The following is a 56741-nucleotide window of genomic DNA, read 5'->3' on the forward strand; positions in this document are numbered from 1 at the left end:
TGCAGCTGGGCCGGCACGCGCCGAGCGAGGCGCCGCACCTCCCCGACTGAGGGCGAGCCCACCATCGGGTGGGTGCCGGTCGGTGCTCTGGAGGGATCGACCGGCGGCGGGCTCGCCCCCAGCAGGAGGGGGAGATCTCGACCGTAGGCCCGTTCCCCGGCGATCGGACAGGGCTCGGGCGCAGAACCGCCCCGGATTGGGACGTTCGTCCGAAACCGGGCGTCAGCAGCCCGGCGGCACCCGGTCGTGCCAGGGAGCCGCGGCCTCGACCTGGGCGCTCAGCGCGAGCAGCAGCGCGTCCTGCCCCGGGTGGGCGGCGAGCATGACGCCGACCGGCAGGGTCGGGCGCTCGTCGGTCGCGTCGGTCCAGCCCAGCGGCAGGCTCACGGCCGGCTGGCCGCTCATGTTCATGAGTGCGGTGTACGGGGTGAACAGCAGCTCGCGGCGGTGGTCCTCGGCGCCGTCGCCGGACTCGGTGAACCACGCGTGCGGCTGCGGCGGCAGGGCGAGGGTCGGGGTCAGGAAGGCGTCGAAGCCCTGCAGCCCGGTGACGACGCGCCGGGTGGTGGACTCCAGGTGCTGCATCGCGCGCACGAGGTCGGTGCCGGACGACCGGGCGCCGCGCTCGCGCCAGTAGCGGGTGGTGCCGCGCAGCAGCGGGTCGGCCTCGACCGGGATCGGCGCGGCGGCCACGCCGGTCGACCAGACGACGTTGAACTGCGGCTCGAGGTCCTGCGGCCACGGGTTCGGCAGGTCGACGACCTCGTGGCCGAGCGACTCCAGCAGCCGGGACGCGTGCTCCCACGCCGCCACCGACTCGGCCGACGCCTCGACGCCGTCCAGGTACGGCTCGCTCCAGCGGGCGATCCGCAGCCGCTCGGGGTCGCGCCCGACCGCGGACGCGTACGGCTGCGCGGGCGCCGGGAGCGGGCGCGGGTCGCCGGGCATGGGCCGCGCGAGGACGTCCAGCAGGGCGGCGGCGTCGGCGACGGTGCGGGCGATCGGGCCGTCCACCGCCAGGCCGTTCCAGTCGCTGCCGGCCGGACCGGCGCTGACCCGGCCGCGGCTGGGCTTGAACCCGACCACGCCGCAGCACGAGGACGGGATGCGGATCGAGCCGCCGCCGTCGCTGCCCGGCGCCAGCGGGAGCAGCCGCGCGGCGACCGCCGCGGCCGCGCCGCCGCTGGAGCCGCCGGCGTTGCGGGTGACGTCCCACGGCGTCGCGGCCGGGCCGACCACGTCGTTGTCGGTGTAGGAGGACAGGCCGACCTCGGGGGTGTTGGTCTTGCCCAGGCTGACGAATCCGGCCGCCTCGACGAGCTCGACCACGTAGGCGTCGACGTCCGGCACATGGTCGGCCATGAGCCGCGAGCCGAGCGTCGTGCGGACGCCCTTGGTCGAGGTCAGGTCCTTGAACGCGGTCGGGACCCCGCAGAACGGGGGAGCGTCACCGGTGGCCAGCCGGGCGTCGGCAGCGGCCGCACGCTCCAGCGCCCGCTCGGGGGTGACGGTGACGAACGCGCCGAGCCGCGGCCCGTGGACGTCGACCCGCTCCAGGTGGTGGCCGACGAGCTCGACCGACGACACCTCCCGCGCACGCAGGGCCGCGGCCATCTGGATCGCGCTCAGCTCGTGCAGCTCGGTCATGCCGCGAGCGTACGGTGACCTCGTGGTCCAGTCCGTGGAGCTGTTGCTCGACGCGGCCCTCGAGGACGAGGTGCGCCGCGAGTGGACGCTGCTCGCCGACGCGGCCCTGCCCAGCCAGGCGCGGCACCGCGGCGCGTCCAACCGGCCGCACGCCACGCTCGCGGTCGCCGACGCGCTGACGCCCGAGGCCGAGCAGGGCCTGCTCGACCTCGCGCCGCCCGCGGGGCTCGAGGTGCGGCTCGGCGGCTGGCTGCTGTTCGGCCGGCGCACCTTCGTGCTGTGCCGCACCGTCGTGCCGAGCGCCGGGCTGCTCGCGCTGCAGCACGAGGTGGCCGACCTGGTCGCGTCCGGGGAGCACGTGCGCGACAACGGGCTGCCCGACCGCTGGACCCCGCACGTCACGCTCGCCCGTCACCTCACCGGCGCACAGGTCGACGCGGCCCTGGCCTCGCTGGCCGAGCGACCGCGCGACCTGGCCGGCAAGGCGTCCGGCCTGCGCCGCTGGGACGGCGACGAGCGCCGTGAGTGGCCGGTGGCGACCGGCTCCTAGACTTCCCGCGTGGCCACGCCGAAGGTGATCCTGTACTACGCGTTCCGGCCGCTGGCCGACCCCGAGGCGGTCCGGCTCTGGCAGCAGACGCTGTGCGAGTCGCTCGGGCTCAAGGGCCGCGTCATCGTCTCCCCGCACGGCATCAACGGCACCCTCGGCGGCGACGTGGACGTGCTCAAGCGCTACGTCCACGGCACGCGGGCGTACCTCCCGTTCCGCGACCTGGACGTGAAGTGGAGCGACGGCAGCCCGCTGCTGCCCGACGGCACCACCTCGGACTTCCCGCGGCTGCGCGTCCGCGCCCGCGACGAGGTGGTGACGTTCGGCGTCCCGGACGAGCTGGAGGTCGACGAGCACGGCGTCGTCGGCGGCGGCACGCCGCTCAGCCCGGCCGCGCTGCACGAGCTGGTCGAGCGCGAGGACGTCGTGTTCTTCGACGGGCGCAACGCCGTGGAGTCCGAGCTGGGCCGGTTCAAGGGCGCGGTGCGTCCGCCGGTGTCGACCACCCGCGAGTTCGTCGAGCTGCTCGACAGCGGGGCGTACGACCACCTCAAGGACAAGCCGGTCGTCACCTACTGCACCGGCGGGATCCGCTGCGAGGTGCTGACGCCGCTCATGCGCCACCGCGGGTTCGAGCACGTCTACCAGCTCGACGGCGGCATCGTCCGGTACGGCGAGACGTACGGCGACGACGGGCTGTGGGAGGGGTCGCTGTACGTCTTCGACGGGCGTGACCAGACCGACTTCAGCGACCACACGGCCGTCGTCGGCCGCTGCGACCGCTGCGACGCTCCGTCGCGCGCCGTGCGCGACTGCGACCTCGGCTCGTGCGTGGCCCAGTTCGTCCGCTGCGACGACTGCGCGGAGACGGTCCGGCGGTGCGCCACCCACGGGTGACGACGCTCACATTGTGCGCGCGGTGACCCCCGCCTAACCTCGAAACGAAACTGTTTCGTACCGAGGAGAGCCATGGCCCTGTCGCAGGAGCGGCGCGAGGAGATCTTCTCCGGCGCGCTCGCGCTCGTGGCCGAGCACGGATTCGACAAGGTGACGATGGACCAGGTCGCCGACGCGACCCGCTCCAGCAAGGCCACGCTCTACCGCCAGTGGGGCAGCAAGACCGCTCTCGTGGTGGACGCCCTGAGCTGCTTCGCCACCTTCGAGGAGCCGCTGCCCGACACCGGCACCCTGCGCGGAGACCTGCTCGAGATGTTCGAGCCGCGCGAGCCGAAGGTGACGGACGAGGCCGAGCTGATCGGCGCGCTGCTCACCGCGACCCGCACGGACCCCGAGCTGGCCGAGGCGATCCGGCGCCAGGCGGTCGAGCCGGCCACCGACCGCGTGCGTGCCCTGGTCGACCGGGCCGTCGAGCGCGGCGAGGTCGCGGCCGACGCCCCGGCGCTGCGGCACCTGGCCGTCCTGCTCGTCGCCCCCTTCGTGCTGCACGACGCGGTGATGGCCGGCGAGCTCACCGACGAGTACGTCCACGACTACGTCGAGTCGGTGCTGCTGCCGGCCCTCGGCGTCCACTGAACCCCCGCACATCCCCTAGGAGACGCTCCATGGCCTGGTACCTCTACCGACTCGGACGGTGGTCCTTCCGGCACCGCAAGACCGTGGTCGCCGCGTGGCTCGCGCTGCTCGTGCTGACCGGCGCCGGCGCCGCGACGCTGTCGGGCAAGACGTCCGACGAGTTCTCGCTGCCCGGCCTGGAGTCGACCGAGGCCTTCGAGCTGATCACCGACCGCACGCCGGACGCCGCGCCCGACGGCGCGACCGCGCGCATCGCGTTCCAGGCACCGGAGGGCCAGACCCTCACCGAGGGCCAGAACAAGCAGCTCGTCACCGACACGCTGGCCGCCGCGAAGACCGACAGCGTGGTGGCCACCTCCGACCCGTTCACCACGGGCACGGTCTCGGAGGACGGCACGGTCGCCTACGCGACGGTCACCTATGACAAGCCGTCGATCGAGCTCAAGGCCGCCGACCGTGACGCCCTCGAGGACGCCCCGCAGGCCGCCGAGGACGCGGGCCTGACCGTCCACATCGGCGGCGACGCGCTCCAGGAGATCCCGCACACCGGCGCCACCGAGGCCATGGGTGTCGTCATCGCGCTCGTCGTCCTGGTCATCACGTTCGGCTCGCTGCTCGTCGCGGGCATGCCGCTGCTCACCGCGCTCATCGGCGTCGGCATCGGCATCGCCGGCATCACCACGCTGACCGGCTTCGTCGACCTCGGCTCGACCACCCCGATCCTGGCCACGATGCTCGGCCTGGCCGTCGGCATCGACTATGCGCTGTTCATCGTGTCGCGCTACCGCCACGAGATCCACGTCGGCCGCGACCCGGAGGAGGCGGCCGCCCGCTCGGTCGGCACCGCCGGCTCGGCGGTCATCTTCGCCGGCCTCACCGTCGTCATCGCTCTGGCCGGCCTGTCGGTCGTCAACATCTCCTTCCTGACCGAGATGGGCCTGGCCGCCGCGGCCACCGTCGCCGTCGCCGTGCTCATCGCGCTGACCTTGCTGCCGGCCATCTTCGGCTTCGCCAAGCGTCGCGTGCTGGGCGGCAAGATCCCGTTCCTCAAGGCGCCGGACCCCGAGGACCCGTCCGTCGGCCGCACCAACGGACGCCGCTGGGTCGACATGGTCACCAAGCACAAGGTGCCGGTCTTCGTCGTCGGCGTCGCGCTGGCCGCGATCGCCTCGGTGCCGGTCGCGTCCATGCAGCTGGCCCTGCCCGACGACGGCACCGCCGCCGAGGGCTCGGGCCCGCGCGAGGCGTACGACCTCATCGCCGAGAACTTCGGCGCCGGCGTCAACGGCCCGCTGCTGGTCATCGTCGACACGAAGGGTGCCGACGACCCGCAGGCCGCGGTCGACGCGACCGTCGAGGCCGTGTCCGGCGTGGAGAAGGACGTCTCCGCGGTCGTCCCGCCGGTCGCCGACCCGCAGGACCAGGCCGCCGCCGACGCGTTCGCCCAGCAGCTCGACGCCACGCAGTACGCGACCGTCACGGTCATCCCCGAGAGCGGTCCGTCCGACGCCGACACCCAGGACCTCGTGCACGACCTGCGCGACGCGGTCTCGGGCGTCGAGTCCGACACCGGCGCCACGGTCTACGTCTCGGGCCAGACGGCCATCGGCGTCGACGTGGCCGAGGAGCTGGCCAACGCCTTCCCCAAGTACCTGCTGGTCGTCGTCGGCCTGGCGTTCGTCCTGCTGGCGCTGGTGTTCCGCTCGATCCTGGTGCCGCTCAAGGCCGTCGTGGGCTTCCTGCTGACCGTCGGCGTCGCGCTCGGCGCGACCGTCGCGGTGTTCCAGTGGGGCTGGTTCGCCGAGCTGGTGGGCGTCGACAAGGCCGGGCCGATCCTGTTCATGCTGCCGCTGCTGATGACCGGCATCCTGTTCGGCCTGGCGATGGACTACGAGGTCTTCCTCGTCTCGCGGATGCGCGAGGAGTACACGCACGGTCGCGACGCGGTGGGCTCGGTCGTCCACGGCTTCCAGCACGGCGCCCGCGTCGTGACGGCCGCGGCGGCGATCATGATCGGCGTCTTCGGGTCGTTCGCGCTGGGTGACGACGTGATCATCAAGACGATCGGCTTCTCGCTCGCCGTGGGCATCCTGGCCGACGCGTTCCTGGTGCGGATGACGCTCGTCCCGGCGTTCATGGCCCTGCTCGGCGACCGCATGTGGTGGCTGCCGCGCTGGCTGGACAAGGCCATGCCGAACCTGGACGTCGAGGGCGAGTCGCTCGAGCGGCACACCGGCGTCCGCACCGGCGACCACGGTGGCGAGGTCGCCTCGGCCAAGCACGCCGGCGAGGGCGAGGCCACCCCGATCGGGGCCGGCGGCAAGCACGCCGACCCCGACGCCGGCTGACCCGTCCGACGTCCGTCACGACGCCCGCACCTCGAGGTGGAGGTGCGCGCGTCGTGCTGGGGGCATAGAACCGAGCCATGACCTCGCAGGCCGACAACCGCAAGAGCGCCGAGCTCGGGCGCATCACGACCGACGTCCCCGCCCGCATGGACCGGCTCCCGTGGGCACGCTGGCACTGGCTGATCATCATCGGCCTGGGGACGGTGTGGATCCTCGACGGGCTCGAGGTGACCATCGTCGGCAACCTGTCGAGCGTGCTGAAGTCCGACGACGGGCTCGGGCTGTCCAGCGCCGACATCGGCCTGGCCGGCGCGGTCTACGTGACCGGCTCGTGCCTGGGCGCGCTGTTCTTCGGCCAGCTCACCGACCGGTTCGGCCGCAAGAAGCTGTTCATCGTGACGCTGGTGGTCTACCTGGTCGGCACGGTGCTCACCGCCTTCTCGATGAACCTGGCCTGGTACCTGGCCTGCCGGTTCCTCACCGGCGCGGGCATCGGCGGCGAGTACGCAGCGATCAACTCGGCCATCGACGAGCTGATCCCGGCCCGCTACCGCGGTCGCATCGACATCACGATCAACGGCTCGTACTGGCTCGGGGCCGCCGGCGGCGCGCTGCTGACCATCCCGCTGACCGACCCGAACGTCATCGACGCCGGGCTCGGCTGGCGCCTCACGTTCGCGCTCGGCGCCTTCCTCGGCCTGGCCGTGCTGTGGGTGCGCCGCAACGTGCCCGAGAGCCCGCGCTGGCTGTTCATCCACGGCCGCGAGGACGAGGCCGAGCGCATCGTGCGCGACATCGAGGACACGATCGAGCGCGAGGACCACCTGACGCTCGACCCGGTCGACGAGACCCTCACGATCCGCCAGCGCCGCACCATCAGCGTCGCCGAGATCGCACGCACCGTCTTCACGCTCTACCCGAAGCGCACCGTGCTGTGCCTGTCGCTGTTCGCCGGACAGGCGTTCCTCTACAACGCGTTCTTCTTCACCTATGCCGACACCCTCTCGACGTTCCTGGACGTGAAGCAGACCGGCTACTACGTGGCCGCGTTCGCGCTCAGCAACTTCGTCGGCGCGCTGGCGCTCGGCCCGCTGTTCGACAAGGTCGGGCGCATCCCGATGATCTCGGGCACCTACATCGCGTCCGGCCTGCTGCTCGCGGTGGCCGGATTCGTGCTCGGCGACCTCACCGCGGTGACGCTGACGATCTTCGGCATGGTCATCTTCTTCATCGCCTCGGCGGGCGCGAGCTCGGCGTACCTGACCGCCAGCGAGGTCTTCCCGATGGAGACGCGCGCCCTGTGCATCGCGTTCTTCTACGCCGTCGGCACGGCGCTCGGCGGCATCGCCGGCCCGCTGCTGTTCGGCCGGCTCATCGACGCGGCCAGCGAGAGCGGCGACATCACCGGCATCGCGCCGGGCTACTTCATCGGTGCGGCCCTCATGGTCGCGGCCGGCGTCGTGGCGATCTTCCTGGGCGTCCGCGCCGAGGGGCAGTCGCTGGAGAACATCGCCAAGCCGCTGACCGCCGAGGACGCCTGACCGCGTCCCTCACCCGAGCCCCGCGCTGCCGCGACGTGTGACGCCCTCGACGTCGGTGGGCGCGCGCCCCCGTCCGAAGCGACACACTTCGCGGCGGAGCCGGGCCGGGGTGACCTAGGAGTCGTGGCCGCCCTGGAGCCAGGCGCGCTGCATGGCGACGTTGAGGGCGGCGACGACGGACGCGACCTGCTCGGCCACGAAGCCGTTGAGCCGGTCGCGCAGCGAATCGACCGGCTGCGGGTGGACGTCGCGCACGTCGATCGGCAGCGAGCGGTCGGTGCCCTCGCGCAGGAGCAGCAGGTCGCTCACGTCCGCGCCGCCGAGCGCCGGCCACACCGTCACCCAGACCTCGGCGTGGGCGGGCCGGGACGAGCGGGAGCGCGCGAGCACGTGGGTGGTGATGGCGCCCGCGGCCGGACGCCGGTAGCCGGGCGGCGGCGAGAGCCGGGGCGCACGGTCGGTCGCGACCTCGATGTCGAACTCGTGGGCCAGCCGGCGGCCGATCTGCGCGACGGCGGTGTCGGTCACGAGGGCCTGCAGGCGCTCGGCCGCGGCGTCGAGCTGCTCGTAGGTCAGCCCACCGCGTCCGGCCAGCAGTGCGTCGAAGCCGTCGGTCACGTGGTCAGTAGGCCATGCCGGACGTTCTTCAACCAACTGGTTGACGACCGGGGATGACGGGCGTACGGTCGTTGTCAACCAATCAGTTGAGGAACGACATGACGGACCAGCTCTCCCAGGTGTTCGCGGCCCTCGCGGACCCCACCCGCCGCGACATGGTCGCCCGGCTCGCCGACGGCGACGCCACGGTCGGCCGGCTCGCGGAGCCGTACGACGTCAGCGTCCAGGCGGTCTCCAAGCACCTCAAGGTGCTGGAGGACGCGGGCCTGGTGTCGCGCGGCCGGAAGGCGCAGACCCGTCCGGTCCACCTCGAGGCGGAGGTGCTCGACCTCATGACCGCATGGATCGAGCGGTACCGGCGCCGGGCCGAGGAGCGCTTCGCGCGCCTCGACGCGGTGCTCGCCGAGATGGACGCCCCCGAGCAGCAGGAGACCCCGCAGAAGAAGAAGGACGCATCATGACCACCACCCGCACCCAGGCGACGATCGAGGCCGACCCGACGCTGCCGATCATCCGCATCACGCGCGACTTCGACGCCACGCCGGCCCAGCTGGTCCGCGCGCACACCGATCCCGAGCTGTACGCCCGCTGGGTCGGGCCGCACGGCATCGAGACCCGCATCGACCACTGGGACGCCCGCACCGGCGGCAGCTGGCGCTTCGTCAACGTCCACGACGGTCAGGAGTTCGGCTTCCACGGCTGCTTCCACGAGGTCCGCGAGGACCGGCTCGTGCAGACGTTCACCTTCGAGGGCATGCCCGACGAGGTGTCGCTGGAGACGATGACGTTCGAGGACCTCGGCGACGGGCGCACTCGCCTGCGCACCCAGTCGCTCTGCGACAGCATGGAGGGCCGCGACGCCTGGCTGCGCAGCGGCATGGAGGGCGGCGTCAACGACGGCTACGCCAAGCTGGACGACCTCCTGGCCGCCGGGCAGGTGTCGTGACGACGCCGGCGACCTGGCACCGGCGGGTCGCGGACTCGTTCGGCGACCGCGTGCGGGGCGTCCGCGACTGGGACGTCCCGGCCCCGGTCGACGGCTGGGTGGCGCGCGACGTCGTCGACCACCTGGTCACGTGGCTGCCCGGCTTCCTGTCCGCCGGCGGGGTCGAGCTCGAGCCCGTCCCGCCGGTGGCGGACGACCCGGTCGCCGCGTGGGCCGCGCACGAGCAGCACGTCCAGGCGCTGCTGGAGTCGCCGCGCGCGGAGCAGGACTTCACCCACCCGCACGCCGGCACGCGACCGCTCGGCCGGGTCGTCGAGGACTTCTACGTCGCCGACGTCTTCATGCACACCTGGGACCTCGCCCGTGCGACCGGCCAGGCCGACCTGCTCGACCCCGGCTACTGCGCGGCGCTCCTGCGCGGCATGCAGCCGATCGAGGACGTGCTGCGCTCGTCGGGGCAGTACGGCCCGGCCGTGCCGGTGCCCGAGGACGCGCCGGTCCAGGACCGGCTGCTCGGGTTCATCGGCCGCGACCCCGCCTGGCGTCGCCCCGCCCGATGAGCCGTCATCCCGCTCCCTGAGCCTGTCGAAGGCGGCTTCGACAGGCTCAGCCAGCGGGGACGGCTTCGACAGGCTCAGCCAGCGGGGACGGGCTCGGTGTCGGGTTCAGCCGGCGGCGCCGGGACGGACCGTGAGCGCCTGGGTCGACGTGCCGAGCGGGCCGGCCTCGTCGTGCAGGACGCTCGTGGTCGCGCCGAGCCCGCCGGCACCGAACGACACCCGGGTGTCCAGGCCCAGCCAGGCACCGGTGGGCGGCCGCAGCAGGTGCGCGGTGAGGTCGACGTTGGGGAACGCGACCTCGCGTGGGTCCTGGCGCACGGTCATGCCGTTGGCGATGTCGAGCAGCCCGGCGAGCCGGGCGGTGTCGCTCGCCGGCTCGCCGGCCAGCAGCGGCACGTCCGTGCGCACCCAGACCTGGGCGCGTCCGGGCTCGTGCTGGCGGCGGCGCACCTGCGCCGACGCGATGAAACCGCCCGGCCACACGGCCGACGCGTCCCATGGCTCGAGCGCCTCGGGCGGGTCGATCGGCTCGAGCGCCGTGCCCGCGACGGCCTGGCTGTCGGTCGGCTGCAGCAGCCAGGCCCGCAGCCGGACGGCGTCGCGGCCCTGCTGGGCGAGGGTCGCCTCGACCAGCTCGATCGTCCGACCGGGCCGGACGACCTCCACGCGAGCGTCCATCTCGGCGATCGGCATCGTGCCGAGGATGTCGAACGACAGCCGCGCGACGACGAGCCCGTCGTCGCGACGGCGGTCGCGGTCCTGCTCGACCAGGTGGGTCAGCAGGCCCAGCGCCGGGGCGACGTGCTGCTCGCTCGTGCTCCAGGCGCCGCCGGTGTGCTCGGTGGCGCGGAACGTCCGCTCGTCCAGGCGCTCGAAGTACGCCCCGGAGCGCGTGGTCAGCTCCACGTCCAGGTGGTCATGACGCTCTCGGCGAGCTCGGCCTGGGCGTCCGGCGTGGTCGACGCCGGGAACGAGAAGGTGACGACCCAGCCCTTGTCGTCCTTGGCCAGGAAGTACTGGCGCGTGCGGTAGGTGACGGCGTTCTGCGAGGCCTCGGCCGAGATGACGCCGGCCTCCTCGCCCGCGACGGTGAAGCGGTCCTGCTCCTGCACGTCCTTGAAGCCCATCGTCTCCAGCTGCTTGACGGTGGCCGGGACGACCTCGTCGACCGAGCGGCTCTGGAACGCCGGCTCGGGCAGGACGTTGACGTTGGTGGTGAAGCCGTCCTGCGCCTCGGTGGCGGCGTAGGCGATCTCCGGGTCGTAGCCGGGGATCTGGTCGGTCACGTCGCGCCAGCCCTCGGGCGCGGTGAACGAGAACGCGTCGGTCTCGGCCTTCTCACCGGTCGCCGGGTCGACGGCCGGTGCGGACGGCGACGCCGACGACGAGCTCTCCGATCCCTTCCCGGACCCCTCGTCGCCGCCGTCGTCGGAGCTGCAGGCGCCCAGGACGGCGAGGGCGGCGATCGAGACGAGGGCGGTGCGGGTACGGGTCAGGGGAGTCATGCCAGCACCGTATTGGTCCGCGCACGGGCCCGCCCGACGAGGTGCGGAACCCGGGAATGATCCGGACGTGGAGCAAGTTGATACATTCAGACTCAAGTCAGTTGACGAGCATCTCGGCAACGACACACAGACCTAGCACCACCCGATCCGCAGGAGGAAACACCATGGCACGTGCCGTCGGAATCGACCTGGGTACGACCAACTCGGTCGTCGCCGTGCTCGAGGGCGGCGAGCCCACCGTCATCGCCAACGCCGAGGGCGCTCGCACGACGCCGTCGGTCGTCGCCTTCGCGAAGGACGGCGAGGTCCTGGCCGGCGAGGTCGCCAAGCGTCAGGGCGTCACCAACAACGACCGCACCTTCCGCTCGGTCAAGCGCCACATGGGCAGCGACTGGAAGACCGAGGTGGACGGCAAGACGTTCACCCCGCAGCAGATCTCGGCCTTCGTGCTGCAGAAGCTCAAGCGCGACGCCGAGGCGTACCTGGGCGAGCCGGTCACCGACGCGGTCATCACCGTGCCGGCGTACTTCAACGACCACCAGCGCCAGGCGACCAAGGAGGCCGGCGAGATCGCGGGCCTGAACGTCAGCCGCATCATCAACGAGCCCACCGCCGCCGCGCTCGCGTACGGCCTGGACAAGGGCGAGACCGAGCAGACCATCCTGGTCTTCGACCTGGGCGGCGGCACGTTCGACGTCTCGCTGCTGGAGATCGGCGACGGCGTCATCGAGGTCAAGGCCACCAGCGGCGACAACCACCTCGGTGGTGACGACTGGGACAACGCGGTCACCGACTGGATCGTCAGCTCCTTCAAGTCCAAGACGGGCATCGACCTGACCAAGGACAAGATGGCGATGCCGCGCATCCGCGAGGCCGCCGAGCGCGCCAAGATCGAGCTCTCCAGCTCGTCCTCGACGTCGATCAACCTGCCCTACATCACGGTCGACGCGGACAAGAACCCGCTGTTCCTGGACGAGACGCTGACCCGCGCCGAGTTCGAGAAGATCACCGCGGACCTGCTGGAGCGCACCAAGGCGCCGTTCCACAACGTCATCAAGGACGCCGGCATCAAGGTGGCCGACATCGACCACGTCGTGATGGTCGGCGGCTCGACCCGCATGCCCGCCGTCTCCGAGCTGGTCAAGCAGCTCACCGGCGGCCGTGAGCCCAACAAGGGCGTCAACCCCGACGAGGTCGTCGCCGTGGGCGCCAGCCTCCAGGCCGGCGTGCTCAAGGGCGAGGTCAAGGACGTCCTGCTGCTCGACGTCACCCCGCTGTCCCTCGGCATCGAGACCAAGGGCGGCATCATGACCAAGCTGATCGAGCGCAACACCACGATCCCGACGAAGCGCTCGGAGGTCTTCACGACCGCCGACGACAACCAGCCGTCGGTCGCGATCCAGGTCTACCAGGGCGAGCGCGAGATGGCCTCGGCCAACCAGCTGCTGGCCACGTTCGAGCTCACCGGCCTGCCGCCGGCGCCCCGCGGCGTCCCGCAGATCGAGGTCACGTTCGACATCGACGCCAACGGCATCGTCAACGTCTCGGCCAAGGACCGCGGCACCGGCAAGGAGCAGTCGATGACGATCACCGGCGGCTCGGCGCTGTCGAAGGACGACATCGACCGCATGGTCAAGGACGCCGAGCAGTACGCCGAGGAGGACCGCCAGCGCCGCGAGCAGGTCGAGACCCGCAACCAGGCGGAGTCGCTCGCGCACTCGACGGAGAAGTTCCTGAACGAGAACGGCGACAAGGTGTCCGACGACGTCAAGGCCGAGGTGCAGTCCGACCTCGACGCCCTGCGCGAGGCGCTGAAGGGCGACGACGCCGACGCCGTCCAGGCCGCGTCGACGAAGCTGGCCGAGTCCAGCTCGAAGATGGGCCAGGCGATGTACGAGGCCGCCGCGCAGCAGGCCGAGGCCGAGGGCGCGACCGGTGGCGAGCCCACCGACGGCGACGACGACGTCGTCGAGGCCGAGATCGTCGACGAGGACGAGAAGGACACCAAGTGACGGACCCGGCCGACCAGGTCCCGATGGGGGAGGAGCCCGCGGTGGACGCCGCCGCGGACTCCGCCCCCCAGGGGACGGACGAGAACCCGGCTGGTGAGCAGGTCGACGAGACCGCCGACCTGCGCCGCCAGCTCGACGAGCGCACGGCCGACCTGCAGCGCCTGCAGGCCGAGTACGTGAACTACAAGCGCCGCGTCGACCGCGACCGCGAGCTCGTGCGGGCCCAGGGCGCCGAGAAGGTGCTCGGCTCGCTGCTCACGGTCATGGACGACATCGGCCGGGCCGGCGAGCACGGCGAGCTGACCGGCGGCTTCAAGGCCGTCGCCGACTCGCTGCAGCAGGCGCTCAAGGCTCACGGCCTGGAGTCGTTCGGGCAGGAGGGCGACGTGTTCGACCCGAACCTGCACGAGGCGGTCTTCCACGCCGGCGAGTCGGCCGAGGTCAGCACCACCACGGTGCACTCGGTCATGCGCACGGGCTACAAGGTCGGCGAGCGCGTGCTGCGCCCGGCGACCGTGGGAGTGGTCGAGCCCGCCGCCGGTGGGAACGAGAACGAGGAGAGCGCGGCGCCCGCGGACGCCGCCGACGAGAGCTGAGGAGGTGACGCGCGATGAGCTCGTCTGACCACGGATCCAAGGACTTCTACCAGATCCTCGGGGTGTCCAAGGACGCGACGCAGGCCGACGTGAAGAAGGCCTACCGCCAGCTCGCGCGCGAGAACCACCCCGACTCGCACCCCGGCGACAAGGCCGCCGAGGAGCGCTTCAAGGACGTCTCGGAGGCCTACTCGGTCCTCTCGAACCCCGAGAAGCGCAAGCAGTACGACGAGCAGCGGACGCTGTTCAGCCAGTTCGGCGGCGGAGGGGCCGGGTTCCCGGGCGGCGCGGGGGTCGACTTCGACCTCGGCGACATCCTGGGCGGCTTCTTCGGCGGCGGACGCGGCCCGCGGGGTGCCCGCACCCGGGCACCCCGCGCCCGCCGCGGCGACGACGTCGAGACCGAGGCGACCCTGACGTTCGAGCAGGCCGCCGAGGGCGCGACGCTGCCGCTGCGCACCGCCAGCGAGGAGCCGTGCGGCACGTGCCACGGCACGGGCGCGCGTCCGGGCACCGTCCCGAAGGTGTGCCCGCGCTGCGAGGGCAGCGGCGTGCAGACCGGGGCGTCCGGCGGCGTGTTCGCCATGACCGAGACCTGCACCCAGTGCCACGGTCGCGGCCTGGTGGTGGAGCACGCATGCGACACCTGCCGGGGCTCGGGCCGGGCGCCGTCGGCGCGCACCATCACGGTGCGCGTGCCCGCGGGCGTCAAGGACGGCCAGCGCATCCGGCTCAAGGGCAAGGGTGGCAAGGGCGAGAACGGCGGCCCGGACGGCGACCTGTTCCTGGTCGTCCACGTGACCCCGCACCCGGTGTTCGGGCGCAAGGGCGACCACCTCACCGTGACCGTCCCGGTCGCGTACGACGAGGCCGTGCTCGGGGCGCAGATCAGCGCGCCGACGCTCGACGGCGCGCGCGTGACGCTCAAGGTGCCGGCCGGCACCCCGTCCGGTCGCACGTTCCGCGTGCGCGGCAAGGGCGTCGCCACCAGCAAGGCGACCGGCGACCTGCTGGTCACCGTGCAGGTGCACGTGCCGGACGAGCTGACCGACGAGGAGCGCGCCGCCGTCGAGGCGCTGCGCGCGGCGCGGGGAGGACGTAGCCCGCGCGACGACGAGTTCGAGAAGGTGTCGTGATGGACGCGTTCGTCCCGCCGGGACCGGAAGCGAAGGTCTTCGTGATCAGCGTGGCCGCCGAGCTGTCGGGGCTGCACCCGCAGACCCTGCGCACGTACGACCGGCTCGGCCTGGTCGAGCCGGCCCGCACGGGCGGCGGCGGCCGGCGCTACTCGCTGCTCGACATCGAGCTGCTCCGCGAGGTCGCCAGCCTGACGTCGGAGGGCGTCGGGCTCGAGGGCGTCAAGCGGGTCATCGAGCTGCGCAAGCAGGTGCAGTCCCTGGCCGAGCGGGTCGCCGAGCTCGAGGCGCAGGTCGCGGCGTCCGGCCAGGTGCGCAACCTGCCGGTGCCGTTCCCCGGCACCCACGTCACCGTCTGGCGCCGCACCGGCCGCTGAGCCGGCCCTCGCCGGCCCGTCGGCGGTGAGCAGGGAACCTCACCGCATCGGCGGCGGTGAGCAGGCAACCGAGTGGGACGGCCTTTCGGTTGCCTCCTCACCGTTCCCGCTCCACGTAGATGACACGAACCGCGTCCCTCGGGGCGCGGTTCGTGTCATCGTGCGTCCATGACGACGTCCGCCCGCCGCACGGTCGCGCTCGTCCTGGCGGTCCTGGCGCTGTTCGCGTCGATCCCGGAGATCTACCTGCTGCCGGACGTCCCCGGCGCGGGATGGCGCGAGGGCGCCCTCGTCGCCGTGAAGTGGGTCAGCGCCGGGCTCGCGGTCGCTGCCCTGGCCGTCGGCCGGACGGCCCGGACGATGCTGGCGCTGGGTGCAGCCGGGTCGGGCTTCGCCGGCTTCTGCTGGCTCGACCCGGAGGGCTGGTTCTTCGCCGGGGCGTACGCCACCGCGGTGACGATGGTCGTGCTGCTCGTCGCGGTGCTCTGGATCGCGACGGTCCGTGCCGTCCCGCCCGAGGACCAGATGCTCGACCTGCGCGGCCCCTTCCTGCGCTGAGCCCTCAGGCGCGGCGGAAGAGGTAGATGCCGACGGTCTTGCCGGTCACGGCGATGCGCTGGCCGGTGGTGACGAACTTGTCGGTGGACTCCTGGCCGGTCTGCACGAACACGTAGCCGACGTGCTCCAGGCGCCAGCCGACCTGCTCGATCGCGCCGAGGACGCCGAGGTGCGCGTCGGTGCGCCGCTCGTTCGCGCGAGCCTCGCCGAACGTCGCGACGCCCTGCGTCTGGCCGACGTCGAGCTGGATCTCGAAGAACGCGTGTCCGGCCGCGTGCGCCGACTCGGCCCGGCCCAGCGGGCTCGCCGCGTGCTCGCGGGCTGCCTTCTCCTGAGCGGCCTGCGCCTGCTGCGCGGCCCGCGCCTGCTGCTGGGCGGCCTCGACGCGCTCGCGCTCGGCGCGCTCGGCGGCGCGCTCCTCCTCGGACTTGAACAGACCCATGGCCCGCACCCTAGGGGCCGCCGACCCCGCCGCGGGCCGGAACCGACCAGTCAGCGCGAGTGGGCGACGGCGCGCTCCAGCGCGTCACGGCACGCCCGCAGGCCCGGGCTCGCCGCCGACCCGCGCCGCGCGGCCGTGAACACCGTCCGCTGCGGGTCACCCGGCAAGGGGTGCAGCGCGACCGGCGGCTCGTGCCGCAGCCACAGCAGGTCGGGCAGCAGCGCCACCGCGTTGCCGTTCTCGACCAGGCGGACGTGCGCCTGCAGGTCGGCGGTCTCGTAGCGGACGTCCGGCTCGAAGCCCGCGACCCGGCAGGCCTGCTCGGCGTGGTGGCGGGACGCGACGCCGCGGGGCTCCATCACCCACGGGACGTCCGCGGCGTCCTCGATGCGACGCAGCCCGGCCCACGGCCCCACCCTCGGCACGGCCAGGCGGATGGCGTCGCGGGTGAGCTCGACCCGGTCCAGCTCGGGGTGGTGGGGCGCGGCGTGCCCGGGGTACTGCTCGGCGATGACCAGGTCGAAGTCGCGCGCCCACGTGTCGTGGAGGGCCGACTCCGGCTCGCGCTGGGTCATCGAGACCCGTAGTCGCGGGTGGTCCTGGGCCAGCGCGTCGAGCGCCTCGGGCATGAACGCCAGCGCGGCGGACTGGAACACCGCGATGCGCACCGACCCGGCCGCCTCCTCCAGCGACGCGGCGAGGTCGGACTCGGCCAGCTCCAGGCGTTCCAGCACGGCGGCCGCGTGCTCGACCAGGATCTCGGCCTGCGGCGTCAGCCGGACGCGGCGCCCGGCCTTGATCAGCAGCGGCACGCCGACCTCGCGCTCGAGCAGCGACAGCTGCTGCGAGACCGAGGACGGGCTCTGGTGCAGCGCGGCGGCGACGTCGCCGAGGGTCCCGCGCAGGGCGAGCTCGCGCAGCAGGCGCAGGCGGCGGACGTCAAGCACGGGGATCCTTCGAGTTCGCTTCACGGTATCGGTCAGAAAAGATCGCTTTACCTTAACGGAGCGTGCGTCCGAGACTGGTCCGGCCATCCCCACGAAGGAGCACCGATGACCGCCCTGGACGCCATCACCCCCGCGCGCCCGCCCCTGGCCGACGAGACCGTCGCGCTCGTCGAGCGGTGGCTCGCCGAGGCCGCCGACATCGCGCCCGACAAGGCGGCGCTCCGGCTCGCCGGCCTGCTCAAGGACCCGAGCGGCCTGCCCTTCACGGTCGGCTTCGTCGACGGCGTCGTGCGCCCCGACGACGTCCGCGTCGCGGCGCACCGCCTGCGCGAGCTGGCCCGCGACGTCCCGGCGTTCCTGCCCTGGCACCTGCGGGCGGCCGTGCGCCTCGGCGCCGCCACCAGCGCCGTCGCCCCGTGGCTGGTCGTGCCGATGGCCCGGCGCGCGCTGCGTCAGATGGTCGCCCACCTCGTCGTGGACGCCCGCCCGCGTCCGCTCGGACGCGCCATCGCGCGCATCCGCGGGCGGGGAGCGCGGCTCAACGTCAACCTGCTCGGCGAGGCCGTGCTCGGCCAGCACGAGGCCGACCGCCGGCTCGAGGGCACCCGCCAGCTGCTCGAGCGCGACGACGTCGACTACGTCTCGATCAAGGTCTCGTCCACCGTCGCGCCGCACCCGGCCTGGGCGTTCGACGAGGCCGTCGCCCACGTCGTCGACCGCCTGCGCCCGCTGTTCGAGCTCGCCGCCGCCGCACCCGTGCCGAAGTTCATCAACCTCGACATGGAGGAGTACCACGACCTCGACCTCACGATGGCGGTCTTCACCACGCTGCTGGACGAGCCGGCGCTGCGCGGGCTCGAGGCCGGCATCGTGCTGCAGACCTACCTGCCGGACGCGCTCGGCGCGATGATCCGCCTGCAGGACTGGGCGGCCGAGCGTCGCGCGGCCGGCGGCGCCGCGGTCAAGGTGCGCGTCGTCAAGGGCGCCAACCTGCCGATGGAGCACGTCGGCGCGCAGGTCCACGGCTGGCCGCTGGCCACCTGGGACACCAAGCTCGACTCGGACGTCAACTACAAGCGCGTCCTGTCGTGGGCGATGCGTCCCGAGCGCATCGCCAACGTCCGGCTCGGCGTGGCCGGCCACAACCTGTTCGACGTCGCCCACGCCTGGCTGCTGGCCGGTGAGAGGGGCGTCCGCGACGGCGTCGAGATCGAGATGCTGCTCGGCATGGCCCAGGGCCAGGCCGAGGTCGTCCGCCGCGAGGTCGGCGGGCTGCTGCTCTACACGCCGGTCGTGAAGCCGGCCGAGTTCGACGTGGCCATCGCCTACCTCGTGCGCCGGCTGGAGGAGGGCGCGAGCGCGGACAACTTCATGTCGGCCGTGTTCGACCTGCACGACGACCCGCGCCTGTTCGCCCGTGAGCGCGACCGCTTCCTGGCCTCGCTGGCCCGCGTGGACGAGGTCGTCCCCCTGCCGCGCCGCACCCAGGACCGCCGCGAGCCGGCCGCCGAGGTGCCGGCCGCGTTCGACAACACTCCCGACTCCGACCCGTCGCTGCCGGGCAACCGCGTCTGGGCGCGCGAGCTGCTGGCCCGCGTGCCCGGCTCGACGCTCGGCGTCGACCTGGTCGAGAAGCACACGGTCCGCGACGCGGCCGCGCTCGAGGACGTCCTGGCGTCGGCCCACGCGGCCGGCGTCGCCTGGGGCGCCCGCTCCGGCGCCGAGCGGGCCGACGTCCTGCTGGCCGCCGCGCGCGTCCTGGAGGACCGCCGGGGCGAGCTCATCGAGGTCATGGCCTCCGAGGCCGGCAAGACGCTCGAGCAGGCCGACCCCGAGGTCTCCGAGGCGATCGACTTCGTCCGGTACTACAGCGAGCGGGCCCGCGAGCTCGACGAGGTGGACGGCGCCGAGCACGTGCCGGTGCCGCTCACCGTCGTCACGCCGCCGTGGAACTTCCCCGTCGCCATCCCGTGCGGCTCGATGGTCGCCGCCCTCGCGGCCGGCTCGGCCGTCGTCGCCAAGCCGGCACCGCAGTCCGCGCGCTGCGGCTCGGTCGTCGTCCAGGCGCTGTGGGACGCCGGCGTCCCCACGGACCTGCTGCAGCTCGCGCACGTCGAGGAGGGTGAGCTCGGCCAGGCGCTCGTCGCCGACCGCCGGGTCGACCGGGTCATCCTCACCGGCGCGTACGCCACCGCCGAGCTGTTCCGTTCGTTCCGCCCCGACCTGCCGCTGCTGGCCGAGACGAGCGGCAAGAACGCCATCGTCGTGACCCCGAGCGCCGACCTCGACCTCGCGGTCAAGGACGTCGTGGCGTCCGCCTTCGGGCACGCCGGCCAGAAGTGCTCGGCCGCCTCGCTGGTCATCCTGGTCGGCGGCGTCGCCCGCTCGCGCCGGTTCCGCGCCCAGCTGCTGGACGCGGTCAGCTCGCTCAAGGTCGGGCTGCCGAGCGACCCCACGGCGACCGTCGGCCCGCTCATCGAGCCGGCGTCGGGCAAGCTGCTCGAGGCGCTGACCACCCTGCGCGACGGCGAGAGCTGGCTGGTCGAGCCGCGCCGCCTGGACGAGGACGGCTGGCTCTGGACGCCCGGCGTGCTGGAGGGCGTGCAGCCCGGCTCGACCACGCACCGCGTCGAGTTCTTCGGCCCGGTGCTCGGCATCATGACCGCCGAGACGCTCGACGAGGCGCTGGCGATCCAGAACGGCGTCGACTACGGCCTCACCGCGGGCCTGCACTCGCTCGACCCGGCCGAGATCGGCCGGTGGCTCGACGGCGTCCAGGCCGGCAACCTCTACGTCAACCGCGGCATCACCGGCGCGATCGTGCGCCGCCAGCCCTTCGGCGGCTGGAAGAAGTCGGCCGTCGGCGCGGGCACGAAGGCCGGCGGGCCGCACTACCTCGTGGGCCTGTCGGACTGGCGTCCGCGTCCGTCCACGGCCACCGCCGCGCCGAAGGGCGACGCCGCCCGGCTGACCGACGTGGCCGTCGCCGCGGGCCTCCCGGCCGACGACGTCGCGCGCCTGCAGCGCTCGTTCGCGAGCGACGCGGCCGCCTGGGACTCGCTCCTCGGGGTGCCGGTCGACCCGAGCGGCCTGGCCGTCGAGCGCAACGTGCTGCGGCACGTGCCCGTGCCGGTCACGGTCCGCGCCGGGCTCGGCGCTCCGGTGGTCGAGGTCCTGCGGGTCCTCGGCGCCGGTCTGGTCGCCGGGTCGGCGGTGGACGTCTCCGTGGCCGAGCGGCTGCCCGAGCCGGTCGTCGAGCTGCTCGCCGGCCGGGGCGTCCGGGTCGCGGTCGAGCCGCTCGACGCCTGGCAGCAGCGCCTGGCCCAGTGGGACGGCGCGTCCCGGATCCGGGTGCTCGGCGACGAGCGCGGCGTGGTCGAGGCGGCCACCGGCGGACGTCCGGACCTGGCCGTCTACGCCGGCCCGGTCACCGAGGCCGGACGCGTGGAGCTGCTGCCGTTCGTGCACGAGCAGGCGATCAGCATCACCGCGCACCGCTTCGGCACGCCCGACCACCTCACCGACGCGCTGCTCTGACGCCGTCCCACCCGTGGCCGGAACCGGACGCCACGGGTGAGACGGCCGTCCGGGCCGTGGGACGCGGCGGTAGGTTGTGGTCACCGACACGACCCCAGCCGGTGAGGACGTCCCTGTGTTCCAGAAGATCCTGGTGGCCAACCGCGGCGAGATCGCCATCCGTGCGTTCCGCGCCGCCCACGAGCTCGGCGCCCGCACGGTCGCCGTCTTCCCGTACGAGGACCGCGGCTCGGAGCACCGCGTCCGCGCCGACGAGGCGTACGAGATCGGCGAGCGGGGCCACCCCGTGCGCGCCTACCTCGACCCGCAGGCGATCGTCGCCGCCGCCCAGCGGGCCGGCGCCGACGCCGTCTACCCGGGCTACGGCTTCCTGTCGGAGAACCCCGAGCTGGCCGAGGCGTGCGCCGCGGCCGGCATCACGTTCATCGGTCCGCCCGCCGACGTCCTGCGCCTGACCGGCAATAAGGCCCGCGCCATCGCCGCGGCCAAGGCGGCCGGCGTCCCGGTGCTCGCGTCCGTCCCGCCGTCCGCGGACGTCGACGAGCTCCTGGCCGCGGCCGACCAGCTGACGTTCCCGCTGTTCGTCAAGGCGGTCGCCGGTGGTGGCGGTCGTGGCATGCGACGCGTCGACGACCCGGCGAAGCTGCGCGAGTCGATCGAGGCCGCGATGCGCGAGGCCGACGGCGCCTTCGGCGACCCGACCTGCTTCATCGAGGAGGCCGTAGTCGGCGCCCGCCACATCGAGGTGCAGGTGCTGGCCGACACCCAGGGCCACGTCGTGCACCTGCGTGAGCGCGACTGCTCGGTGCAGCGCCGCCACCAGAAGGTCGTCGAGATCGCCCCGGCGCCGTTCCTGGACGTCGAGACCCGCGAGGCCATGTGCGCCGACGCGGTCCGCTTCGCCCGCGAGATCGGCTACTCCTGCGCCGGCACCGTCGAGTTCCTGCTCGGCGCGGACGGCCGCTACGTCTTCATCGAGATGAACCCGCGCATCCAGGTCGAGCACACGGTGACCGAGGAGGTCACCAACGTCGACCTCGTCCAGGCCCAGATCATGGTCGCCTCGGGCATGGCGCTGTCGGACTTCGGCCTGGACGACCAGAGCCGCATCCGCGTCCGCGGCTACGCGCTGCAGTGCCGCATCACCACCGAGGACCCGGCCAACGGCTTCCGTCCCGACACCGGCACGATCACCACCTACCGCTCGCCGGGCGGCCCGGGCGTGCGCCTGGACGGCGGCACGGTCTACACCGGCGCGTCGGTCAGCCCCCACTTCGACTCCATGCTCAGCAAGATGACCTGCCGCAACCGCGACTTCGGGTCGACGGTGCTGCGCGTGCGCCGCGCCCTGCGCGAGTTCACCGTCGGCGGCGTCTCGACCAACATCGGCTTCCTGCAGAGCCTGCTGGCCCACCCCGACTTCACCGCGGGCGCCATCACGACGTCGTTCATCGAGGACCACCCCGAGCTGCTCGAGACCCGCGGCGACCTCGACCCGGCCGAGAAGCTGCTCGCCTACCTGGCCGACGTGACGGTCAACCGTCCGCACGGCGAGGCGCCGGTGCAGCTCGACCCGGCAACCAAGCTGCCCGACCTGTCGGTCTGGGGACGCTCGCTGGACGAGGAGCCGCCCGCGGGCACCCGCCAGCAGCTGCGCGAGCTCGGACCCGAGCGCTTCGCCGCCGCCTGGCGCGCCAGCGAGACGGTGGGCGTCACCGACACGACCTTCCGCGACGCCCACCAGTCGCTGCTCGCGACCCGTGTCCGCACCCGCGACCTGGTGCGCGTGGCCCCGCACGTCGCCCGCCTGACGCCGCAGCTGTTCAGCGTCGAGGCCTGGGGCGGCGCGACGTACGACGTCGCGCTCCGCTTCCTCAAGGAGGACCCGTGGGAGCGCCTGGCGCGCCTGCGCGAGGCGATGCCGAACGTCGCCATCCAGATGCTGCTGCGCGGCCGCAACACCGTCGGCTACACGCCCTACCCGACCGAGGTGACCACCGCTTTCGTCCAGGAGGCGGCCGACACCGGCATCGACGTCTTCCGCGTCTTCGACGCGCTCAACGACGTCAGCCAGATGCGTCCGGCGATCGAGGCCGTCCGTGAGACCGGGACGACCGTCGCCGAGGTCGCGCTCTGCTACACCGGCGACCTGTCCGACCCGGGCGAGAAGCTGTACACGCTCGACTACTACCTGCGCCTGGCTGAGCAGATCGTCGACGCCGGCGCGCACGTCCTGGCGATCAAGGACATGGCCGGCCTGCTGCGCGCCCCCGCGGCCCGCACGCTGGTCACCGCCCTGCGCGAGCGCTTCGACCTGCCGCTGCACCTGCACACCCACGACACCCCGGGCGGCCAGCTCGCCACGATCGTCGCGGCGATCGACGCCGGCGTCGACATGGTGGACGCCGCGTCGGCCTCGCTGGCCGGCACCACGAGCCAGCCGCCGCTGTCGGCCCTCGTCGCGGCCACCGACCACTCGGCCCGCTCGACCGGCCTCGACATCGATGCGGTCAACGCGCTCGAGCCCTACTGGGAGGCCGTCCGCCGCCTGTACGCGCCGTTCGAGTCGGGCCTGCCCGCGCCGACCGGCCGCGTCTACCGCCACGAGATCCCCGGCGGCCAGCTGTCGAACCTGCGCCAGCAGGCCATCGCGCTGGGCCTGGGCGAGAAGTTCGAGCAGATCGAGGACATGTACGCCGCGGCGAACGACATCCTCGGGAACGTCGTCAAGGTGACCCCGTCCAGCAAGGTGGTCGGCGACCTCGCCCTGCACCTCGTCGCCGTCGGCGCCGACCCGAAGGCGTTCGCGGACGACCCCGCGTCGTTCGACATCCCCGACTCGGTCATCGGCTTCCTGTCCGGCGAGCTCGGCGACCCGCCCGGCGGCTGGCCCGAGCCGTTCCGCACCAAGGCGCTGCAGGGCCGCACCGCCGCCCCGCGCGTCGAGGAGGTGGCCGAGGACGACCTGCGCGCCCTCGCCGAGCCCGGTGACACGCGCCGCCGCACGCTCAACCGCCTGCTCTTCCCCGGCCCGACGTCGGACTTCGAGCACGCGGTGGCCGAGCACGGCGACCTGTCGCTGCTGCCCACCGACGCGTTCTGGTACGGACTGCGGTCCGGCCACGAGGTCGAGGTCGAGATCGACGAGGGCCGCCTGCACCTGTTCGACGTCGAGGCCGTCGGCCCCGCGGACGAGAAGGGCATGCGCACCGTCCTGGGCACCGTCAACGGACAGCTGCGCCCGACCCAGGTGCGCGACCGCTCGGTCGAGTCCCAGGTCGCGGCGTCCGAGAAGGCCGACCCGCAGGACCCGAGCCACGTCGCGGTCCCGTTCGCCGGCGCCGTCCACGCGCTGGTGGCCGAGGGCGACACCGTCGAGGCGGGGCAGACCGTGGCCACGATCGAGGCCATGAAGATGGAGGCCGGCATCACCGCTCCGCGGGCCGGACGCGTGGCACGGCTGACCGTCCGCGACACCCGTCAGGCCGAGGGCGGCGACCTGCTGCTCGTCCTGGAGTGAGCGACCCGTCCGTCCGGGCCATGCCGGGCATGGCCCGGACGGGCCATTTCCGGATGACGGACTCGCTTGGCCGGGCGACGCGCCGATGGCCGGTACTACCGTGATGGTTCGTCACGGATGACGGGGGCCAGGCAATGACGCGGAGCACGGAGGCGGCGATCCAACGGTCGCGCGTCGAGCAGCTGCTGGCGGTGACCCGCGAGATCGTCGCGGGCTCCGAGCTGCCGGTGGTCCTCGCGTCGATCGCCCGGGCCATCCGCACGGTGGTCGAGTTCGATGCCGTGGCCATCGCCCTGACCGACGCCGCCGGCGACCTCGAGGTCGTGGTCGTGGAGGGTCCCGACGAGCTGCGCCAGCACATGCTGGGCCGGGTCGGCCCGCGGGCGGAGTACGACGCCCTCATGGACTCGTGCGAGCCGCGCGGACGCCTGCTGTTCCTGGTGGGCGGCGACGACCCCGAGGTCGGCCTGCCGACGTGGCGCTCCGGCGACGACGACTGGTACGCCCGCCGCGCCGACGACCCGCACGCGTGGGGCGTCGACGACGGCCTCTACGCCCCGCTGCGCGACCGGGACGGTGCGCTCATCGGCCTGGTCAGCGTCGACCTGCCGGTCTCCGGCCGGGCTCCGGACGACGAGCAGTGCGCCATGCTCGAGCTGCTGGCCCGTCAGGCCGAGCAGAGCATCGAGGCGCACCGGCGGCTGGCCAAGACCGAGCACAACGAGCGCATCTTCCGCCGTGCATTCGACTCCTCGCCGGCCCCGGAGGCCGTCGTCGACCCGGCCCAGCGCCTCACCTACGTCAACCGTCGCTTCGTCCGCGAGCTCGGCCAGGTGCCCGACGTCGCCGCCCTGGCCTCGCTGCTCACCCCGGCCGAGGGGGAGCGGTGCGTCTCGGAGGTCGTGGGCGAGCTGCTCGCCGAGGGGGCCGAGCGCACCAGCGGACGCCTCGTGGCGTCCCGCGAGCGCGCCGACGGCACGCGGGTCTGGTACCAGGTGCGCGTCCACGCCGTGCTCGATCCGCTCGGCCGCAGCTACCGGGCCATCTGCTCCTTCGCCGACATCACCGCCGAGCGCGAGACGCAGGCGTGGCACGAGCGGGCCGCCGCGCACGACCCGCTGACCGGCCTGCTCAACCGGCGGGGCGGCGCCCACGCCGTGGCCGAGCTGCTCGCGCGCGCCGACGCCGGCGTGCTCGGGGTGCTGGCCTGCGACCTGGACGGCTTCAAGGCGCTCAACGACGAGTACGGCCACGGGTTCGGCGACGACGTGCTGGTCGCCCTCGCCCCGCGGCTGCGCGGGGTCGCCGGCGACGACGCGGTCGTCATGCGCCAGGGTGGCGACGAGTTCGCCGTGCTGGCGGTGCTGCCCGACGACGACGGGGTCGCCGCGCTGGCCGACCGGATGGTCGCGGCGTTCCTGGACCCCGTGCGGGTCGGGACGGTCGCGGCCGACCTCGGCGTCAGCGTCGGGGCGGCGTCGGCCCCGGTGCACGCGCGGCCGACGGTGAGCGAGCTGCTCGACACGGCCGACGCGGCGCTGCTGCGGGCCAAGCGGGCGGGCAAGGCCCGCTTCGAGCTCGCCTGACCCGGGGCCTCGACGGGCTCGGGCCTCGACAGGCTCGGCCAGCGGTGGCCGAGCCGGTCGAGGGGACCTCTCAGTGCACCTGGCGCTCGTGGCCCGCCCAGAACGGCTGGCGCAGCTTGAACTTCTGCAGCTTGCCGGTGGCCGTGCGCTCGAGGGCGTCGCGCAGCTCGATGCGCTTGGGGCACTTGTAGCCGGCCAGGTGCTGGCGGGTGTGCGCGATGAGTGCCGCGTCGTCGACCGGCTCGGCGTCCGGGTCGAGCACCACCAGTGCCGTGACGAGCTCGCCCCACTTCTCGTCCGGGATGCCGATGACCGCGACTTCCTGCACCGACGGGTGGAGCATCAGCGCGTCCTCGACCTCGATCGAGGAGACGTTCTCGCCGCCGGTGATGATGACGTCCTTCTTGCGGTCGGCGATGGTCAGGTAGCCGTCCTCGAAGGTGCCGCCGTCGCCGGTGTGGAACCAGCCGCCGGCCTGCGCCTCGGCGGTCGCCTCGGGGTTCTCCCAGTACGCCTCGAGGTTGTGGTTGCTCTGGGCCAGCACCTCGCCGGAGTCGTCGACCATGACCCGGACGCCGACCGCCGGCGCCCCGGCCCGGCCGAGCAGGCGCGCCTGGGCCATCGGCTCCAGGTCGTCCCACTCCTCGCGCATGCGGCTCATGGTGAGCAGGGGAGCGGTCTCGGTGAGGCCATAGATCTGGATGAACTCCCAGCCCAGGTCGGCCCGCACCTGCTCGATCGTGCGGGTCGGGGGCGGCGCCCCGGCCACGACGATGCGCACCCGGTCGCGTCCGGGGACCTCGCCGTCCCAGTCCTTCGCGGCCGCGAGCACGGAGGCCACGACGGCCGGAGCCGCGCACAGGTAGGTGACGCCGTGCTCGTCGATGCGGCGCAGGATCTCGGCGCCGTCGATCTGGCGGATGACCACGTGCTTGACGCCCATGCCGGTGGCGCTGAACGGCTGGCCCCAGCCGTTGGCGTGGAACATCGGCAGGGTGTGCAGCAGCACGTCGCGGTCGTTCACGCCGAGCTGCCAGCCGAACACGGTGGCGTTGACCCACAGGTTGCGGTGCGTCATCTGCACGCCCTTGGGTCGCGCGGTCGTGCCGGACGTGTAGTTGATCGTCGCCGTCGCGGCCTCGTCCGGCTCCCACGGCCGCGGCTCGGTGCTCGCACCCCAGATGCGGTCGTCGTCCTCGCCCAGCACGAAGACGTGCTTCGCCGTCACGCCCTCGTCGAGCAGGTGCCGCACGGCGGGGTCGACCAGCAGCACCTCGGCGCCGGAGTGCTCGACGATGTACTTCACCTCGGGCGCAGCCAGGCGGAAGTTCACGGGCACGAGCACGCGTCCCCAGCCCGAGACGCCGAAGAAGCTGGTCAGCAGCCGGGCCGAGTTGTGCGACACGATCGCCACTCGTCCGCCCACGGGAACGCCCAGCTCGTCGAGCGTCGCGGCCTGGCGGCGCGCCCGGCGGCCCATCTCGGCGTAGGTGATCTCGCCCCAGGACTCGGCGGGCTGGTCGGGCTCGTCGACGACGGCGACGCGGTCGGGGTAGACCGTGGTCGCGCGGTCGAGGAAGTCGCGGACGGTGAACGGGAAGTACATGCTGCCTCCGGTCGGTGCGGGATCGGCCTGTGACGGCGGTCACGTACCATTGAGCCAGCCGTCCCCGACCCCTGCCACCCCCGGAAGGGTGTGAACCGTGGCGACCTCCGCACCCGCCGAGCGCGACGCCGACGCCCTGCGCACCTGCCTGCGCGGCCTGCGCGCCGAGCTGCCCGTCCCGCTGTTCTTCGCCGGGCTCGGCGACGAGGAGGCGGCGGTCCAGACCGAGCTGCTGGGCCAGCGCACGTCCGGGCTGCGCAACCTGCGGGTGCGTCGCGGCTCCGGTCTCGGCGGACGCGCGCTGGCCGAGGGGCGTCCCGCCGCCGTGCGCGACTACCGCACGGCGCGCGGCATCACCCACGAGTACGACCGGCCGGTGCTGGGGGAGGGCGTCACGTCGATCCTGGTCGCCCCGGTCGTCGTCACCGGCACCGTCCGCGGGCTCGTCTACTGCGGCTCGCGCGGCTCCGAGACGCTCGGCGACGCGGCCCTGCGCGTGGTGGCGCCGCACGTGCGACGCCTCGCCGACGAGATCCGTGTCCGCGACGAGGTCGACCGACGCGTCGAGGCCGCCGCCGCCTGGACCCGCGAGCGCGACCCGCGCGAGGTGGCCTCGCTGCGCGAGCTGCTCGCCGAGCTGCGCACCATCGCGTCCGAGGTGGACGACCCCGCGCTGCGCGAGCGGCTCGACGGGCTGGGCGACCGGCTGGTGCCGACCACGCCGGAGCAGCGGGTGCTGACCCGGCGCGAGCTGGACGTCCTCGGGCTCGTCGCGCTCGGGTGCGGCAACGCGGAGGTGGCCCACCGGCTCGACCTGGGGCTGGAGACCGTCCGCAGCTACCTGCGCAACGCGATGCGCAAGCTCGACGCCCACTCGCGGCTCGAGGCGGTCACCGCCGCCCGCCGCCGCGGCGAGCTCCTGTAGGCGTACCCCGCTCCTCGAGCGGCACAACCCGCTCCTCGAGCCTGTCGAGAGGCGTCCCTTCGACAGGCTCAGGGACCGGGACGAGGGCAGCGTCGGCTCAGGTGGAGGCTCCGGTGGCCGACGAGAAGATCGTCACCACGGCCGGTTTCGGAGTTCTCCCACGGGGCGCCCGAACCGCGACTATGGTCGAGCCGCTCACCCTCGCTCGTCTCGGGAGGGGCAGCTGTCCGTCCCACACCCGACCGGGGGTCCCGCATGAACCGTCCCATCCTGCGCTGGCTGTCCGCCACCGCCCTGAGCGGCGTGGTCGCGGCCACGCTGGTCGCCCCGATGAGCGTGGCCTCCGCGGCGCCCGGGCCGGCCGCCTTCTGCGCCGACGGCTCCCAGCCGATGGTCACGCAGGACGAGGCCGTCGCCTTCCCCGAGGGCGAGCCCGTCACCGGCCTCACCGTCGTCAAGGGCACGCAGCCCGTCGGCTTCACCGGCGAGTACGTCGGCCACGTCCAGGACGCGCTGGGCAAGGGCGTCGACATGCTGCTGTTCGAGCTCTCGGGCGCCGGCATCGACACCGGCAACCCCCGCGCGGGCATCTGGGCCGGCATGTCCGGCTCGCCGGTCTACGCCCAGGACGGCCGCCTCATCGGTGCCGTGGCCTACGGCCTCAACGGCGACAACCTCCCGATCGCCGGCGTCACCCCGGCCGAGTACATGAAGCAGACCGGCGTCGACCGCGTCGCGCCGGCCCGTGTCTCGCTGACCCGCTCGACCCTGTCCGGCGCCTCCGCCGCCACCGAGCGCGCGCTGGCCGGCACGACCCTGCCGCGGCTCAAGACCCAGAAGGTCGTCGCCGGCGGCACCAAGGGCAACGCCCTGGCCAACCGCACGCTGAAGCGCGTGCCCGGCTCGTCCGCGACGGCGCGGGCCGCCCGCGCGGGCGGCTTCGCCTCGGTCGCCGCCCCGACGGTCATCAACGACCCGCTCGTCCCCGGCGGCAACGTCGCGGTCGGCTACTCCACCGGCGACCTGTTCTCCGGCGGCGTCGGCACCGTCACCGCGGTCTGCGGCACGACGGTGTGGGCGTTCGGCCACCAGATGGACTTCGCCGGCAAGACGGCGCTGTCGATGCACAACGCCTCGGCCGCGCTCATCGTCCCGGACTCGACCGGCGGCATGGGCTCGTTCAAGCAGGTCTCGCAGGTCGGCCAGCAGGTCGGCACGATCGACTACGACGGCTACGGCGCCCTGCGCGGCCAGATCGGCCGTCTGTCCGGCTTCCCGGTCACCACCAACGTCCTCAACGGCTCCGGCAAGCGCCTGGGCACCTACTCGGGCACGGTCGTGAACCGCGACATGGCGTCCTTCGCCGCCGCCTACGCGCCGGCCTTCGCCGCCATCGACACGCTCGACAACATGGGCACGGGCACGGCGCGCCTCAGCTGGCGCATCGGCTACACGGTCCGTGGCGGCCGCGCCGGCACCCTCACGAACACCGACGTCTACGCCTCCCGCGGCGAGCTGGGCGACTACCTGGCCAGCGGCATCGGCAACGACGTCGCGAGCCTGCTCGAGACCGACCTGGCCGACGTGACCATCACCTCGGTGACGTCGAACCTCACCCTGCTGAGCGCCTCGGCGACCTCGTACCGCCACGTCGGCGCCCAGCGCTGGAACGGCAAGGCGTGGGTCTGGGCGAGCGGCACGTCGGTGAAGCGCGGCCAGACGGTCACGGTCCGCCCGGTCTACCGCCTGTTCCGCGACGGACGCCCGCAGGGCACCGTCGGCGGCCCGGCCCGCACGTTCGCGATCGCCAAGTCCGCCCGCGGCACCGCGAGGCTGACCTACTCGGCCAAGTCCCAGCAGCTCCCCGAGGGGTGCGAGATGGACGAGGACGGCGACATCTGGTGCGACGACGAGTTCGGCGAGGAGGAGGACACGCCGCGCACGTTCACGCAGCTCGTCACCCAGCTCGACGCGCTCGTCCCCTCCACCCACGGCATCGTGAACCTCAGCCAGAAGTGGAAGAGCAAGCGCGCCAAGGGCGTCAAGCAGCGCGAGGGCTACTCGGTGGCCCCCGGCTCGATCACGGGCACGTACACCGCGAGCCTCCGGGTCCGCTGACCCCAGGCCGACGCGGGCGACGAGCCCCGGACGCGACGACGCCCCCGACCACCGGTCGGGGGCGTCGTGCTGTGCCGGGGCTCAGTAGGCGTAGAAGCCGTGGCCGCTCTTCTTGCCGAGCAGGCCGGCGTCGACCATGCGGTCGAGCAGCGGCGGCGGCGAGTACAGCGGCTCCTTGAACTCGTCGTACATCGAGACGCCGATGGCGCGGATCGTGTCCAGGCCGATGAGGTCGCTCAGCGCGAGCGGGCCCATCGGGTGACCGCACCCGAGCACCATGCCCTTGTCGATGTCCTCGGCCGAGGCGTAGCCGGCCTCGTACATGCGGATCGCCGACAGCAGGTAGGGCACCAGCAGGCTGTTGACCACGAACCCGGCGCGGTCGGTCGCCTCGATCGGCTGCTTGCCGAGCTTCTCGGTGACGAAGTGCTGCATGCGCGCCTTGGTCGCCTCGCCCGTGGTGAGCGAGGGGATGAGCTCGACGAGCTGCATGACCGGGGCCGGGTTGAAGAAGTGCACGCCCATGACGCGGTCGGCGCGGCCGGAGACGGCACCGAGCTTCACGATCGGGATGGACGACGTGTTGGACGTCAGCACGGCGTCGTCCTGCTCCAGGATCGTGCCGAGCCGCTCGAACAGGCCGAGCTTCACGTCCTCGCGCTCGGACGCGGCCTCGACGACGAGGTCGCGGTCGGCCAGGCGCTCGAGCTCGGTGGTGAAGACGATGCGCTCGAGCGTCGCGTCGACGTCCTCGGCGCTGATCTTGCCGCGCTTCTCGGCCTTGCGCAGCGACCCCTCGACGCGCTCGCGCGCCGCCTGGGCGGCCTCCTCGGTGACCTCGACGACGATCGTCGACAGGCCCCCGCGCGCCGTGACCTCCGTGATGCCCGAGCCCATCAGTCCGCCGCCGATCACGCCGACCTTCTCGATGTGGTCGAAGTCCGTCATCGTGCCTCCCTCGCAGGTTCCTAGGACGTCACAGTATTCGGCCTCACCCAGCGTCCCCGGCGTGGGTCCGGCGACCGTCGGAGACGACGTGATGGGATGGACCCATGCACGTCCGTCCCCTCCTCCTCGCCGCGGTGCTGGCGCTCGGCACCGCCGGCTGCGGCCTCGTCCCCGGCGACCTCGGGGGCGGCGACGACACTCCGGTCACGCCGGCCGACCAGGCGTCGCCGGTGCCGGAGGCGCTGGTCTCGATGACGTGCGGGGCGCCGCAGTCGGGCGTGGTCGTCGTGCGCGGCGTGCTCAGCAACGCCGGCTCGAAGGCCGCGCGCTACCAGGTGACCGCCTTCGCCGACGTGGCCGACGGCCAGTCGCGCGGCAGCCGCGTGGTCACGGTCGGACCGGTCGCGGGCGGCGCCACGGCGGAGTTCACCATCGAGGGCGTGCCCACCACCGTCGCGCAGCCCGAGTGCCGTGCGCAGGTGCTGAAGCTGCCCGAGTAGACGACGACGCGGAAGCTTACGCGTACGTGCCGTTTGGGTCGAAACGCCGTTGACCTGTGACTTGCTCATTCGCCTAGATCGATTCAGCCGCGAAGAGCGCTCGGCGAGTTCTTCCGCCAGATCTGTCCCGACAAAGCATATTTCGACTTAGGCTCCCCGGGTGGTTTCCTTTGAGCGGCGCGTTGAGCGGATCAAAGCGAGTGTCCCGGGCACCAAATGGGAAGCGCGCGATCGCTGGATCACGAGCTTGAGTTCCGTTTCGTTGTTGACCTTGGAGAGTCCGTGTGCCCGGGTCTATCGACCCGGGCTGCCGGAGATCGTTTTCCTCAACGCTCGGATCTTCCTCACTCAGGAGGCTCTGCACGTGGTGTCTGAGCGCGGCGCGCGCTACGACATTGAGCTCCGATATGAGAGTCCGCGCGTCGCCGCTGTTGGATTTCATCCCCACGAATTGCCGGGTCTACGTGATGGACGTACGGGCGTCGTCACTCTGGAGCAACTGCTGACACAACGCCAGGCCCTCGCGGCGAACAGTCGTCGTGGGTGGGAAGCCGTCATCGATGTCCTGTATCCAGAGCATGTTGAACGCGCTATGGCGCTGGGGGCGGCGCTTGACCAACAGCGCGAGGATCTCGGTCTATGGTTCGAGAACGGGCATCCAACCGATCCGATTCGTGCTGGCGGCCCGCCGCCCGGGCGCCGTTTGGTGCGGGATGCGCTTGAAGCTGAGTATCTGGCAGCAGACTGGGTGCGCTGGATGGGCTGGCAAAATGCGATCGTCACTCCTCCTAGTGGCGATGGCGGCCTGGATGTCATCGGCTACGCCGCGGGCGAACCGGACGTGGCCGCACAGGTGAAGTTTGAGGCCAAGCCAGTAGGGCGCCCAACAGTGCAGGCGCTATATGGAGCGAGCGTTGGCGCCGGCTGCCGCCATCACATGGTTTTCAGTTCTGCTGGATACACGCGCGGCGCGGTCGAATGGGCAGCACAAACGCGCATCGCCCTGTTTCGCTTCAGTTTCGATGGGGGGATCGAACCTCTCAACGATCTCGCCAACTCGTATCTGCACTAGGGCAGTTCACCATCGAGGGCGTGCCCACCACCGTCGCGCAGCCCGAGTGCCGCGCGCAGGTGCTGAAGCTGCCCGAGTAGACGACGACGCCCCGCCGGGCCGGGGCCGGGCGGGGCGTCGTGACGGGTGCGTCAGCCGCGGGCGATGCGCACCATGTCCTCGCGGGGGACGACCTTGACCCGCTCGCGCTGGTGCTCGTGGCTCTCGCCCAGGCCGAGCTCGTGCTCGTCGAGCTTCTCCCAGCCCTCCCACGTCGTGTAGTGCAGGCCGAGCGAGTCCAGGTGGCGGTCGAACGCCTCGCGGTCGGGCTGCTCGGGGGCCTCCAGGCGTCCGGCCTCGAAGTCCTCCAGCAGCATCGTGACGGTCTGGTTGGCGTCGGACTTGGTGTGGCCGATGAGGCCGATCGGGCCGCGCTTGATCCAGCCGGTGACGTACGCGCCGGGCAGCGGCGAGCCGTCGATCTCGAGCACGTGGCCGCCGTCGTTGGGGACGACGCCGGCGTGGGTGTCGAACGGCAGGCCCGACAGCTGGTCGGAGTAGTAGCCGATCGCGCGGTAGACGGCCTGGACCGGCCAGTCCTGGAACTCGCCGGTGCCGCGGACGTTGCCGGTGCCGTCGAGCTCGGTGACCTCGGTGCGCAGGCCCACGACCTTGCCGTCCTCGCCGAGGATCTCGACCGGGTTCTGGCAGAAGTGGATGTGGATGCGGTGGTCGGCGCCCGACGGCTCCGTGGCCAGGTACTTGGTCAGCACGTCGACCACGAGCTTCTGGCTCTTGGAGGCGCGGATGGCGTCCATCGAGCCCTCGTCGAACTCGAAGCCCTCGGGGTGGACGATGACGTCGATGTTGGGCGAGTGCGACAGCTCGCGCAGCTCCATCGGCGTGAACTTCACCTGGGCGGGGCCGCGGCGGGCGAAGACGTGGACGTCCTTCGCGGCGTTCTTCCTCAGCCCCTCGTGGACGTTGTCGGGGATCTCGGTCACCAGCAGCTCGTCGGCCGTCTTGGCCAGGATGCGGGCGATGTCGAGGCCGACGTTGCCGACGCCGAGCACGGCGACGGACTCCGCGTGCGGCTGGAAGTCCCACTCGCGCGAGACGTCCGGGTGGCCGTCGTACCAGTACACGAAGTCGGCCGCGCCGTAGCTGCCGTGCAGGTCGATGCCGGGGATGTCGAGGTCGCGGTCACGACGGGCGCCGGTGGCGAACACCACGGCGTCGTAGAACGTGCGCAGCTGCTCCAGCTTGAGGTCGTCGCCGTACGCGACGTTGCCGAAGAAGCGGATCGCGTCGTTGCTCATGACGCGCTTGAGCGCCTTGATGATCTCCTTGATCCGCGGGTGGTCCGGCGCCACGCCGTAGCGGATCAGGCCGAACGGCGTGGGGTCGCGCTCGATCAGGTCGACGGTGACGTCGGCGTCGGACTTGGTCAGGATGTCGGCGGCGTAGATGCCGGCCGGTCCCGCGCCCACGATGGCGACGCGCAGCTGCCTGCTCATTCAGTGTTCTCCCGGGTCGACTGGGGTCTTAGGCAAGCCTAAACGGTCGGGCCAACGGCGGCCCGGGGGCGTCCATCGGGCAAGACGTCCCCCGATTGCGGCGCCCCGCCCCGGGCGACAGGGTGGAGGGACGACGAAGGGAGTGCCCGTGTCGACAGCCGTCGTGGTGGGATCGGGGCCGAACGGCCTCGCAGCGGCCATCGTCCTGGCCCAGGCCGGGGTGGACGTGACCGTGCTGGAGGCGCACGACTCGATCGGCGGCGGCACCCGCACCGAGGAGCTGACGCTGCCGGGCGTGCTGCACGACGTGTGCTCCGCGGCGCACCCCACCGGTCTCGCGTCCCCGTTCTTCCGGGCGCTGCCGCTGGCCGAGCACGGCCTGGAGTGGCTGTGGCCCGAGATCGACGCCGTGCACCCGCTGGACGACGGCCGGGGCGCCGCCCTCTACCGCGACCTCGACCGGACGGTCGAGGGGCTGGGCGTCGACGGCGACCGCTGGCGCCACGTCTTCGGACCGCTGGTCGAGCACAAGGAGGCGCTGGTCGACGAGCTGTTCGGCCCGATCGTCCACGTGCCGGCCCACCCGCTGGTCATGGCCCGCTTCGGCGTCAACGCGCTGCTGCCCGCGACCGTGTTCGCCCGGCGCTTCCAGGACCCGCAGACCCGCGCCCTGTTCGCCGGCATGTCCGACCACGCCGTGCAGCCGCTCACCCGTCCGACCACCGCCGCCCTCGGCCTCATGTTCGGCACGTTCTCGCACGGCTGGGGCTGGCCGGTCGCCAAGGGCGGCTCCATCTCCATCACCCGCGCCATGGCGTCGCTGCTCGAGAAGCTCGGCGGACGCATCGAGACCGGCCACCGGGTCACCGAGCTGCCGCAGGCCGACCTGGTCATGCTCGACACCAGCCCCGACCAGGCGTTGAGGCTCGCCGGCGACCGGGCTCCGTGGCACGTCCGTCGCTCCCTGCGCAAGTGGCGCTACGGTCCCGGCACGTTCAAGGTCGACTTCGCCGTGGCCGAGGGCGTCCCGTGGACGAACGAGAAGGCGCACCACGCCGGCACCGTCCACCTCGGCGGCGAGATCGAGCAGGTCAACGCGGCCGAGCAGGCGATCGCGAAGGGACGGATGCCCGAGCGTCCCTTCGTCATCGTGTGCCAGCAGCACCTCGCCGACCCGAGCCGCTCGAACGGCGACGTGCACCCGATCTGGGCGTACGCGCACGTCCCGCACGGCTACGAGGGTGACGCGACCGAGGCCGTGATCGCGCAGATCGAGCGGTTCGCCCCGGGCTTCCGCGACCGGATCCTGGCCCAGGCCGTGCGCGGCCCGCAGGCCTGGCACGACTACAACGCCAACTACGTCGGCGGCGACATCGCCGGCGGGGCCAACGATCCGTGGCAGGTGGTGATGCGTCCGCGCATGTCGCCGGACCCGTACCGTGTGGCCGACGGCGTGTACCTCTGCTCGGCGTCCACCCCGCCCGGCGGCGGCGTGCACGGCATGTCGGGGTTCCAGGCCGCGGTGCGGGCTGTCCGTTCGCTGTGAGTCACGCCTCGGGACGCGTGCGGGGGAACTAGCCCGGACGAGGGATCGTTGTACCGACAAGTTCCGAAGACGTCCCGTGTCCCAGGAGGACCGATGAAGCTCACCCGCCTGCCCCAGGCCGCCGCCGGCGCGGCCGCCGTCTCGCTGATGCTGCTCACCGCCGCCTGCGGCTCGGACGACTCCTCGTCCGAGGCGTCGAGCGAGGCCACGAGCGCGAGCCCGTCCGCCGAGGCCACCCAGGACGCCACCGACGCCGCCCCCGACACGGGCGCCACCGGTGCCTACAAGGCCGGCGACTACGACGCCGAGGGGAGCTACCAGACGCCCGGCGGCACGCAGAGCGTCGAGGTCGAGGTGACGCTCGAGGCCGACGGCACGATCACCGCCGTCGAGGTCGACCCGCAGGCCGAGGGCGGCAACTCCGAGATGTTCCAGAAGAAGTTCGCCGGCGGCATCAGCGAGGTCGTGGTCGGCAAGAAGATCGACGAGCTGGACGTCTCGAAGGTGGCCGGCTCGTCGCTCACCAGCGGCGGCTTCAACGCCGCCATCGAGGACATCACCGGCCAGGCGCAGGCCTGACCCGTGCACACGTGGGGCTTCGAGACGCTGGGCACGGCGTGGCAGGTCGACACCGCCACGCCGCTCGGCGAGGCCTCGCGTGAGCGGGTCCGCGAGCGGGTCGAGCAGTACGACCGCGACTGGTCGCGCTTCCGCACCGACGGGCCGGTCGCCGAGCTGGCCCGGCACGGACGCGCGGCGCTGGCCGACGAGGCCGACGACCTGCTCGGCGTCTACACGACGCTGCACCGCCTGACCGACGGGGCGATGAACCCGCTCGTCGGCGGCAGCCTGGAGCGGCTCGGGTACGACCCGGCCTACTCCCTGCAGCCGTCCGGCGAGCCCGTCGCGGCGCCGTCGTGGGACGCGGCGACCTGGACGCCCCCGGTGCTGGAGGCGCCGCCCGCGACCGTCCTGGACGTCGGCGCCGCCGGCAAGGGGCACCTGGTCGACCTCGTGACCGACCTGCTGCTCGCCGACGGCGTGGACGTCGTCACCGTCGACGGCAGCGGCGACCTGCGGCACGTCGCGGGCGAGCCGCTGCGGGTCGCGCTCGAGCACCCCGACGACTCCTCCCTCGCCGTCGGGGTGATCGAGCTCGACCCGGGGCGCGCGCTGTGCGCGTCCGCCACGAACCGCCGGGCCTGGGGCGACGGCCTGCACCACGTGCTGGACGCCCGCACGGGCACGCCGACGCGCGACGTCGCCGCCACCTGGGTCGTGGCCGAGCGCGCGCTCGCCGCCGACGCCCTGGCCACCGCCCTGTTCCTCGCCCCGGCCGACCGGCTGGCCGAGGCCTTCGACTTCTCCGCGCTCGTGATCACCGCCGACGGGCGGGCCGCCGTGCACGGGGACCTGACCGGGGAGCTCTTCTCGTGAGAACCGCACTGACCCGCCTGGACGCGCTGCTGGGCCGCGGCACCATGTACCGGCTCGTCACGGTCGTGCTGGCCGTCCTGGCCGCGATCGCGGTGGTGCTCGCGGCGCTCGAGGAGCTCGACCCGGGCATCTTCACCGTCGGCCCGATGCTGCTGAGCCTCGTCGTGCTGGTCGCCTCGACCGCGGCCACGAGCGTCGTGCTCGGGCTGGGCCTGCGCACGCGCGTCCACGTCGAGTCGTCCGTCATCACCGCGCTCATCCTGTGGTTCCTGTACTGGCCGGCGCAGGACGCGGCCGGGTACGGCTGGCTGGCGCTGCTCGGCCTCCTCGCCGGGGCGTCCAAGTTCGTCCTGGCCTGGCGCGGACGGCACGTGTTCAACCCGGCCGCGGCCGCCGCCGTCCTGCTGCTCCTGCTCGGCGAGGTCACCGGCTGGGCGGTGCCGTCGACGAGCTGGTGGGCCGCGAGCGAGCCGCTGTTCTGGCCCGTGCTCGTGGGCGCGCTGCTCATCCTGCACCGCACGCGTCGCCTGCCCATGGGTGCGGTCTTCGTCGTCGTGGCCGCCGCGCTGAGCATCTGGGGACTCATGGCGTTCTCGCCGTTCTCGGACGCCTGGCAGTTCGCGCTCTACTCGTCGCCGATCGTCTTCTTCGCCGGCGTCATGCTGAGCGAGCCGCTGACCCTCTCGCCGCGCCGCTGGCAGCAGCTGGTGCTGGCCGCTGCCGCGGCGGTGCTGTTCACCTGGCCGTTGTGGACGCAGCGCGCGTTCGACGAGGCCGTCATGCTCGGCCCGTTCGAGAACACCTACGAGATCGCCCTGCTCGCGGTGAACCTGGCCGCCTTCCTGCTCGGCCAGCGCGGCGGCGTCCGGCTCGACGTCGTCGACAAGCGCCGGCTCACCCCGGACGTGTGGGAGCTGCGCTTCCACCCCCAGCGTCCGCTGCGGTTCCGCCCCGGCCAGTACCTCGAGCTCGACCTCACGGGTCGCGGCAGCGACCGGCGCGGCACCCGCCGCGCGTTCAGCATCTCCTCGGCGCCGGGCGACGAGGTGACCGTGGCCGTCCGCGTCCCCGAGCGGCCCAGCGCGTTCAAGCAGGCGCTCGTCGCGCTGGACGAGGGCGACGTCGTGCGGGCCACGAGCGTCTCGGGCGACTTCACCTGGCCGAGGGCGTCCCGCCCGATGCTGCTGGTCGCCGGCGGCATCGGCATCACGCCGTTCGTCAGCCAGCTGCGCCACCACGACTGTGACGACGTCGTGCTCGTCTACGGCGTCACCGGCCCCGACGACGTCGCCTACCGCGACGAGCTGGCCGCGACCGGCGCGCGGGTCGTGGTCGTCTCGCCCGAGCGTCCCGACCTGCCCGCGGGCTGGACCTGGGCGCAGGGCTCGTTCGTCACCCGCGAGGTGCTGGACGAGCACGTCCCGGACCACGAGGACCGGGTCGCGTACGTGTCCGGTCCGCCGGCGATGGTGCACGCCGTCCGCCGGTTCGTGCCGCGGGCGCACACGGACTACTTCAGCGGGTACTGACCGACGTCGGGCGGCGCCGCGGCGCCGCATCGCCGATGATGGTCGATGACCGCGCCGGGCGACCGGCGACATCGAGCGGGAGCGAGGGACACGTCTTGAGCACACCGACGCTGCTGGGCGACCGGTACCAGCTGGGCGAGGTGATCGGCAGCGGTGGCATGGCCGACGTCTACCTGGCCAAGGACCAGCTGCTGGGCCGTGAGGTCGCGGTGAAGGTGCTCCGCGACCCCGAGCCCGACCCGACCGACCGGGCGCGCTTCATGAGCGAGGCGCGGACGCTGGCGGGGCTCAACCATCCGCACCTCGTCACCCTGCTCGACGCGGGCACGAGCGCCGACCGGCCGTTCCTGGTGATGGAGCTGGTGCGCGGCACGAACCTCGGCGAGGCGACCCGCCGCGGCGGCCCGGTGCCCCCGCAGCGGATGGCCGAGGTGGGTGCCCAGGTCGCCGAGGCGCTGGCGTACGTCCACGAGGCCGGCGTCGTCCACCGCGACGTGAAGCCCGGCAACGTGCTGCTGCGCGAGGACCGGCGCGTGCTGCTCGCCGACTTCGGCATCGCCCGGCTGGTCAACGACACCGCGCACCACACGCGGGTCGGCACCACGATCGGGTCACCGGCCTACTTCTCGCCCGAGCAGGTGCAGGGCCTCACGGTCACGCCCGCCTCGGACGTGTACTCGCTCGGCCTCGTGCTGCTCGAGGCGCTGACCGGTGAGCGCGCCTACGGCGGCACGCCGACCGAGGCGGCGATGGCCCGGCTCAACCGGAACCCGGAGATCCCCTCGACGCTCCCGGCCGGGTGGGTCACGCTGCTGCAGGCGATGACCGATCCCGAGCCGACCCGCCGGCCCGACGCCCAGCACGTCCTCGAGCGCCTGCGCGCCCTCGCGGGCGGTGACGACGCGGCCGCGACCCAGCTCGCGAACGCCACCCAGGTCGCCGGCGCGACGCAGATGATGACGTCCGTCCCGCCGGCCGCGGCGCGTCCGGAGCCCACGACGTCCGTCCCCCGGGCGGAGGAGCCGGCCCAGAAGCGCAAGCGGCCGTACTGGGCGATCGCGGTGGGCATCGTCCTCGTCGCGGCGGTGATCGTGGCGCTCGTGCTGCTCGGCGACCGGGGGGCCACCGTCCCCGACGTGCCGGACGACGTCCCGTCGCAGCTGCGGGACCCGTTGCAGGACCTGCACGACTCGGTCGAGGAGGCGGGCCAGTGAACGGGAACTTCACCCGGCGGCTCGCGGCCGCGGCGACGACGACGGTGCTCGGCCTCGGGCTGCTCGCGGGCTGCGCCGGCGAGGACGACCCGCTGGCTCCGCTGTACGAGACCCTCGGCCAGATCGACGACAGCATCGTCGAGGGCGAGTACGACCGGGCCCGCGACCAGGTCGCCGACCTGCTCGACCAGGTCAGCCAGGCGCGCACCGACGGTGACATGACGAAGGCGGCCGCCACCCGCATCCGTGACGCGGCCAAGGTGCTGCGCAGCGAGCTGGCCGACGCCGAGCGCGAGGACGCCGAGGAGCCGACCGACACCCCGACGACGCCGGACTCGTCCGGCAACGACGGGCAGCCGTCGGACGAGCCGAGCGACGAGCCGACCGAGGAGCCCACGGACGAGCCGAGCGACGAGCCCACCACCTCGGAGCCGACCACGCCGAAGCCGACCCGCACGCCGACGCCGGCGGAGCCGACGCCCGACGAGCCGACGACCGAGCCGCCGGCGTCCGACTCCGGTGGCGATGCGGACACGTCGGGCACGTCGGGGACGTCCGGCTCCGGCGGTTCGGCCGGTTCCGGCGGGTCGGCTGGTTCCGGCGGAGAGGCGACGCCCGAGCAGGGCTGACGCGTTCGCCCGAACCGCCCCCACGGGAGCGGTCGGTGCGCGACGATGTGCTGGCTCGCGACGGTCGTGGGCGATCGGAGTGACCATGCGCGTGCCCAGGCTCGATCCCCGTTCGATGCTGGTCGTCGGACTGGCCCTGGTCGTGGTCGGCGTGCTGCTCCGCTGCGGCATCTACGGCCTCTATGCCCCCGACTTCTCGATCGACCTGTTCGCGCTCGTGGTCACGGCCCTCGACCAGGTGCTCGTGCCGCTCGGTGTCGCGTTCGTGGCAGGCGCGTTCGTGCTGGCTGCGCTGGCGCCGCACGAGCAGGACAATCTCCCTCCCCAGTACTGAGGTTCTGGGGATTTCCTCTGTTGTTCGAACGCATGTTCGACTAGACTGAGGCATGGCCTCGGGGGACGTGATCGACCAGCTTCGCGGCGCGGCGGACGCGCTCGACGGTCACGCCTGCCCGGCCGATCGTCTCCGTGCGATCCAGCGGGCGCAGGACGCCCTCGACTCCGCCAAGGCGCGAGCCGTCGCCGAGCTGGAGGACTCGAGAGGCTTCGAGGACGAGGGCTCGCCCACGGCGCGAGCGTGGCTCGCCCGCGAGCTGCGGCTCGACCCGTCCGAGGCGGGAGCACTGAGCCGGGCCGGATCGGCACTGCGCGACCTTCCCCGGGTCGCCGACGCCTTCGACGCCGGGCGCGTGCGGCTCGCCCACGTCCGTGAGCTCGCCTTCGCGCTCAAGCATGTCGGTCGTGAGGTGGTCGTCGCGGCGCAGCCGTGGCTGCTCGAGGTCGCCACGTCCTCCGAGCCGGCCGAGCTGCGTCGCGTGGTCAAGGCGCTGCGCGAGGCCGTCTACCCCGACGAGCTCGACGAGGCCTGGGTCCGCGGCATGGAGCGCCAGGACGTCCGTCTGTCGCCCGTGCCCGAGGGGTGGCACCTGACCGGCTTCCTCGGCACGGAGACCGGGGCCAAGCTCGACCTCGTCCTGCGCTCGCTGTCGGCTCCGCAGGGCGCCGGCGACGACCGCAGCACGGCCGAGCGCCGCGTCGACGGCCTCGACGAGTTGCTGACCGGTGTCCTCGAGCACGGGCTCCCGCAGGACCGCGGCGTCCGTCCGCACCTCACCGTCACCGCTGATCACGACACGCTCGCCCACGCCGCCGGCACGTCCGAGGTGCCCGGGACGCACCCGGGCCACCTGCACGGCTTCGGATCGATCGGCAAGGGCCTGCTCGGCCTGCTGCTGTGCGGCGCGGACGCGACCCCGGTGCTCACCGACTCCCGGCACGCCGTGCTCGACGTCGGCCCGACCGTCCGGCTCGCCACCGCCGCGCAGCGCAAGGCGGTGAACGCCCGCCAGGGCGGCGAGTGCGCTGCCCCGCACTGCTCGGCGCCGGTCGTCCACGTGCACCACGTCGTCTGGCACAGCAGGGGCGGTCCGACCGACCTGGCCAACCTCATCGGGCTCTGCCCGCGGTGCCACACGCTCGTCCACCGCGGCCTGCTCCACGTCGACCCCGTCGACCATCGCTTCACCGTGGGGTCCGGCGCACCCGTGCTCGCCCGGCCGAGCCGCTACCTCCAGGCCCGCCGGGCCCGCGAGCGCGTCCGCCACCGCAGACCCCAGCCCTGGCTCACCGGCTGAGCCCGGTCAGGCCCGGTCCGCTCTCGCCAGATACTCCTCGATGTCCGTGGCCTCGAGGTCGTACCCCGTTGCGTTCCGCCCGGACCAGTTCAGTCCTACTCCGACGCCATCAGCCTGGAGGCCAGGGAGCCAGCGCGCTCGGAAGTCAACGAGCGAGATCCGTGCTGTCTCCATGCCGGCGTAGGCGGGGACGGTGTCGATGATGTGCTGCGCGCGGGACTCCAGCGACCAGAACGGCTGCGATCGGCGTCCGCCGTGACCCTGAGGTGCGGGGAAACCGCCATCGTCGCGAACCGTCCAGACGGCACCCTCGCGCAGTGCTTCGCGGAAGAAGGCCGACGAGTGGGCGGCGCTCACGGTCACGGCGTCATCATCACAGGCTGACGCGCACTCAACCAAGTTGAGGGGAATGGACTCAACTTCGGTACGGTTGAACTCAGTGAGACCGAACCTCACCGAGGAGCACGCATGGACCTTTCCACCTTCACGACGCGCTCCCAGCAGGCGCTGGGAGCCGCCATCTCGGCCGCCGCCGCTGCGGGCAACCCCGCCGTGGAGCCGGCCCACGTCCTCGCCGCCCTGCTCGAGCAGGAGGGTGGCACCGCCGCCCCGCTCGTCCAGGCCGCCGGGGCCGACCCGCGCGCCGTCGCGCAGCAGCTCGGCACCGAGCTGGCCGGCCTCCCGTCGGCGTCCGGCGCGAGCGTCCAGACCCCGGGCCTCGCCCGCGCCACCCACGAGGTGCTGCAGCGCGCCACCGACCTGGCCAAGCAGCTCGGCGACGAGTTCGTCTCCACCGAGCACCTCGTCGTCGGCATCGCCACCGTGCAGTCCGGCGCCCGTAGCGTCCTGGAGCGCGCCGGCCTCACCGCCGAGTCGCTGCAGGCCGCGTTCGAGGCCGTCCGCGGCAGTGCCCGCGTCACCAGCGCGGACGCCGAGGACACCTACCAGTCGCTGGAGAAGTACGGCGTCGACCTGACCGCCGCCGCCCGTGAGGGCAAGCTCGACCCGGTCATCGGCCGGGACAGCGAGATCCGCCGCGTCGTGCAGGTGCTCAGCCGCCGCACCAAGAACAACCCCGTGCTCATCGGCGAGCCCGGCGTCGGCAAGACCGCCGTCGTCGAGGGCCTGGCCCAGCGCATCGTCGCCGGGGACGTCCCCGAGTCGCTGCGCGGTCGCCGGCTCATCTCGCTCGATCTCGGCGCCATGGTCGCCGGTGCGAAGTTCCGCGGCGAGTTCGAGGAGCGGCTCAAGGCCGTCCTGTCCGAGATCAAGCAGTCCGAGGGCCAGGTCATCACCTTCATCGACGAGCTGCACACGGTCGTCGGCGCGGGTGCGTCCGGCGACGGCTCGATGGACGCCGGCAACATGCTCAAGCCGATGCTGGCCCGTGGCGAGCTGCGCATGATCGGCGCCACCACGCTCGACGAGTACCGCGAGAACATCGAGAAGGACCCGGCCCTGGAGCGCCGCTTCCAGCAGGTCTACGTCGGCGAGCCGTCCGTCGAGGACACCATCGCGATCCTGCGCGGCCTCAAGGAGCGCTACGAGGCGCACCACAAGGTCGCCATCGCCGACTCGGCCCTGGTCGCGGCGGCCACGCTGTCCCACCGCTACATCCCCGGCCGTCAGCTGCCCGACAAGGCGATCGACCTCGTCGACGAGGCCGGCAGCCGCCTGCGCATGGAGATCGACTCCAGCCCGGTCGAGATCGACGAGCTCCGCCGCTCGGTCGACCGGCTCAAGATGGAGGAGCTCCACCTGTCGTCCGAGGACGACGACGCGTCCAAGGAGCGACTCGAGAAGCTGCGCGTCGAGCTGGCGGACAAGCAGGAGAACCTGCGGGCGCTCGAGCAGCGCTGGGAGTCCGAGAAGCAGCAGCTGAACGCGGTCGGCGAGATCAAGGAGCGCATCGACGAGGTGCGTGTCGCGGCCGAGAAGGCCCAGCGCGAGGGCGACATGGCCACCGCCAGCCGCCTGCTCTACTCCGAGATCCCGCAGATGGAGAAGCAGCTCGAGGAGGCGCAGGCCGCCGAGCGCAGCAACGACGACCTCATGGTGCGCGAGGAGGTCGGCTCGGACGAGATCGCCGAGGTGGTCGCGGCCTGGACCGGCATCCCCACCGGACGCCTGCTCGAGGGCGAGAGCGGCAAGCTGCTGCGCATGGAGGACGAGATCGGGCGTCGGCTGATCGGCCAGAAGGCCGCGGTCACCGCCGTCTCGGACGCCGTGCGTCGCTCGCGGGCCGGCATCTCCGACCCCGACCGTCCCACCGGCTCGTTCCTGTTCCTCGGCCCCACGGGCGTCGGCAAGACCGAGCTGGCCAAGGCGCTGGCGGACTTCCTGTTCGACGACGAGCGGGCGATCATCCGCATCGACATGAGCGAGTACAGCGAGAAGCACGCGGTCTCGCGGCTGGTCGGCGCGCCTCCGGGCTACGTCGGCTACGACGAGGGCGGCCAGCTCACCGAGGCCGTGCGGCGTCGGCCGTACTCGGTCGTGCTGCTGGACGAGGTCGAGAAGGCCCACCCCGAGGTCTTCGACATCCTGCTGCAGGTGCTCGACGACGGACGCCTGACCGACGGTCAGGGCCGCACGGTCGACTTCCGCAACACGATCATCATCCTGACGTCCAACCTGGGCTCGTCGTTCCTGGTCGACCCGGCCCTGGACGACGAGGCCAAGCGCGACGCGGTGATGGAGGTCGTACGGGTCTCGTTCAAGCCCGAGTTCCTCAACCGGCTCGACGAGGTCGTCATGTTCGACCCGCTCGGCACCGAGGAGCTGACCCGCATCGTCGACCTGCAGATCGACGCGCTGGCGCACCGGCTCACCAACCGGCGCATCACGCTCGAGGTCACCGACGCGGCCAAGGAGTGGCTGGCGCTCACCGGCTGGGACCCGGCCTACGGTGCCCGTCCGCTGCGCCGCCTGGTGCAGCAGGCGATCGGCGACCGGCTGGCCCGGGCGCTGCTGGCCGGCGACGTCCGCGACGGCCAGACCGTCAAGGTCGACCGGGCCCCCGACGCCGACGAGCTCAGCGTCGTCCCGGCCTGACCCACGACGACGGCCCCTCCCCGATATCGCCGGGGAGGGCCGTTCCACGTCCGGGCACGTCCGGACCGGGATACCTTCGGCCCGTGAAGCGTCGCCCTGCCCTGTACCTGGCCGTCCTCGCGGGCGTTGCAGGTGTCTGCGGAGCCGTCCTGGGACTGACGGGTTCGTCGGCCCGGCCCGGCGTCAGCGGTGACGCGGGTCCGTACGGAAGCACGGCTTTCGAGCTGCGCGACGGACGGGTGTCCGTGGGTGCCGCACAGCTCTGCGTGGAGCGCGGTGTGCCGGGCATGATCCGCGGGGTCCGCCCTCGGGTGCGAGCAGGGGACGTCCGCGTCGCCGAGTGGGCCGTGGTGCGCGGGGATCCGTCCTCGACATACAAGTACGGCAGGCTCGCTCGCCTGGCCGAGGGGCGAACCCTGGAGCGCGAGGTCCGCGCCCGGTGCGGGAGCGAGGACGTCGAGATGCTGCTCGTAGAGCTGCTGGGGACGCCGACTGGCTCGATCTCGATCGAAGGCTTCGACGTCGTGCAGGACGTCGGCGGTGAGGAACGGGTCCTGCGCGTGGACACCGGCTACTTCCTGTGCGACGGCCGGCTTGGCTCGCCGGAGTGCGACGCGGACGCCGAGGCCTTCTGGGATCCGTCCTGACGAACGGCCCCTCCCCGATCCCGCCGGGGAGGGGCCGTTCCAGGTCCGGGGTCGTCAGCCGACGTGGACGACCTGGGGGCCGTCGCCGGACGGCAGCAGGTCCTCCCTCGGCCCGCGCACCGTCACCGCGGCGACGACCGCGGCGAGCAGCATCGCGACGCCGGCGGCGACGAACACCGCCGCATACCCGTCGGTCAGCGCCGCCGGCACCGCCGCACCGGCGCGCAGCGACGACTCCATCGCGTCCGCGTAGAAGACGGTGAACAGGGCCAGGCCGACCGAGCCCCCGACCTGCATCGCCGAGTTCACCGTGGCGGCCGCGGCCCCGGCGTCGTGCGGGGCCACGCCGGTCAGGGCGAGGTTCTGCAGCGGCACGAACACCATCGCCAGGCCCACGCCGATCAGGACCAGCCCGGGCATCACGTGCGAGGCGTAGCCGCCGTCCGGGGCGATGCGCGAGAGCAGCAGCAGGCCCGCCGCCGCGACGACCGGCCCGGCCACCATGAACGGACGCGGCCCGGTGCGCGGCAGCGCCTTGGTCACGAACGGGACGACGACGAGGGTCGCCACGGTCATCACCACGTTGGCGAGGCCGGCCTCGAGCGGCGACATCCCGAGCACGATCTGCAGGTGGAACGTCAGGTACAGCGTCGCCCCGATCAGCACCGCGCCGACGACGGCCTGCACCAGGAAGGCGCCGGCGCGGACGCGGTGGGCGAGCACGCGCAGGGGGAGCAGCGGCTGCGCGACGCGCGACTCGACGAGCACGAACGCGGCGAGCAGGACGACGCCGAGCGCCACGAAGCCGATCGTGTCGGCCTCGCCCCAGCCGTGCTCCGCGCGCGTGAACCCGTAGACGAGCGACCCGAGGCCGAGCGTGGCCGTGACCGCGCCCCACACGTCGTAGCGGTTGTCGCCGTCGGCGGTGCTCTCGGTGAGCAGCAGCAGGCCACCGGCGATGCCGAGCGCGCCGAAGAACAGGTTCACGAGCAGGCACCAGCGCCAGTCGGCGTACTCGGTCAGGACGCCGCCGAGCAGCAGTCCCACGGCCGCGCCGCTGCCGGCGATCGCGCCGAAGACGGCGAACGCGACGTTGCGGTCCGGGCCGGACGGGAACGTGACGGTGAGCAGCCCGAGCGCCGCCGGTGCGAGCAGCGCGGCGAAGACGCCCTGCAGGCCGCGGGCCGCGATCAGCTCGCCGGCCGACTGGGCCAGCCCGCCCCACAGCGAGGCGAGCGCGAAGCCGCCCATGCCGACGAGGAACGTCCGACGACGTCCGGCGTAGTCGGCGATGCGGCCGCCGAGCAGCAGCAGCGCACCGAACGTGAGGGCGTAGGCGGTGACGACCCACTGACGCTGGCCGTCGGTCAGGCCGAGCTCGGCCTGGGCCTGCGGCAGGGCGATGTTGACGATCGTGCCGTCGAGGACGACGACCAGCTGGGTGAGCGAGAGGACGGCGAGCGTCCACCATCGGCGGCGGTCGGTGGAAGGGGCAGACATGCAGAACCCTCCAGGCTTCTGTGACGAAGATGCTGGAGGTTTCGAGCCTCGGACCGGCGCGCCCACGGGCCGCCGACCTTCCCCGGGCACCGTGCCCGGTCAGGCGGCCCAGTCTACCGGCGCCCGCGCGGTGCCCTCGGCCATGCGCGACGTGATCGCGGCCACCCGCCGAGAGGCGTGGTTACGCGCCCGTAGGATGGGCCACCACTGGTCGGGAGAGCGAAAGGGAGGGCCTTCGTGCGCATCGCCCTGCTCTCCTACCGCAGCAAGGAGCACGGCGGCGGCCAGGGCGTCTACGTCCGGCACCTCGCGAAGGGCCTGGCCGACCTCGGCCACGACGTCGAGCTGCTCAGCGGCCAGCCGTACCCCGAGACGCTCGACCCGCGGGTCACGCTCACCAAGCTGCCCAGCCTCGACCTCTACCGCGAGCCCGACCCGTTCCGGACGCCGCGGTTGAGCGAGTTCACGTCCTGGATCGACGTGCTCGAGTACGTCGTCACGAAGACCGGACGCTTCAGCGAGCCGCTCACCTTCAGCCTCCGCGCCGCCCGTCACCTGCGTCGGTACGGCGCCGGCGTCGACGTCGTCCACGACAACCAGGGCCTGGGCTACGGGATGCTCGCGGTGCAGCGCCGCCTGCCGCTCGTGACGACGATCCACCACCCGATCACCCGCGACCTGCGCGTCGAGCTCGCCTCCGCGCAGGGCTGGAAGCAGCGCTTCGGCCTGCGCCGCTTCTACTCCTTCCTGCCGATGCAGAAGCGCGTCGCCCGCCGCCTGCAGGTGGTGCTCGGCGTCTCCAGCGTCTCGGCGGACGACACCGCCGCCGACTTCGGCATGGACCGCTCGCGCATCCGCGTCGTCCCGCTCGGCGTCGACACCGACCTGTTCGCCCCGCCGCTCGACGGCGTCCGGGTGCCCGGCCGCATCGTGGCGGTCGCCAGCGCCGACAAGCCGCTCAAGGGCGTCCGGCACCTGCTCGAGGCCGTGGCCAAGCTGCGCACGGAGCGCGACGACGTGCACCTCGAGCTCGTCTGCCGGCTCGAGCCCGGCGGTGACAGCGAGCGCCGCATCGCCGAGCTGGGCCTGGAGGACGTCGTCCACCCGGTCACCGGCGTCAGCGACGCCGAGCTCGCCGCGCTGCTCGCCTCGGCCGAGGTCATGTGCGTCCCGTCGATGTACGAGGGTTTCTCGCTGCCGACCGTCGAGGCCCTCGCGTCCGGCACGCCCGTCGTGGCCAGCGACGCCGGCGCGCTGCCCGAGGTCGTGGGGCGCGAGTCCGGCGCCGGCGTGCTCGTCCCGCCCGGCGACGTGGACGCGCTCGTGGCCGCCCTGGGACGCGTGCTCGACGACCCCGCCGAGCGGGCCCGCATGGGCGAGGCCGGCCGCGCCCGAGCGCTCGAGAAGTTCAGCTGGATCGCCGTCGCGCGCGCGACGGTCGAGACGTACGAGGCGGCCGTCGCGCTGCACCAGGAGGACACCCGTGCTGACCGTTGACTTCGACCGTCTCGGCGTCGGACCCGGCACTCGCTTCATCGACGTGGGAGCCGGCGCGGGCCGCCACTCCTACGAGGCGCTGCGCCGCGGCGCCGACGTCATCGCCTTCGACCTGGACGCCCAGGAGCTCAAGGGCGTCGAGGAGATGTTCGGCGCGCTCGAGGTCGCCGGCGAGGTGCCGCCCACCGGCACCGGCTCGGTGCAGCCCGGCACGATCCTCGACATGCCGTACGCGGACGGCTCGTTCGACGTCGTCCTGGCGTCGGAGATCCTCGAGCACGTCCCCGAGGACGACCAGGCGATCAGCGAGCTCGTGCGCATCCTGCGTCCGGGCGGCGTCCTGGCGGTCACCGTGCCGCGCTGGTTGCCCGAGCGGGTCTGCTGGGCGCTGTCGGACGAGTACCACGCCAACGAGGGCGGCCACATCCGCATCTACAAGGCCGACGAGCTGCGCGCCAAGGTGCGCGACGCCGGCATGGTCCCGACGCACCAGCACCACGCGCACGCCCTCCACGCGCCGTACTGGTGGCTCAAGTGCGCGGTCGGCGTGAACAAGGAGGACAGCCGCCTCGTGCAGGCGTACCACCGGCTGCTGGTGTGGGACATGATGAAGGCGCCCAAGGCCACCCGCCTGGCCGAGAAGGCGCTCGACCCGCTCATCGGCAAGAGCGTGGCGCTGTACTTCCGGAAGCCCGCCTGAGCATGCCCCTGCCCCAGGTGCCCGGCGTCCTCACCGCCGAGCAGGCCGCCGCGACCGGTGACTGGATCGCCTCGGTCCAGCTGCCGTCCGGCGCGATCCCGTGGTTCCCGGGCGGCCACGTCGACCCCTGGGACCACGTCCAGGCCGCGATGGGGCTCACCGTCGCCGGGCACGCGGACGCCGCGGCCCGGGCGTTCGCCTGGCTGGGCGAGGCGCAGGCCGACGACGGCACCTGGGCGGCCAAGTACGTCGACGGCGAGGTCGTCGAGGACCACGTCGACGCCAACTTCTGCGCCTACGTCGCCGTCGGCGCCCTGCACCACCACCGCGTCACCGGGGACGACGCCGTGCTCGCCCGCACCTGGCCGGTCGTGCGCGCCGCGGTCGACGCCGTGCTGACGCTGCAGGCCGACGACGGCACCGTCCGCTGGGCCCGCTCGGCCGACGGCAGCGTCGCCGACGAGTCGCTGCTGACCGGCAACGCGTCGATCCACATGAGCCTGCGCTGCGCGATCGCGCTCGGCCGGGTCGTCGGCGTCGACGTCACCGACTGGCAGGACGCCGCCGCCCGGCTGCGTCACGCCCTCGACGAGCACCCCGAGCGGTTCTCCCCGCGCGGCCGCCACGCGATGGACTGGTACTACCCGGTGCTCGGGGGCGCGCTGCACCCCGACGAGGCGAGCGTCCTGCTCGACAAGCGGTGGGACGAGTTCGTCGTCGATGACCTGGGCATCCGCTGCGTCCACGACCACCCGTGGGTGACCGGCGCCGAGACGTGCGAGCTCGTGCTCGCGCTCGACGCCGCCGGCCGCCACGACGACGCGGTGGCGATGCTCGCCGCGATGCAGCACCTGCGCGACGACGACGGCTCGTACTGGACCGGGCTCGTGTACGCCGACGGCAAGCGCTGGCCGGTCGAGACGTCCACCTGGACCGCCGCCACCGTGCTGCTCGCCGCCGACGCGCTGAGCCGCACCACCGGCGCGAACGGACTGTTCCGCGGCGAGGGCCTCGCCGCGACCGCCCCCGGCGAGGACCTCGCCGCCTACCCCGAGGAGCCCTGCCCGTGCCTGGCCTCGTGACCTTCCCGCCCGACCTCGCCGAGCTCGTCGAGCGCGTCAAGGGCTTCATGCCCGAGGACGAGGGGCTGGCGCTGCACGCGGCCGCCCAGCAGTTCGTCCGCGGCGGCGTCGCCGTCGAGATCGGCTCGTACTGCGGCAAGTCGACCGTCTACCTGGGCCACGCGGCGCGCCAGTCCGGTGGCACCGTCGTGACCATCGACCACCACCGCGGCTCCGAGGAGCACCAGGTCGGCTGGGAGTACCACGACACTTCGCTGGTCGGCGACGACGGACGCTTCGACACCCTCCCGCTGCTGCGCCGCACCCTCGCGGACGCCGCGATGGAGGACGTCGTGACGCCGGTCGTGGGACGCTCGGTCGACGTCGCCCGCTGGTGGCGCACCCCGCTCGACCTGGTCTTCGTCGACGGCGGCCACACCGACGAGCACGCCCGGAACGACCTGCACGGCTGGGCGCCGTGGGTGAAGGTCGGCGGCGTCCTGGTCATCCACGACGTCTTCCCGAACCCCGACGACGGGGGCCAGGCGCCGTACCGCATCTACCGCGAGGCGCTGGACTCCGGCGAGTTCGCGGAGGTCTCCGTCACCGGGTCCCTGCGCGTCCTCGAGCGCACGCGCGAGCCCGCGCTTGCCCGGCCATGATGGGATGACGGCGTGAACGACAAGCCGCTGCCCCGCCCGCCGAAGGTCACCGTCGCGTGCCTGTTCATCGGCCTGACCTGCGGGTTCCTGCTGCTGCAGTTCATCTCGACGCTCTCGCAGTGGGGCTCGATCGAGCTCCAGGAGCAGGTCGCCGAGGCGCTCGACGGCCCGGTCGGCGTCGACCTCAGCGTCGACACGGTGCTCTCCTGGCTGCGGGTGCTGCTCAACGTCCTTGCCGCCGGCGCGGCCGCGGGCATCGTCCTGGCCGTCTACGCCGCTCGCGGCCACCAGGCCTCGCGCGTGCTGCTGACCGTCACGGCGGCGCTGCTCGCGCTCGTGTTCGTCAGCGTCGGGCTGCTCGGCCTGCTCCCGGCCGCGTTCGCGATCGGCTGCGCCTTCTACCTGTGGTCGCCCGAGGCCCGCACCTGGTACGCCGCCAAGAACGGACGCGTGACGGCCGCGCCCACCCCGCCGCGTCCGGACCCGTTCGCCGCGCCCCCGGCCGGCGCCACCGCGGATTCGCAGCGCACCGCCGTCACCCCGGCCGGCCCGCCCGCCCCGCAGCAGGCGCAGCAGCCGTACCCTGTCCAGCCATGGCGGGGCCCGGCCGCGACCGCCGCGCGTCGCCCGGCGTCCGTGCTCACCGCGGCCATCGTGATGCTCTCCTCGGCCGGTGTCGTGGCCGCCGTCGCCGGGCTCAACGCCCTGCTCTACCTGGTCTCGCCCGACGAGTACGTCCGCCTGCTCCAGGACCAGCCGCTCATGGCCGACAGCGTCCGCGAGCTCAACACCGACGCCGAGACGCTCGCCCGCTGGATGTTCATCGGCTGCAGCATCCTGACCGTCGTCTCGCTGCTCGGCGCCCTGGCCGGCGGGCTGCTGCTGGCCCGGGTCAAGGGCTCGCGCGTCTTCGCCCTGGTCATGTGCGCGGTGACCTTCGTGGTGGGCCTCGCCGCCGTCCCGATGGGCTGGCCGTGGGCCGCCGCGGCCGCGCTCGTCGTGTGGTGGATCACACGCCAGGACGCCCGCGCCTGGCTATCATCCCGCTGACCTGCCCTCCGACGTGAGGCCCCGGAGGCCCGGGACTACGATGGAGGCATGGCTGACAACTCCACCGAGGAGCGCACGCGCCCCCACGTCGTGGTCGTGGGTGGCGGGTTCGGCGGGCTCAACGTCGTCCGCAACCTGCGCAAGGCCGACGTCGACATCACCCTGATCGACCGGCACGCGTACAACACCTTCAACCCCCTCCTGTACCAGGTCGCCACCGCGAGCCTGAACCCCGGAGACGTGACCTGGTTCCTGCGCGCGGTCCGCGCCAAGCAGGACAACGTCATCTTCCTCAAGGGCACCGTCACCTCGATGGACCACGAGCAGCGTCTCGTGCACCTCGACGGCGGGCTGGAGCTGCAGTACGACTACCTGGTCATCGCCTGCGGCGTGACCGCCAACTTCTTCGGCATCCCGGGTGCCGCCGAGCACTCGCTGCCGCTCTACAAGCGCTCCCAGGCGCTCGCCGTGCGCGACCGCATGTTCGCCTACCTCGAGAACGCCGCGGTCAACGGCCAGGACGAGGACCTGCGCCTCGTCGTCGTCGGCGGCGGCGCCACGGGCGTCGAGACGGCCGGTGCGCTCGCCGAGCTGCGCAACAACGACCTGCCGGTGGCGTACCCCGAGATCGACCCGTCCCGCGTCCACATCACGCTGGTGGAGATGCAGGACTTCGTCCTCGCGCCGTTCGCGCCGAAGCTGCGCGACTACGCCAAGCGCTCGCTCGAGAAGCGCAACGTCGACCTGCGCCTGGGCACCTCGGTCAAGGAGGTGCGTGCCGACGGCGTGCTCGTCCAGCGCAAGGACGAGGAGCCGGAGTTCCTCAAGTCGGGCATCGTCGTCTGGGCCTCGGGCATCACCGCCCACGACGTGGTCAAGAACTGGAACGTCCCGCAGGGTCGCGGCCAGCGCATCGAGATGGACGAGCACCTGCGTGTGCACGGCCTCAAGAACGTCTTCGCCATCGGCGACGTGTCGATCAACCCCGACGACGCGCTGCCGCAGCTGGCCCAGCCGGCCATGCAGGGCGGCAAGCACGTCGCGAAGTACATCAAGGCCGACCTGGCCGGCGAGACGGTCAAGCCGTTCAAGTACTTCGACAAGGGCACGATGGCCACGATCGGCAAGGCCTCGGCCGTCGCCGAGATCCGGTTCATGCCCAAGATGAAGGGCTTCCTGGCCTGGCTCATCTGGGTCGGCCTGCACATCTTCATGCTGCTGGGCAACCGCAACCGGTTCGCGACGCTGACCAACCTCGGCGCCAAGTACCTGCTGTGGGGCAGCCACAACGTCATCATCGGCGAGACGCCGCCGATCGAGGCCAAGGACCCGCACGTGCTCGAGCGGGCCAAGGTCAGCCCCCGCGGCCGCCGCCGCTAGCAGCGCACCCGCCCTCGGCTCCGCCGAGATCCGGACGCGAAAGGACCACGATCCCCGTGATCGTGGTCCTTTCGCGTCCACACCTGCCGACGAGGACGCTGCTCAGCGGAGGGCGGCGGCGAGCTCGTCGCGCGCGTGGACGAGCGAGGGCCCGTACCAGGTGAGCAGGCGCCCGGAGACGAGCCGCGTCGGGACGTGGGTGAACGCCTCGGGGCCGTCGTCGGCGGTGAAGACGTAGGGCTCGTCGGGCAGCAGCACGAGGTCGACGCCGTCGCGGTCGAGGTCGTCGAGCTCGACGTGCGGGTAGCGGCCCTCGGCGTCGGCCAGCACGTGGGTGGCGCCGAGCCGGCGCAGCACGTCGCCGGTGAAGGTGTCGGACCCGACCGCCATCCAGGGGTCGCGCCAGATCGGCACGACGACGCGGGGTCCGTTCGGCGGTGGTGGCGCGGACCAGGCCTGCTCGGCCTGCTCCAGCCAGGCCGGCACGCCCCAGCCGAGCGCCTCGTCGAGGAGGCGACGCATCGACGCGAACGCCTGGTCGACGGTGCGGACGTCGGTCACCCAGACCGGCACGCCGGCCTCGCGGAGGCGGCGCACGTCCAGCTCGCGGTTCTCCTCCTGGTTCGCGACGACCAGGTCCGGTCTCAGCGCCTCGATCGCCGCGCGGTCGGGGTTCTTCGTGCCCCGCAACCGGGTGACCTCGAGGTTGGCCGGGTGGGTGCACCAGTCGGTGGCGCCGACGAGCGCGTCCGGCCGAGTGGCGGCCAGCGCCTCGGTCAGCGACGGGACGAGCGAGACGACGCGACGGGCCGGACGGACGACGGGCACGGACGTCCCGAGGTCGTCCGTGCCCGTCATGCGTCGCAGCGTACTCAGTGCTTGTGGCCCCGATCGGTCGCGTCGGGATCGATCACGCGATCGTGCTCGGTCACCTCGGTCACCTCGGTGGTGCGGTGCTCGGTGGCGCCGGACGTGCGGCCGTGCTCGTCCACGTCCGGGTCGAGCCGGTCGGCCTTCGCGCGGGCCTCGTCGAGCGCCTCGGCGCGACGGTTGGCCTCGTGCTCGTGCTCGTGCGCGGTCTTCTCGAGGCGGTCGGCCTCGAGCCGCGCCTCCTGCGCGTCGGCACGGGCCGACGCTGCTGCGGCCTCGCGGCGCTGCGCGGCGATCTCCTCGGCCTTCGCGTCCTCACGGATCTTCGCGGCCTCGGCGCGCCGGCGCTGCTCGACCTCGTGCCGGTGCGCGGCGGAGCGCTTGCGTGCGGCGGCCGCGATCGCGGCGATGATCGCCACCACGACGACGGCGATGATGAGCCAGACCCACCAGTCCATGACTGCCTCCTTCGGCGGGGCCGGACCTCGGTGTCCGGCCTATCGGCACGCCAGTACCCCGACGCGCCGGGTCGAAGCGGCGAGACCCGTGAGAGTGCTCTTAGGCCTGGCGTCACATCGGCTGCGACGGATAGCATCGGCACATGACGATGATGGGTACGGCGTCGATCCCGGACGAGCGGGCCGCCAGTGCGTCCGCGGCGAGCCTGTTCCGCGCGCTCGGCGACCCCTCGCGGGTCGCGACCCTGCGGCACCTGCTGCTGGGCGAGCACAACGTGCGCGAGCTGACCGACCACCTCGGCCTGGCCCAGTCGACCGTCTCCCAGCACCTCGCCTGCCTGCGCGACTGCGGGCTCGTGGACGTCCGTCCGGTGGGCCGCGCCTCGGTGTACCGGGTGGCGCACCCCGACGCCGTGCTCGCCCTGCTGGCCGGCGCCGAGCGGCTGCTCGCCGCGACCGGCGACCAGGTCACGCTCTGCCCGACGCAGGCCGAGGGCCGCTGATGGGCGCCGGGCACGGACACGGCCACGCGCACGGGCACGCGGGCGGACGCCATCGCTGGCGGCTCGCCGCCGCGTTCGTGCTGGTGCTGGCCTTCTTCGTCGTCGAGCTGGTCGCCGGCCTCGTCTCGGGGTCGCTCGCGCTGCTGTCGGACGCCGGCCACATGGCCGCGGACGTCGTCGCCCTCGGTGCCGCGCTGACCGCCACGCACGTCGCAACCCGTCCCGACACCACCGGCCGCCGGACGTTCGGCTCCTACCGGGCCGAGGTGCTCGCCTCGGGGTTCGTCGTGCTGCTCATGCTGGGCGTCGCCGCCTACGTGGTGGTCGAGGCGGTCGGTCGGATCGGTGAGTCCGCGGACGTCCAGGTCGCACCGATGATCGTGGTCGGCGGCCTCGGTCTCGCGGTCAACGTCGTGTCGATGCTGCTGCTGGCCGGGGGAGCGGGCGAGAGCCTCAACGTGCGCGCCGCCTACCAGGAGGTCGTGGCCGACGCGGCCGGCTCGGTCGGCGTCATCGCCGCCGGGGTGCTCGTCGCGACCACCGGCGACTCCTGGTGGGACACCGTGGTCGCGCTCGCGGTGGGCGCGTTCGTCGCGGTGCGGGCCGTGCTGCTCGGGCGTCAGGTGCTGGCGGTGCTCGCGCAGCACGCGCCGGCCGGCCTGGACGTCGACGAGGTCGCCCGCGGGCTGGCCGCGATCGACGGCGTCGACGACGTGCACGACCTGCACGTCTGGACGCTCACGTCC

Annotated in this window: 52 protein-coding genes (2 of these 52 running past the window's edge); 39 read left to right on the top strand and 13 right to left on the bottom strand. The window is 72.9% G+C overall.

What is annotated here, in order from left to right:
- A protein-coding gene (gene dinB / locus E0W78_RS06975; RefSeq protein ID WP_131403130.1) for a DNA polymerase IV crosses the window boundary here: on the top strand, positions 1-50 show its end. The gene continues 1150 nt to the left of window position 1, outside the view; only the last 50 of its 1200 coding nucleotides appear in the window; the start codon falls outside the window, past its left edge; it ends in the stop codon at positions 48-50.
- 172 nt (positions 51-222) lie between these two features.
- Here the strand turns inward: dinB and E0W78_RS06980 are convergent, their stop codons facing one another.
- Positions 223-1647: an amidase gene (locus tag E0W78_RS06980; protein WP_131403131.1), complete on the bottom strand. Its 1425-nt coding sequence runs from the start codon at positions 1645-1647 to the stop codon at positions 223-225.
- A gap of 22 nt (positions 1648-1669) precedes the next feature.
- Between E0W78_RS06980 and E0W78_RS06985 the strand changes: the two genes are divergently transcribed.
- The 5 genes from E0W78_RS06985 (at position 1670) to E0W78_RS07005 (ending at position 7619) form a co-directional block, all read left to right on the top strand.
- On the top strand, positions 1670-2197 hold the full coding sequence (locus E0W78_RS06985; RefSeq protein ID WP_131403132.1) for a 2'-5' RNA ligase family protein: 528 nt from the start codon (positions 1670-1672) through the stop codon (positions 2195-2197).
- Between the two features lie 9 nt (positions 2198-2206).
- Complete coding sequence (locus tag E0W78_RS06990; RefSeq protein ID WP_131403133.1) at positions 2207-3094, top strand: rhodanese-related sulfurtransferase; 888 nt, start codon at positions 2207-2209, stop codon at positions 3092-3094.
- Positions 3095-3166: 72 nt separating this feature from the next.
- The gene (locus E0W78_RS06995; protein ID WP_131403134.1) at positions 3167-3730 is read left to right on the top strand and encodes a TetR/AcrR family transcriptional regulator; all 564 of its coding nucleotides are present in this window, start codon (positions 3167-3169) and stop codon (positions 3728-3730) included.
- Positions 3731-3759: 29 nt separating this feature from the next.
- A complete protein-coding gene (locus tag E0W78_RS07000) occupies positions 3760-6078 on the top strand; it encodes an MMPL family transporter (protein WP_131403135.1) in 2319 nt (772 codons plus the stop codon).
- 77 nt (positions 6079-6155) lie between these two features.
- On the top strand, positions 6156-7619 hold the full coding sequence (locus tag E0W78_RS07005) for an MFS transporter (protein ID WP_131403136.1): 1464 nt from the start codon (positions 6156-6158) through the stop codon (positions 7617-7619).
- A gap of 114 nt (positions 7620-7733) precedes the next feature.
- Here the strand turns inward: E0W78_RS07005 and E0W78_RS07010 are convergent, their stop codons facing one another.
- Positions 7734-8237, bottom strand: coding sequence for a hypothetical protein (locus E0W78_RS07010; RefSeq protein WP_131403137.1), 504 nt, complete (start codon positions 8235-8237; stop codon positions 7734-7736).
- Positions 8238-8335: 98 nt separating this feature from the next.
- On the opposite strand from E0W78_RS07010, the gene E0W78_RS07015 reads away from it, so the two are divergent.
- The 3 genes from E0W78_RS07015 to E0W78_RS07025 are packed head-to-tail and all read left to right on the top strand — an operon-like array spanning position 8336 to position 9743.
- On the top strand, positions 8336-8698 hold the full coding sequence (locus tag E0W78_RS07015) for a metalloregulator ArsR/SmtB family transcription factor (protein WP_131403138.1): 363 nt from the start codon (positions 8336-8338) through the stop codon (positions 8696-8698).
- Positions 8695-9183, top strand: coding sequence for an SRPBCC family protein (locus E0W78_RS07020; RefSeq protein WP_207392668.1), 489 nt, complete (start codon positions 8695-8697; stop codon positions 9181-9183). The genes E0W78_RS07015 and E0W78_RS07020 overlap by 4 nt, the downstream gene beginning before the upstream one ends.
- Positions 9180-9743, top strand: coding sequence for a TIGR03086 family metal-binding protein (locus tag E0W78_RS07025; protein ID WP_131403139.1), 564 nt, complete (start codon positions 9180-9182; stop codon positions 9741-9743). The genes E0W78_RS07020 and E0W78_RS07025 overlap by 4 nt, the downstream gene beginning before the upstream one ends.
- Positions 9744-9848: 105 nt before the next feature.
- On the opposite strand, the gene E0W78_RS07030 is transcribed toward E0W78_RS07025, so the two are convergent.
- Positions 9849-10649 carry a thioesterase family protein gene (locus E0W78_RS07030; RefSeq protein WP_242686262.1) on the bottom strand — a complete coding sequence of 267 codons (801 nt, stop codon included), beginning with the start codon at positions 10647-10649 and terminating at the stop codon, positions 9849-9851.
- The gene (locus E0W78_RS07035; protein ID WP_131403140.1) at positions 10640-11248 is read right to left on the bottom strand and encodes a hypothetical protein; all 609 of its coding nucleotides are present in this window, start codon (positions 11246-11248) and stop codon (positions 10640-10642) included. Before E0W78_RS07035 ends, E0W78_RS07030 begins: the two co-directional genes overlap by 10 nt.
- 164 nt (positions 11249-11412) lie before the next feature.
- On the opposite strand from E0W78_RS07035, the gene dnaK reads away from it, so the two are divergent.
- From dnaK to E0W78_RS07060, 5 genes are all read left to right on the top strand, one after another.
- Positions 11413-13260, top strand: a complete 1848-nt coding sequence (gene dnaK / locus E0W78_RS07040; protein WP_131403141.1) for a molecular chaperone DnaK — start codon at positions 11413-11415, stop codon at positions 13258-13260.
- Positions 13257-13856 (top strand): nucleotide exchange factor GrpE, encoded by a 600-nt coding sequence (gene grpE / locus E0W78_RS07045; protein WP_207392669.1) that lies wholly within the window; start codon positions 13257-13259, stop codon positions 13854-13856. Before dnaK ends, grpE begins: the two co-directional genes overlap by 4 nt.
- 14 nt (positions 13857-13870) lie before the next feature.
- The gene (gene dnaJ, locus E0W78_RS07050) at positions 13871-14992 is read left to right on the top strand and encodes a molecular chaperone DnaJ (RefSeq protein WP_131403142.1); all 1122 of its coding nucleotides are present in this window, start codon (positions 13871-13873) and stop codon (positions 14990-14992) included.
- Positions 14992-15369, top strand: a complete 378-nt coding sequence (locus E0W78_RS07055; protein WP_131403143.1) for a helix-turn-helix transcriptional regulator — start codon at positions 14992-14994, stop codon at positions 15367-15369. Before dnaJ ends, E0W78_RS07055 begins: the two co-directional genes overlap by 1 nt.
- A 168-nt stretch (positions 15370-15537) precedes the next feature.
- Positions 15538-15927, top strand: coding sequence for a hypothetical protein (locus E0W78_RS07060; RefSeq protein WP_131403144.1), 390 nt, complete (start codon positions 15538-15540; stop codon positions 15925-15927).
- Positions 15928-15931: 4 nt separating this feature from the next.
- Here E0W78_RS07060 and E0W78_RS07065 read toward each other — a convergent pair whose 3' ends face one another.
- Together E0W78_RS07065 and E0W78_RS07070 are read right to left on the bottom strand one after the other, a co-directional pair.
- Positions 15932-16369, bottom strand: a complete 438-nt coding sequence (locus E0W78_RS07065; RefSeq protein ID WP_131403145.1) for a hypothetical protein — start codon at positions 16367-16369, stop codon at positions 15932-15934.
- 50 nt (positions 16370-16419) lie between these two features.
- Complete coding sequence (locus E0W78_RS07070) at positions 16420-17316, bottom strand: LysR substrate-binding domain-containing protein (protein ID WP_131403146.1); 897 nt, start codon at positions 17314-17316, stop codon at positions 16420-16422.
- A gap of 105 nt (positions 17317-17421) precedes the next feature.
- Here E0W78_RS07070 and E0W78_RS07075 point away from each other — a divergent pair, with 105 nt between their 5' ends.
- The 3 genes from E0W78_RS07075 to E0W78_RS07085 all read left to right on the top strand — a co-directional run bounded on the left by E0W78_RS07075 (position 17422) and on the right by E0W78_RS07085 (position 25959).
- Positions 17422-20853, top strand: a complete 3432-nt coding sequence (locus E0W78_RS07075) for a bifunctional proline dehydrogenase/L-glutamate gamma-semialdehyde dehydrogenase (protein WP_131403147.1) — start codon at positions 17422-17424, stop codon at positions 20851-20853.
- Between the two features lie 115 nt (positions 20854-20968).
- Positions 20969-24373: a pyruvate carboxylase gene (locus tag E0W78_RS07080; protein WP_131403148.1), complete on the top strand. Its 3405-nt coding sequence runs from the start codon at positions 20969-20971 to the stop codon at positions 24371-24373.
- 134 nt (positions 24374-24507) lie between these two features.
- Positions 24508-25959, top strand: coding sequence for a diguanylate cyclase (locus E0W78_RS07085; RefSeq protein WP_131403149.1), 1452 nt, complete (start codon positions 24508-24510; stop codon positions 25957-25959).
- A gap of 70 nt (positions 25960-26029) precedes the next feature.
- On the opposite strand, the gene E0W78_RS07090 is transcribed toward E0W78_RS07085, so the two are convergent.
- A complete protein-coding gene (locus E0W78_RS07090) occupies positions 26030-27565 on the bottom strand; it encodes an AMP-binding protein (RefSeq protein ID WP_131403150.1) in 1536 nt (511 codons plus the stop codon).
- 97 nt (positions 27566-27662) lie between these two features.
- Here E0W78_RS07090 and E0W78_RS07095 point away from each other — a divergent pair, with 97 nt between their 5' ends.
- The gene (locus tag E0W78_RS07095; RefSeq protein ID WP_131403151.1) at positions 27663-28490 is read left to right on the top strand and encodes a LuxR C-terminal-related transcriptional regulator; all 828 of its coding nucleotides are present in this window, start codon (positions 27663-27665) and stop codon (positions 28488-28490) included.
- 255 nt (positions 28491-28745) lie between these two features.
- On the top strand, positions 28746-30608 hold the full coding sequence (locus E0W78_RS07100; RefSeq protein WP_131403152.1) for a hypothetical protein: 1863 nt from the start codon (positions 28746-28748) through the stop codon (positions 30606-30608).
- Positions 30609-30689: 81 nt separating this feature from the next.
- Here the strand turns inward: E0W78_RS07100 and E0W78_RS07105 are convergent, their stop codons facing one another.
- Positions 30690-31556 carry a 3-hydroxybutyryl-CoA dehydrogenase gene (locus tag E0W78_RS07105; protein ID WP_131403153.1) on the bottom strand — a complete coding sequence of 289 codons (867 nt, stop codon included), beginning with the start codon at positions 31554-31556 and terminating at the stop codon, positions 30690-30692.
- Positions 31557-31660: 104 nt separating this feature from the next.
- Here E0W78_RS07105 and E0W78_RS07110 point away from each other — a divergent pair, with 104 nt between their 5' ends.
- Both E0W78_RS07110 and E0W78_RS07115 read left to right on the top strand, forming a co-directional pair.
- Positions 31661-32056 carry a hypothetical protein gene (locus E0W78_RS07110; protein ID WP_131403154.1) on the top strand — a complete coding sequence of 132 codons (396 nt, stop codon included), beginning with the start codon at positions 31661-31663 and terminating at the stop codon, positions 32054-32056.
- A gap of 160 nt (positions 32057-32216) precedes the next feature.
- Positions 32217-33128 carry a restriction endonuclease gene (locus E0W78_RS07115; RefSeq protein ID WP_131403155.1) on the top strand — a complete coding sequence of 304 codons (912 nt, stop codon included), beginning with the start codon at positions 32217-32219 and terminating at the stop codon, positions 33126-33128.
- Between the two features lie 131 nt (positions 33129-33259).
- On the opposite strand, the gene E0W78_RS07120 is transcribed toward E0W78_RS07115, so the two are convergent.
- Entirely contained in the window at positions 33260-34624 is a 1365-nt protein-coding gene (locus E0W78_RS07120) for an FAD-dependent oxidoreductase (RefSeq protein ID WP_131403156.1), read from the bottom strand.
- A 148-nt stretch (positions 34625-34772) separates the two neighbouring features.
- Between E0W78_RS07120 and E0W78_RS07125 the strand changes: the two genes are divergently transcribed.
- The 8 genes from E0W78_RS07125 to E0W78_RS07160 all read left to right on the top strand — a co-directional run bounded on the left by E0W78_RS07125 (position 34773) and on the right by E0W78_RS07160 (position 42613).
- Positions 34773-36170: an NAD(P)/FAD-dependent oxidoreductase gene (locus E0W78_RS07125; protein ID WP_131403157.1), complete on the top strand. Its 1398-nt coding sequence runs from the start codon at positions 34773-34775 to the stop codon at positions 36168-36170.
- A gap of 93 nt (positions 36171-36263) precedes the next feature.
- The gene (locus E0W78_RS07130) at positions 36264-36749 is read left to right on the top strand and encodes an FMN-binding protein (protein ID WP_131403158.1); all 486 of its coding nucleotides are present in this window, start codon (positions 36264-36266) and stop codon (positions 36747-36749) included.
- A 3-nt stretch (positions 36750-36752) separates the two neighbouring features.
- Positions 36753-37607 (top strand): FAD:protein FMN transferase, encoded by an 855-nt coding sequence (locus E0W78_RS07135; protein WP_131403159.1) that lies wholly within the window; start codon positions 36753-36755, stop codon positions 37605-37607.
- Complete coding sequence (locus E0W78_RS07140; protein WP_131403160.1) at positions 37604-39136, top strand: FAD-dependent oxidoreductase; 1533 nt, start codon at positions 37604-37606, stop codon at positions 39134-39136. The genes E0W78_RS07135 and E0W78_RS07140 overlap by 4 nt, the downstream gene beginning before the upstream one ends.
- 95 nt (positions 39137-39231) lie before the next feature.
- The gene (locus tag E0W78_RS07145) at positions 39232-40350 is read left to right on the top strand and encodes a serine/threonine-protein kinase (protein WP_165570433.1); all 1119 of its coding nucleotides are present in this window, start codon (positions 39232-39234) and stop codon (positions 40348-40350) included.
- The gene (locus E0W78_RS07150) at positions 40347-40979 is read left to right on the top strand and encodes a hypothetical protein (protein ID WP_131403162.1); all 633 of its coding nucleotides are present in this window, start codon (positions 40347-40349) and stop codon (positions 40977-40979) included. The genes E0W78_RS07145 and E0W78_RS07150 overlap by 4 nt, the downstream gene beginning before the upstream one ends.
- A gap of 85 nt (positions 40980-41064) precedes the next feature.
- Positions 41065-41313 (top strand): hypothetical protein, encoded by a 249-nt coding sequence (locus E0W78_RS07155; RefSeq protein ID WP_131403163.1) that lies wholly within the window; start codon positions 41065-41067, stop codon positions 41311-41313.
- A 52-nt stretch (positions 41314-41365) separates the two neighbouring features.
- A complete protein-coding gene (locus tag E0W78_RS07160; RefSeq protein ID WP_131403164.1) occupies positions 41366-42613 on the top strand; it encodes a DUF222 domain-containing protein in 1248 nt (415 codons plus the stop codon).
- Between the two features lie 6 nt (positions 42614-42619).
- Here the strand turns inward: E0W78_RS07160 and E0W78_RS16510 are convergent, their stop codons facing one another.
- Positions 42620-42976: a DUF2750 domain-containing protein gene (locus E0W78_RS16510; protein ID WP_165570434.1), complete on the bottom strand. Its 357-nt coding sequence runs from the start codon at positions 42974-42976 to the stop codon at positions 42620-42622.
- A gap of 105 nt (positions 42977-43081) precedes the next feature.
- On the opposite strand from E0W78_RS16510, the gene clpB reads away from it, so the two are divergent.
- Together clpB and E0W78_RS16515 are read left to right on the top strand one after the other, a co-directional pair.
- Positions 43082-45667 (top strand): ATP-dependent chaperone ClpB, encoded by a 2586-nt coding sequence (clpB, locus tag E0W78_RS07170; protein WP_131403166.1) that lies wholly within the window; start codon positions 43082-43084, stop codon positions 45665-45667.
- Positions 45668-46014: 347 nt separating this feature from the next.
- On the top strand, positions 46015-46314 hold the full coding sequence (locus tag E0W78_RS16515) for a hypothetical protein (RefSeq protein WP_165570435.1): 300 nt from the start codon (positions 46015-46017) through the stop codon (positions 46312-46314).
- Positions 46315-46368: 54 nt separating this feature from the next.
- On the opposite strand, the gene E0W78_RS07180 is transcribed toward E0W78_RS16515, so the two are convergent.
- On the bottom strand, positions 46369-47814 hold the full coding sequence (locus tag E0W78_RS07180) for an MFS transporter (RefSeq protein ID WP_131403168.1): 1446 nt from the start codon (positions 47812-47814) through the stop codon (positions 46369-46371).
- Positions 47815-48051: 237 nt separating this feature from the next.
- Here E0W78_RS07180 and E0W78_RS07185 point away from each other — a divergent pair, with 237 nt between their 5' ends.
- Genes E0W78_RS07185 through E0W78_RS07210 form a run of 6 tightly spaced genes read left to right on the top strand, consistent with a single transcriptional unit; the run spans position 48052 to position 54164 of the window.
- The gene (locus E0W78_RS07185) at positions 48052-49311 is read left to right on the top strand and encodes a glycosyltransferase family 4 protein (RefSeq protein ID WP_131403169.1); all 1260 of its coding nucleotides are present in this window, start codon (positions 48052-48054) and stop codon (positions 49309-49311) included.
- Positions 49298-50011, top strand: a complete 714-nt coding sequence (locus tag E0W78_RS07190; protein WP_131403170.1) for a class I SAM-dependent methyltransferase — start codon at positions 49298-49300, stop codon at positions 50009-50011. Before E0W78_RS07185 ends, E0W78_RS07190 begins: the two co-directional genes overlap by 14 nt.
- A 2-nt stretch (positions 50012-50013) precedes the next feature.
- A complete protein-coding gene (locus E0W78_RS07195; protein WP_131403171.1) occupies positions 50014-51093 on the top strand; it encodes a prenyltransferase in 1080 nt (359 codons plus the stop codon).
- A complete protein-coding gene (locus E0W78_RS07200; RefSeq protein ID WP_242686263.1) occupies positions 51078-51734 on the top strand; it encodes a class I SAM-dependent methyltransferase in 657 nt (218 codons plus the stop codon). The genes E0W78_RS07195 and E0W78_RS07200 overlap by 16 nt, the downstream gene beginning before the upstream one ends.
- Positions 51735-51746: 12 nt before the next feature.
- Positions 51747-52784, top strand: a complete 1038-nt coding sequence (locus tag E0W78_RS07205; RefSeq protein WP_131403172.1) for a hypothetical protein — start codon at positions 51747-51749, stop codon at positions 52782-52784.
- Positions 52785-52832: 48 nt separating this feature from the next.
- Positions 52833-54164 (top strand): NAD(P)/FAD-dependent oxidoreductase, encoded by a 1332-nt coding sequence (locus E0W78_RS07210; protein WP_131403173.1) that lies wholly within the window; start codon positions 52833-52835, stop codon positions 54162-54164.
- Between the two features lie 102 nt (positions 54165-54266).
- Here E0W78_RS07210 and E0W78_RS07215 read toward each other — a convergent pair whose 3' ends face one another.
- The gene (locus E0W78_RS07215) at positions 54267-55022 is read right to left on the bottom strand and encodes a helical backbone metal receptor (RefSeq protein WP_131403174.1); all 756 of its coding nucleotides are present in this window, start codon (positions 55020-55022) and stop codon (positions 54267-54269) included.
- 14 nt (positions 55023-55036) lie between these two features.
- Positions 55037-55492 carry a hypothetical protein gene (locus E0W78_RS07220; RefSeq protein ID WP_131403175.1) on the bottom strand — a complete coding sequence of 152 codons (456 nt, stop codon included), beginning with the start codon at positions 55490-55492 and terminating at the stop codon, positions 55037-55039.
- Positions 55493-55635: 143 nt separating this feature from the next.
- Between E0W78_RS07220 and E0W78_RS07225 the strand changes: the two genes are divergently transcribed.
- Complete coding sequence (locus E0W78_RS07225; protein ID WP_131403176.1) at positions 55636-55995, top strand: metalloregulator ArsR/SmtB family transcription factor; 360 nt, start codon at positions 55636-55638, stop codon at positions 55993-55995.
- Positions 55995-56741 carry the 5' portion of a cation diffusion facilitator family transporter gene (locus E0W78_RS07230; RefSeq protein WP_131403177.1) on the top strand. Its footprint extends 165 nt past the window's final position, so the window shows 747 of its 912 coding nt (coding positions 1-747); its start codon is at positions 55995-55997; the stop codon falls past the right edge of the window. Before E0W78_RS07225 ends, E0W78_RS07230 begins: the two co-directional genes overlap by 1 nt.

This window comes from Aeromicrobium sp. IC_218, assembly GCF_004336805.1.
Lineage (GTDB): Bacteria > Actinomycetota > Actinomycetes > Propionibacteriales > Nocardioidaceae > Aeromicrobium.

Coding starts and splice junctions, on each gene's coding strand:
- E0W78_RS07065 (WP_131403145.1), bottom strand. CDS start 16,369: ATGGGTCTGTTCAAGTCCGAGGAGGAGCGCGCCGCCGAGCGCGCCGAG.
- dnaJ (WP_131403142.1), top strand. CDS start 13,871: ATGAGCTCGTCTGACCACGGATCCAAGGACTTCTACCAGATCCTCGGG.
- E0W78_RS07195 (WP_131403171.1), top strand. CDS start 50,014: ATGCCCCTGCCCCAGGTGCCCGGCGTCCTCACCGCCGAGCAGGCCGCC.
- E0W78_RS07020 (WP_207392668.1), top strand. CDS start 8,695: ATGACCACCACCCGCACCCAGGCGACGATCGAGGCCGACCCGACGCTG.
- clpB (WP_131403166.1), top strand. CDS start 43,082: ATGGACCTTTCCACCTTCACGACGCGCTCCCAGCAGGCGCTGGGAGCC.
- E0W78_RS07005 (WP_131403136.1), top strand. CDS start 6,156: ATGACCTCGCAGGCCGACAACCGCAAGAGCGCCGAGCTCGGGCGCATC.
- E0W78_RS07055 (WP_131403143.1), top strand. CDS start 14,992: ATGGACGCGTTCGTCCCGCCGGGACCGGAAGCGAAGGTCTTCGTGATC.
- E0W78_RS07215 (WP_131403174.1), bottom strand. CDS start 55,022: ATGACGGGCACGGACGACCTCGGGACGTCCGTGCCCGTCGTCCGTCCG.
- E0W78_RS07130 (WP_131403158.1), top strand. CDS start 36,264: ATGAAGCTCACCCGCCTGCCCCAGGCCGCCGCCGGCGCGGCCGCCGTC.
- E0W78_RS07155 (WP_131403163.1), top strand. CDS start 41,065: ATGCGCGTGCCCAGGCTCGATCCCCGTTCGATGCTGGTCGTCGGACTG.
- E0W78_RS07035 (WP_131403140.1), bottom strand. CDS start 11,248: ATGACTCCCCTGACCCGTACCCGCACCGCCCTCGTCTCGATCGCCGCC.
- E0W78_RS07110 (WP_131403154.1), top strand. CDS start 31,661: ATGCACGTCCGTCCCCTCCTCCTCGCCGCGGTGCTGGCGCTCGGCACC.
- E0W78_RS07180 (WP_131403168.1), bottom strand. CDS start 47,814: ATGTCTGCCCCTTCCACCGACCGCCGCCGATGGTGGACGCTCGCCGTC.
- dnaK (WP_131403141.1), top strand. CDS start 11,413: ATGGCACGTGCCGTCGGAATCGACCTGGGTACGACCAACTCGGTCGTC.
- E0W78_RS07220 (WP_131403175.1), bottom strand. CDS start 55,492: ATGGACTGGTGGGTCTGGCTCATCATCGCCGTCGTCGTGGTGGCGATC.
- E0W78_RS06995 (WP_131403134.1), top strand. CDS start 3,167: ATGGCCCTGTCGCAGGAGCGGCGCGAGGAGATCTTCTCCGGCGCGCTC.
- E0W78_RS07060 (WP_131403144.1), top strand. CDS start 15,538: ATGACGACGTCCGCCCGCCGCACGGTCGCGCTCGTCCTGGCGGTCCTG.
- E0W78_RS07090 (WP_131403150.1), bottom strand. CDS start 27,565: ATGTACTTCCCGTTCACCGTCCGCGACTTCCTCGACCGCGCGACCACG.
- E0W78_RS07160 (WP_131403164.1), top strand. CDS start 41,366: ATGGCCTCGGGGGACGTGATCGACCAGCTTCGCGGCGCGGCGGACGCG.
- E0W78_RS07100 (WP_131403152.1), top strand. CDS start 28,746: ATGAACCGTCCCATCCTGCGCTGGCTGTCCGCCACCGCCCTGAGCGGC.
- E0W78_RS07210 (WP_131403173.1), top strand. CDS start 52,833: ATGGCTGACAACTCCACCGAGGAGCGCACGCGCCCCCACGTCGTGGTC.
- E0W78_RS06980 (WP_131403131.1), bottom strand. CDS start 1,647: ATGACCGAGCTGCACGAGCTGAGCGCGATCCAGATGGCCGCGGCCCTG.
- E0W78_RS07085 (WP_131403149.1), top strand. CDS start 24,508: ATGACGCGGAGCACGGAGGCGGCGATCCAACGGTCGCGCGTCGAGCAG.
- E0W78_RS07000 (WP_131403135.1), top strand. CDS start 3,760: ATGGCCTGGTACCTCTACCGACTCGGACGGTGGTCCTTCCGGCACCGC.
- E0W78_RS07120 (WP_131403156.1), bottom strand. CDS start 34,624: ATGAGCAGGCAGCTGCGCGTCGCCATCGTGGGCGCGGGACCGGCCGGC.
- E0W78_RS07225 (WP_131403176.1), top strand. CDS start 55,636: ATGACGATGATGGGTACGGCGTCGATCCCGGACGAGCGGGCCGCCAGT.
- E0W78_RS07075 (WP_131403147.1), top strand. CDS start 17,422: ATGACCGCCCTGGACGCCATCACCCCCGCGCGCCCGCCCCTGGCCGAC.
- E0W78_RS07015 (WP_131403138.1), top strand. CDS start 8,336: ATGACGGACCAGCTCTCCCAGGTGTTCGCGGCCCTCGCGGACCCCACC.
- E0W78_RS07105 (WP_131403153.1), bottom strand. CDS start 31,556: ATGACGGACTTCGACCACATCGAGAAGGTCGGCGTGATCGGCGGCGGA.